The organism is Allobosea sp. 2RAB26 (genome assembly GCF_052115465.1).
Lineage (GTDB): Bacteria > Pseudomonadota > Alphaproteobacteria > Rhizobiales > Beijerinckiaceae > Allobosea.
Map to the genome: position 1 here is coordinate 171208 of NZ_JBFRGS010000006.1, position 55748 is coordinate 226955.

General features: G+C 65.5%; 56 protein-coding genes (2 of these 56 only partly in view). 20 read left to right on the forward strand and 36 right to left on the reverse strand.

Features of this window, described 5'->3' with window-relative positions; genetic code table 11:
- A protein-coding gene (locus AB4118_RS13300) for an SDR family oxidoreductase (protein ID WP_441490172.1) crosses the window boundary here: on the forward strand, positions 1-1153 show its 3' portion. Its footprint begins 536 nt before the window's first position; the window shows 1153 of its 1689 coding nt (coding positions 537-1689); the start codon falls outside the window, past its left edge; it ends in the stop codon at positions 1151-1153.
- Between the two features lie 38 nt (positions 1154-1191).
- Here the strand turns inward: AB4118_RS13300 and AB4118_RS13305 are convergent, their stop codons facing one another.
- The 3 genes from AB4118_RS13305 to AB4118_RS13315 all read right to left on the reverse strand — a co-directional run bounded on the left by AB4118_RS13305 (position 1192) and on the right by AB4118_RS13315 (position 6569).
- Positions 1192-4368: an efflux RND transporter permease subunit gene (locus AB4118_RS13305; protein WP_441490173.1), complete on the reverse strand. Its 3177-nt coding sequence runs from the start codon at positions 4366-4368 to the stop codon at positions 1192-1194.
- Between the two features lie 87 nt (positions 4369-4455).
- On the reverse strand, positions 4456-5682 hold the full coding sequence (locus AB4118_RS13310) for an efflux RND transporter periplasmic adaptor subunit (RefSeq protein WP_441490174.1): 1227 nt from the start codon (positions 5680-5682) through the stop codon (positions 4456-4458).
- A gap of 53 nt (positions 5683-5735) precedes the next feature.
- Positions 5736-6569: an alpha/beta hydrolase fold domain-containing protein gene (locus AB4118_RS13315; protein ID WP_441490175.1), complete on the reverse strand. Its 834-nt coding sequence runs from the start codon at positions 6567-6569 to the stop codon at positions 5736-5738.
- 131 nt (positions 6570-6700) lie between these two features.
- Between AB4118_RS13315 and AB4118_RS13320 the strand changes: the two genes are divergently transcribed.
- Positions 6701-7636: a LysR family transcriptional regulator gene (locus AB4118_RS13320; RefSeq protein WP_441490176.1), complete on the forward strand. Its 936-nt coding sequence runs from the start codon at positions 6701-6703 to the stop codon at positions 7634-7636.
- Between the two features lie 153 nt (positions 7637-7789).
- Here the strand turns inward: AB4118_RS13320 and AB4118_RS13325 are convergent, their stop codons facing one another.
- Both AB4118_RS13325 and AB4118_RS13330 read right to left on the reverse strand, forming a co-directional pair.
- Positions 7790-9229 (reverse strand): FAD-binding oxidoreductase, encoded by a 1440-nt coding sequence (locus AB4118_RS13325; RefSeq protein WP_441490177.1) that lies wholly within the window; start codon positions 9227-9229, stop codon positions 7790-7792.
- 238 nt (positions 9230-9467) lie between these two features.
- Positions 9468-10163 carry a CerR family C-terminal domain-containing protein gene (locus AB4118_RS13330; protein ID WP_441490178.1) on the reverse strand — a complete coding sequence of 232 codons (696 nt, stop codon included), beginning with the start codon at positions 10161-10163 and terminating at the stop codon, positions 9468-9470.
- A 90-nt stretch (positions 10164-10253) separates the two neighbouring features.
- Between AB4118_RS13330 and AB4118_RS13335 the strand changes: the two genes are divergently transcribed.
- The 4 genes from AB4118_RS13335 to AB4118_RS13350 are packed head-to-tail and all read left to right on the forward strand — an operon-like array spanning position 10254 to position 15326.
- Positions 10254-11288, forward strand: a complete 1035-nt coding sequence (locus AB4118_RS13335) for an HlyD family secretion protein (RefSeq protein ID WP_441490179.1) — start codon at positions 10254-10256, stop codon at positions 11286-11288.
- Positions 11285-13057 carry an ATP-binding cassette domain-containing protein gene (locus AB4118_RS13340; RefSeq protein WP_441490180.1) on the forward strand — a complete coding sequence of 591 codons (1773 nt, stop codon included), beginning with the start codon at positions 11285-11287 and terminating at the stop codon, positions 13055-13057. Before AB4118_RS13335 ends, AB4118_RS13340 begins: the two co-directional genes overlap by 4 nt.
- Entirely contained in the window at positions 13054-14199 is a 1146-nt protein-coding gene (locus AB4118_RS13345; RefSeq protein WP_441490181.1) for an ABC transporter permease, read from the forward strand. The genes AB4118_RS13340 and AB4118_RS13345 overlap by 4 nt, the downstream gene beginning before the upstream one ends.
- Before the next feature lie 8 nt (positions 14200-14207).
- Positions 14208-15326, forward strand: coding sequence for an ABC transporter permease (locus AB4118_RS13350; RefSeq protein ID WP_441490182.1), 1119 nt, complete (start codon positions 14208-14210; stop codon positions 15324-15326).
- 110 nt (positions 15327-15436) lie between these two features.
- On the opposite strand, the gene nagA is transcribed toward AB4118_RS13350, so the two are convergent.
- The 5 genes from nagA to AB4118_RS13375 all read right to left on the reverse strand — a co-directional run bounded on the left by nagA (position 15437) and on the right by AB4118_RS13375 (position 20737).
- A complete protein-coding gene (gene nagA / locus AB4118_RS13355; protein WP_441490183.1) occupies positions 15437-16549 on the reverse strand; it encodes an N-acetylglucosamine-6-phosphate deacetylase in 1113 nt (370 codons plus the stop codon).
- Complete coding sequence (locus AB4118_RS13360) at positions 16549-17580, reverse strand: SIS domain-containing protein (protein WP_441490184.1); 1032 nt, start codon at positions 17578-17580, stop codon at positions 16549-16551. Before AB4118_RS13360 ends, nagA begins: the two co-directional genes overlap by 1 nt.
- Entirely contained in the window at positions 17577-18410 is an 834-nt protein-coding gene (locus AB4118_RS13365) for a GntR family transcriptional regulator (RefSeq protein WP_441490185.1), read from the reverse strand. Before AB4118_RS13365 ends, AB4118_RS13360 begins: the two co-directional genes overlap by 4 nt.
- On the reverse strand, positions 18407-19333 hold the full coding sequence (locus AB4118_RS13370) for an N-acetylmuramic acid 6-phosphate etherase (protein ID WP_441490186.1): 927 nt from the start codon (positions 19331-19333) through the stop codon (positions 18407-18409). The genes AB4118_RS13365 and AB4118_RS13370 overlap by 4 nt, the downstream gene beginning before the upstream one ends.
- Before the next feature lie 300 nt (positions 19334-19633).
- On the reverse strand, positions 19634-20737 hold the full coding sequence (locus AB4118_RS13375) for an anhydro-N-acetylmuramic acid kinase (RefSeq protein WP_441490187.1): 1104 nt from the start codon (positions 20735-20737) through the stop codon (positions 19634-19636).
- A 153-nt stretch (positions 20738-20890) separates the two neighbouring features.
- Here AB4118_RS13375 and AB4118_RS13380 point away from each other — a divergent pair, with 153 nt between their 5' ends.
- The 6 genes from AB4118_RS13380 to AB4118_RS13405 are packed head-to-tail and all read left to right on the forward strand — an operon-like array spanning position 20891 to position 26789.
- Positions 20891-22420, forward strand: coding sequence for an ABC transporter substrate-binding protein (locus AB4118_RS13380; protein WP_441490188.1), 1530 nt, complete (start codon positions 20891-20893; stop codon positions 22418-22420).
- Between the two features lie 17 nt (positions 22421-22437).
- Entirely contained in the window at positions 22438-23388 is a 951-nt protein-coding gene (locus AB4118_RS13385; RefSeq protein WP_441490189.1) for an ABC transporter permease, read from the forward strand.
- Positions 23388-24206, forward strand: a complete 819-nt coding sequence (locus AB4118_RS13390) for an ABC transporter permease (RefSeq protein WP_441490190.1) — start codon at positions 23388-23390, stop codon at positions 24204-24206. Before AB4118_RS13385 ends, AB4118_RS13390 begins: the two co-directional genes overlap by 1 nt.
- A complete protein-coding gene (locus AB4118_RS13395; RefSeq protein ID WP_441490191.1) occupies positions 24203-24652 on the forward strand; it encodes a GNAT family N-acetyltransferase in 450 nt (149 codons plus the stop codon). Before AB4118_RS13390 ends, AB4118_RS13395 begins: the two co-directional genes overlap by 4 nt.
- Positions 24652-25911 carry a UDP-N-acetylglucosamine 1-carboxyvinyltransferase gene (murA, locus tag AB4118_RS13400; RefSeq protein WP_441490192.1) on the forward strand — a complete coding sequence of 420 codons (1260 nt, stop codon included), beginning with the start codon at positions 24652-24654 and terminating at the stop codon, positions 25909-25911. The genes AB4118_RS13395 and murA overlap by 1 nt, the downstream gene beginning before the upstream one ends.
- The gene (locus AB4118_RS13405) at positions 25908-26789 is read left to right on the forward strand and encodes a glucosamine kinase nucleotide-binding domain-containing protein (RefSeq protein ID WP_441490193.1); all 882 of its coding nucleotides are present in this window, start codon (positions 25908-25910) and stop codon (positions 26787-26789) included. The genes murA and AB4118_RS13405 overlap by 4 nt, the downstream gene beginning before the upstream one ends.
- Here the strand turns inward: AB4118_RS13405 and AB4118_RS13410 are convergent.
- The 8 genes from AB4118_RS13410 to epmA form a co-directional block, all read right to left on the reverse strand.
- Positions 26774-27082, reverse strand: coding sequence for a DUF1330 domain-containing protein (locus tag AB4118_RS13410; protein WP_441490194.1), 309 nt, complete (start codon positions 27080-27082; stop codon positions 26774-26776). The genes AB4118_RS13405 and AB4118_RS13410 overlap by 16 nt on opposite strands.
- 3 nt (positions 27083-27085) lie before the next feature.
- Positions 27086-27373, reverse strand: a complete 288-nt coding sequence (locus AB4118_RS13415) for a DUF1330 domain-containing protein (RefSeq protein WP_069877716.1) — start codon at positions 27371-27373, stop codon at positions 27086-27088.
- A 41-nt stretch (positions 27374-27414) separates the two neighbouring features.
- The gene (pyrF, locus tag AB4118_RS13420) at positions 27415-28122 is read right to left on the reverse strand and encodes an orotidine-5'-phosphate decarboxylase (RefSeq protein ID WP_441490195.1); all 708 of its coding nucleotides are present in this window, start codon (positions 28120-28122) and stop codon (positions 27415-27417) included.
- Positions 28119-28703 (reverse strand): histidine phosphatase family protein, encoded by a 585-nt coding sequence (locus AB4118_RS13425; RefSeq protein ID WP_441490494.1) that lies wholly within the window; start codon positions 28701-28703, stop codon positions 28119-28121. The genes pyrF and AB4118_RS13425 overlap by 4 nt, the downstream gene beginning before the upstream one ends.
- A 25-nt stretch (positions 28704-28728) precedes the next feature.
- Positions 28729-29487 (reverse strand): hypothetical protein, encoded by a 759-nt coding sequence (locus AB4118_RS13430; protein WP_441490196.1) that lies wholly within the window; start codon positions 29485-29487, stop codon positions 28729-28731.
- Positions 29488-29557: 70 nt separating this feature from the next.
- Complete coding sequence (locus AB4118_RS13435; RefSeq protein WP_441490197.1) at positions 29558-30202, reverse strand: DsbA family oxidoreductase; 645 nt, start codon at positions 30200-30202, stop codon at positions 29558-29560.
- Positions 30203-30234: 32 nt separating this feature from the next.
- Positions 30235-31287, reverse strand: coding sequence for a lysine-2,3-aminomutase-like protein (locus tag AB4118_RS13440; RefSeq protein WP_441490198.1), 1053 nt, complete (start codon positions 31285-31287; stop codon positions 30235-30237).
- Entirely contained in the window at positions 31284-32348 is a 1065-nt protein-coding gene (gene epmA / locus AB4118_RS13445; RefSeq protein WP_441490199.1) for an EF-P lysine aminoacylase EpmA, read from the reverse strand. The genes AB4118_RS13440 and epmA overlap by 4 nt, the downstream gene beginning before the upstream one ends.
- A 91-nt stretch (positions 32349-32439) precedes the next feature.
- Between epmA and efp the strand changes: the two genes are divergently transcribed.
- The 3 genes from efp to AB4118_RS13460 all read left to right on the forward strand — a co-directional run bounded on the left by efp (position 32440) and on the right by AB4118_RS13460 (position 34139).
- Complete coding sequence (gene efp, locus AB4118_RS13450) at positions 32440-33033, forward strand: elongation factor P (protein WP_441490200.1); 594 nt, start codon at positions 32440-32442, stop codon at positions 33031-33033.
- Positions 33034-33127: 94 nt separating this feature from the next.
- On the forward strand, positions 33128-33646 hold the full coding sequence (locus AB4118_RS13455) for a DUF1993 domain-containing protein (protein WP_441490201.1): 519 nt from the start codon (positions 33128-33130) through the stop codon (positions 33644-33646).
- 7 nt (positions 33647-33653) lie between these two features.
- The gene (locus AB4118_RS13460) at positions 33654-34139 is read left to right on the forward strand and encodes a GNAT family N-acetyltransferase (protein ID WP_441490202.1); all 486 of its coding nucleotides are present in this window, start codon (positions 33654-33656) and stop codon (positions 34137-34139) included.
- A 182-nt stretch (positions 34140-34321) separates the two neighbouring features.
- Here AB4118_RS13460 and AB4118_RS13465 read toward each other — a convergent pair whose 3' ends face one another.
- From AB4118_RS13465 to AB4118_RS13515, 11 genes are all read right to left on the reverse strand, one after another.
- A complete protein-coding gene (locus AB4118_RS13465; RefSeq protein WP_441490203.1) occupies positions 34322-34933 on the reverse strand; it encodes a LysE family translocator in 612 nt (203 codons plus the stop codon).
- 110 nt (positions 34934-35043) lie between these two features.
- Positions 35044-35700 (reverse strand): MBL fold metallo-hydrolase, encoded by a 657-nt coding sequence (locus AB4118_RS13470; protein ID WP_441490204.1) that lies wholly within the window; start codon positions 35698-35700, stop codon positions 35044-35046.
- A 36-nt stretch (positions 35701-35736) separates the two neighbouring features.
- Complete coding sequence (locus AB4118_RS13475; protein WP_441490205.1) at positions 35737-36075, reverse strand: hypothetical protein; 339 nt, start codon at positions 36073-36075, stop codon at positions 35737-35739.
- Entirely contained in the window at positions 36072-37688 is a 1617-nt protein-coding gene (locus AB4118_RS13480) for a fumarate hydratase (protein ID WP_441490206.1), read from the reverse strand. Before AB4118_RS13480 ends, AB4118_RS13475 begins: the two co-directional genes overlap by 4 nt.
- A gap of 115 nt (positions 37689-37803) precedes the next feature.
- Positions 37804-38265 (reverse strand): PTS IIA-like nitrogen regulatory protein PtsN, encoded by a 462-nt coding sequence (gene ptsN, locus AB4118_RS13485; RefSeq protein ID WP_069882210.1) that lies wholly within the window; start codon positions 38263-38265, stop codon positions 37804-37806.
- Between the two features lie 85 nt (positions 38266-38350).
- Entirely contained in the window at positions 38351-38938 is a 588-nt protein-coding gene (gene hpf, locus AB4118_RS13490; RefSeq protein WP_113514942.1) for a ribosome hibernation-promoting factor, HPF/YfiA family, read from the reverse strand.
- A gap of 166 nt (positions 38939-39104) precedes the next feature.
- Positions 39105-40634 carry an RNA polymerase factor sigma-54 gene (rpoN, locus tag AB4118_RS13495; protein ID WP_441490207.1) on the reverse strand — a complete coding sequence of 510 codons (1530 nt, stop codon included), beginning with the start codon at positions 40632-40634 and terminating at the stop codon, positions 39105-39107.
- Positions 40635-40799: 165 nt separating this feature from the next.
- On the reverse strand, positions 40800-41612 hold the full coding sequence (lptB, locus tag AB4118_RS13500) for an LPS export ABC transporter ATP-binding protein (protein WP_441490208.1): 813 nt from the start codon (positions 41610-41612) through the stop codon (positions 40800-40802).
- Positions 41613-41756: 144 nt separating this feature from the next.
- The gene (locus AB4118_RS13505; protein WP_441490209.1) at positions 41757-42515 is read right to left on the reverse strand and encodes an LptA/OstA family protein; all 759 of its coding nucleotides are present in this window, start codon (positions 42513-42515) and stop codon (positions 41757-41759) included.
- Between the two features lie 40 nt (positions 42516-42555).
- Positions 42556-43272 (reverse strand): LPS export ABC transporter periplasmic protein LptC, encoded by a 717-nt coding sequence (gene lptC / locus AB4118_RS13510; protein WP_441490210.1) that lies wholly within the window; start codon positions 43270-43272, stop codon positions 42556-42558.
- A 208-nt stretch (positions 43273-43480) separates the two neighbouring features.
- A complete protein-coding gene (locus AB4118_RS13515; protein WP_441490211.1) occupies positions 43481-44095 on the reverse strand; it encodes a ribonuclease D in 615 nt (204 codons plus the stop codon).
- A gap of 188 nt (positions 44096-44283) precedes the next feature.
- Between AB4118_RS13515 and AB4118_RS13520 the strand changes: the two genes are divergently transcribed.
- The 3 genes from AB4118_RS13520 to AB4118_RS13530 all read left to right on the forward strand — a co-directional run bounded on the left by AB4118_RS13520 (position 44284) and on the right by AB4118_RS13530 (position 46565).
- Positions 44284-44709, forward strand: coding sequence for a DUF805 domain-containing protein (locus AB4118_RS13520; protein ID WP_441490212.1), 426 nt, complete (start codon positions 44284-44286; stop codon positions 44707-44709).
- Positions 44706-45908, forward strand: a complete 1203-nt coding sequence (gene dapE / locus AB4118_RS13525; RefSeq protein ID WP_441490213.1) for a succinyl-diaminopimelate desuccinylase — start codon at positions 44706-44708, stop codon at positions 45906-45908. The genes AB4118_RS13520 and dapE overlap by 4 nt, the downstream gene beginning before the upstream one ends.
- A gap of 69 nt (positions 45909-45977) precedes the next feature.
- The gene (locus AB4118_RS13530; protein ID WP_441490214.1) at positions 45978-46565 is read left to right on the forward strand and encodes a hypothetical protein; all 588 of its coding nucleotides are present in this window, start codon (positions 45978-45980) and stop codon (positions 46563-46565) included.
- A 7-nt stretch (positions 46566-46572) separates the two neighbouring features.
- On the opposite strand, the gene truA is transcribed toward AB4118_RS13530, so the two are convergent.
- From truA to AB4118_RS13545, 3 genes are read right to left on the reverse strand one after another with little or no spacing between them, the layout of a single operon-like run.
- Positions 46573-47310 (reverse strand): tRNA pseudouridine(38-40) synthase TruA, encoded by a 738-nt coding sequence (gene truA, locus AB4118_RS13535; protein ID WP_441490215.1) that lies wholly within the window; start codon positions 47308-47310, stop codon positions 46573-46575.
- A gap of 56 nt (positions 47311-47366) precedes the next feature.
- Positions 47367-48296: a methionyl-tRNA formyltransferase gene (gene fmt, locus AB4118_RS13540; protein ID WP_441490216.1), complete on the reverse strand. Its 930-nt coding sequence runs from the start codon at positions 48294-48296 to the stop codon at positions 47367-47369.
- 35 nt (positions 48297-48331) lie between these two features.
- A complete protein-coding gene (locus tag AB4118_RS13545; protein ID WP_441490217.1) occupies positions 48332-48850 on the reverse strand; it encodes a peptide deformylase in 519 nt (172 codons plus the stop codon).
- A gap of 116 nt (positions 48851-48966) precedes the next feature.
- On the opposite strand from AB4118_RS13545, the gene AB4118_RS13550 reads away from it, so the two are divergent.
- Positions 48967-50151 (forward strand): DNA recombination protein RmuC, encoded by a 1185-nt coding sequence (locus AB4118_RS13550; RefSeq protein WP_441490218.1) that lies wholly within the window; start codon positions 48967-48969, stop codon positions 50149-50151.
- Here AB4118_RS13550 and AB4118_RS13555 read toward each other — a convergent pair whose 3' ends face one another.
- The 4 genes from AB4118_RS13555 to AB4118_RS13570 all read right to left on the reverse strand — a co-directional run bounded on the left by AB4118_RS13555 (position 50152) and on the right by AB4118_RS13570 (position 53385).
- Positions 50152-50661: an OsmC family protein gene (locus tag AB4118_RS13555; RefSeq protein ID WP_069877739.1), complete on the reverse strand. Its 510-nt coding sequence runs from the start codon at positions 50659-50661 to the stop codon at positions 50152-50154. It lies immediately after the preceding gene.
- A gap of 97 nt (positions 50662-50758) precedes the next feature.
- A complete protein-coding gene (locus AB4118_RS13560) occupies positions 50759-51541 on the reverse strand; it encodes an ABC transporter ATP-binding protein (RefSeq protein WP_441490219.1) in 783 nt (260 codons plus the stop codon).
- A gap of 12 nt (positions 51542-51553) precedes the next feature.
- Positions 51554-52381 carry an ABC transporter permease gene (locus tag AB4118_RS13565; protein WP_441490220.1) on the reverse strand — a complete coding sequence of 276 codons (828 nt, stop codon included), beginning with the start codon at positions 52379-52381 and terminating at the stop codon, positions 51554-51556.
- A 29-nt stretch (positions 52382-52410) separates the two neighbouring features.
- On the reverse strand, positions 52411-53385 hold the full coding sequence (locus AB4118_RS13570) for an aliphatic sulfonate ABC transporter substrate-binding protein (RefSeq protein ID WP_441490495.1): 975 nt from the start codon (positions 53383-53385) through the stop codon (positions 52411-52413).
- Positions 53386-53671: 286 nt separating this feature from the next.
- Here AB4118_RS13570 and AB4118_RS13575 point away from each other — a divergent pair, with 286 nt between their 5' ends.
- Positions 53672-55748, forward strand: the 5' portion of a protein-coding gene (locus tag AB4118_RS13575) for a [protein-PII] uridylyltransferase (RefSeq protein ID WP_441490221.1). Its footprint extends 743 nt past the window's final position; the window shows 2077 of its 2820 coding nt (coding positions 1-2077); its start codon is at positions 53672-53674; its stop codon lies beyond the right edge, outside the window.

Sequence of the window (55748 nt, forward strand, 5' to 3'; positions counted from 1 at the left end):
GCTCTGGCGCGCAGCGCGCCGGGCGAACGGCTTTGGCTGGCAGGACATCAGGCGCGAAGACTTTACGATTGCCGGCGAGCCACCTCTTGCTGGCCGCCTCGTGGCCCTGGCAGATGTGCCCGATCTCACTCTCCTGCCCGATCGCCTTCCGGGAAAGCCCTCCGTCAGTTTTAGAGCCGGCACCGAGCTCCGCTGGCAGAACCGTGCGCTTTGGCTGGCAAGCTGGCCTGTTCGATGGGGTTGGATCGAGAACCTGACCCGCTTTGCGCCCCTGGTCCTTCAAGCGCAGCGGCTGAGCTCTTCATGGGGCAGCGATCGCTCCGGCATGATGGTTCGACTGTTCGGGTACGCTGACGGCCGGGGTGTCGAACGGCGATGGACATTGATCGCGAGCAAGGGCGATGGTCCGGAGATTCCAGGCCTGGCGGCCGCAATCCTCGTCGACAGGCTCGCCAGGCGTGACGTTCCAGCCGGGGCCCGCGATGCCGGCGAGATGCTGTCACTGCCAGAGTTCGAGCCGGCCTTCACGCGACTGGCGATCCGGCACGAGATGGCAGAGCTGCCGCAGCCTCCCCCGCTCTATGCCCGGGTCCTCGGCGATGCCTTCGCGACCCTGCCTGCGGCCCTCCGCGCGATCCACACTGTCCTCCGCGATCGCGGCGCCCATGGACGGGCGATGGTGACGCGCGGGCACAACCCGGTTGCACGCGCTATAGCGGCCCTATTCGGCTTTCCGCCTGAAGGGGAGCATGGGCTGCACGTCGCCTTTGCGGAGAGTGGCGGCGTCGAAACCTGGATTCGCGACTTCTCGGGCCGCCGCTTCAGCAGCCGGCTGTCGCAGCAGGGGCGGCTGCTCATGGAGCGCTTTGGCCCGCTGCGCTTCGGCTTCGATCTGCTCGCTGACGACAAGGGGCTCGCGATGCACCTGAAGCGTTGGTGGCTGGGCCCCGTCCCCATGCCACTTGCCCTGGCGCCTCGCTCGCTGGCGCGCGAATGGGAGGAGGATGGCCGCTTCCATTTCGATGTCCCGATCGCATTGCCGCTAATCGGACTGGTTGTGCACTATCGCGGCTGGCTCGAGCCGACGGCTGACAATACCGGCGCCTCGCAGCAGAACGCGCCGGACAGGGCCCGGCGCGTTCTGGCTGGTTGAAGCCGTCAGACTCCCCCTCAGGGCAGCCTGTGCCCCGGTCAGGCGGCTTGCGCCAGTTCCGCTTCCGCCTCGACATGCTTCAGCGGCTTGTTTCCGGTCAGGGCCCGCATCAGCACGTAGAAGACCGGAGTCAGGAAGATGCCGAAGGCGGTGACGCCGATCATGCCGGCGAAGACCGCGATGCCCATCGCCTGACGCATCTCGGCGCCGGCACCGGTCGAGATCACCAGCGGGACCACGCCCATGATGAAGGCGAGCGAGGTCATCAGGATCGGACGCAGGCGCAGACGGCTGGCTTCGATCGCGGCCTCGACCGGCGTCTTGCCCTCGAACTCCAGTTCGCGGGCGAACTCGACGATCAGGATCGCGTTCTTCGCAGATAGCCCGACCAGCACGACGAGACCGATCTGGGTGAAGACGTTGTTGTCGCCGCCGCTCCACCAGATGCCAGCCATGGCGGCAAGCAGGCCCATCGGGATGATCAGGATGATCGCGATCGGCAGCGTCAGGCTCTCATACTGGGCCGCCAGCACCAGGAAGACGAGCAGGATCGCGATCGGGAAGACGATCAGCGAAGAGTTGCCCGCCAGGATCTCCTGATAGGTCAGGTCCGTCCATTCGAAGGCAAAGCCCTTCGGCAGCGTCTCGTTGGCAATGCGCTCCGCCGCCGCCTGAGCCTGCCCCGACGAGAAGCCGGGTGCCGGACCGGCATTGATGTCGGCGGCCAGGAAGCCGTTATAGCGCATCGCCCGTTCCGGCCCGGCATCGGCACGCACGTTCAGCACAGCGCTCAGCGGCACCATCTCGCCTGAGGTCGAACGGACCCGGAGCTTGCCGATATCCTCCTGATAGGCCCGGAAGGGCGCATCAGCCTGGACGCGGACGGTGTAGGTACGCCCGAACTTGTTGAAATCGTTGACATAGGACGAGCCGAGATAGATCTGCAGCGTCTCGAAGACATCGGTCACCGGCACGCCGAGCTGGCGGGCCTTGGTGCGGTCGATATCGGCATAGAGCTGCGGAACATTCACCTGGAAGCTCGAGAACATGCCGGCGAGTTCGGGCGCCGTCGCAGCCTTGGCCATGAAGGCCTTGGTCGCTTCATCGAGCGCCTTGTAGCCAAGGCCGGCGCGGTCCTCGATCTGCAGCTTGAAGCCACCGATCGTACCGAGCCCCTGCACCGGCGGCGGCGGGAACATCGCGATGAATGCCTCCTTGATGCCGGCGAACTCCTTGTTGAGCTGCATGGCGATCGCGGCGCCGTTGAGCGAGGGGTCCTTGCGCTGCTCGAAGGGCTTCAGCGTCACGAAGACGATGCCGGCATTCGACGAGTTGGTGAAGCCGTTGATCGAGAGGCCGGGAAAGGACACCGCACTCTGGACGCCGGGATGCTTCAGGGCGATCTCGCCCATCTTGCGGATGACGTCCTCGGTGCGGTCGAGCGTGGCGGCGTCGGGCAGTTGCGCGAAGCCGACGAGATACTGCTTGTCCTGGCCGGGCACGAAGCCGCCCGGGACAGTGCGGAACAGCACGACCGTCAGGCCGACGAGCACGAGATAGACCGCCATCATCGCCGTCTTGCGGGTCAGGATGCGGCGCACGCCGCCGCCATAGGCCTGAGAGCTGCGATTGAAGAAGCGGTTGAAGCCACGAAAGAACCAGCCGAACAGCTTGTCCATGACGCGGGTCAGCGCATCCTTCGGGGCGTGGTGCGAACGCAGCAAAAGGGCTGCCAGCGCCGGCGACAGCGTCAGCGAGTTGATCGCCGAGATCACCGTCGAGATCGCGATGGTCAGCGCGAACTGGCGATAGAACTGGCCGGTCAAGCCGCTGATGAAGGCGAGCGGCACGAAAACCGCGACCAGCACCAGCGCGATCGCGATGATCGGGCCGGAGACCTCGCGCATCGCCTTGTAGGTCGCCTGGCGGGGCTCCAGCCCCTGCTCGATATTGCGCTCGACATTCTCGACCACGACAATGGCGTCGTCGACGACGATGCCGATGGCGAGCACGAGGCCGAACAGGCTGAGCGCGTTGATCGAGAAGCCGAAGAGATACATCACGGCGAAGGTGCCGATGACCGAGACCGGCACGGCGACCAGCGGGATGATCGAGGCCCGCCAAGTCTGCAGGAAGACGATGACGACGAGCACGACCAGCGCGATGGCCTCGAGCAGCGTGGTGATGACGGCCTTGATCGAGGCGCGCACGAACTGGGTCGTGTCGTAGACGATCGCGTAGTCCACGCCTTCCGGCATGTTCTGCTTGATCTCGCGCATCACCGCCTGGACGTTGTCGGCGATGGCGATGGCATTCGAGCCCGGCGCCTGGAAGATCGGCACCGCGACCGCCGACTTGTTGTCGAGCAGCGAGCGCAGGGCATAGTCGGCCGCGCCGAGTTCGATGCGCGCGACATCCTTCAGCCGCGTCACAGCCCCGGTCGGGCTGGTGCGGATGATGATCTCGCCGAACTCCTCCTCATTCTGAAGGCGCCCCTGGGCATTGACCGAGAGCTGGAGATCGAGGCCCGGGGCGTTCGGGGAGGCGCCGATGACGCCGGCAGCAGCCTGGACGTTCTGCGCGCGGATCTCGCGCACGACGTCGCTCGGCGAGAGCCCGTGCTCGGAGACCTTCTGCGGATCGAGCCAGACGCGGAGCGAATAGTCGCCCGAGCCGAAGAGCTGGACCTGGCCGACGCCGTCGATGCGCGCCAGCCTGTCCTTGACGTTCAGGACTGCGTAGTTGCGCAGATAGGTCATGTCGTAGCGATCGTTCGGCGAGGTGATGTGCACCACCATCGTCAAATCCGGCGAGCTCTTGATCGTGGTGACGCCGAGGCGCCGCACCTCTTCCGGCAAGCGGGGCTCCGCCTGCGAGACGCGGTTCTGCACGAGCTGCTGTGCCTTGTCGGGATCGGTGCCGAGCTTGAAGGTGACGTTCAGCGTCATCACGCCGTCGGTCGTCGCCTGGCTGGACATGTAGAGCATGCCCTCGACGCCGTTGATCTGCTCCTCGATCGGCGTGGCCACGGTTTCGGCGATGACGCGAGGATTGGCGCCCGGGTATTGCGCGCGCACCACCACGGTCGGCGGCACGACTTCGGGATATTCCGAGATCGGCAGCACACGCAGCGAGAGCAGGCCGGCGACCAGGATGAGAACCGACAGCACGCCCGCGAAGATCGGGCGATCGATGAAGAACTTGGAGAGATTCATGAGATGCCCCCTTCGGGCGCCTCAGGCCTGACGACGGGCGCCATCACGCGACGTCGTCAGCACCCGAGTTCTGATAGGCGTCCCAGCTCAGCGCTGGGCGATTTCCGTGGGTCCTGCACCGGCCACCCGGCGCAGCTCTGACTTCTCGGCCATCGGCACCTGCTCGGGAGCGACAGCTGCGCCCGGACGAATGCGCTGCAGGCCGTTGACGACGATTTTTTCGCCCGGCTTGAGCCCGGCGGTGACGATGCGCAGCCCCTCATTGGCCGAGCCAAGCGTCACTTCACGCCAGCTCGCCTTGAGGTCCTCGCCGACGACGAAGACGAACTTCTTGTTCTGGTCGGTGCCGATCGCGCGCTCATTGATCACCAGCGCAGGCTCGGTCCGGGCCTGGCCCATGCGCAGGCGCACGAACTGGCCCGGCATCAGCGTGCCATCGGGATTGTCGAAGATCGCCCGCACCCGAACGGTGCCGCTGCCGACATCGACACTGTTGTCGACGAATTGCAGCCTGCCGTTGATCGGAGTGCCGTCCTGCGTCGCCGTGCCCATCTGAACCGGGATGCGCTCCAGCGCACGCGGACCATCCGAGGCCGGCAGCGAGCCGAGAGCCCTCAGCACCGTGTTCTCGTCGGCATTGAAGCTGGCATAGATCGGATCGACCGAGACCAGTGTCGTCATCAGCGAAGCCCCCGCCCCGGCTGCGACGAGATTGCCGACAGTGACCTCGAGCCGCCCGATCCGGCCACTGATCGGCGCCCTGATCTGGGTGTAGTCGAGGTTCAGCCGCGCTGTCTGCAGGGCCGCCTGGGCCGCGCGGTGATTGGCCTGCGCTTCACGAAGAGCATTCAGACGGGCGTCGAGATCGCGCTGCGACACGTTCTGCGTCGTCATCAGCTTCTGACCGCGCTCATGCTCGTTGGCGGCAAGCGCCACCCGGGCTTCGGCAGCCAGGACCTGGGCCTGGGCGCGTTCGAACTCGGCGAGATAGGGCGCCTGGTCGATGCTGATCAGCAGGTCGCCCTGCTTGACGAGGTTGCCCTGCTTGAAGTGCACGGCCTCGACGACGCCGGCGACGCGCGAGCGCACATCGACGCGTTCGATCGCCTCCAGGCGGCCGGAGAACTCGGCCCAGTTGGTCAGCTCACGCTGCTCGACGAGCGCGACCGAAACCGGGGTCGCCTGCGCGGCCGCCGGAGCGGTATCGCTCTGGGCCTTGTCGGAGCCGTTCATCACAAGCAGGACGGCGGCGAGAGAGATGGTGGCGGCCAGGCTTCCGCCCAGCAGGCCATGACGGATCATTCCCTGAATCATGGGTTCATTCCTTGCGAGAGAAGAGAGGATCGAGTTGGTCGCGTTGGCCCCGATCAGGACGGCGCGGTGGATTTGAAGAACTCGGTTACATGGTCACATGCCAGGCAGAGGCAGGAACCTTCCTTGGGAGCCTCGGCATAGGCACCGGGCCAATTGGTTGGCGCAGTCTGCACGTAGCGACTGACCGCGACACCCGCTTCCTGCAGCCGACAGGCATAGCTCGCGCATTCGTCACGCAGCGGATCATCCTCCGCCGTGATCAGCAGGGCAGGAGCCAGCCCGGCAAGCCGGGAGGCGTTGAGCGGCGCGGCATAGGGATGAGCCGCCTTGTCAGGCGAACCCAGATAGTCGTGCCAGCCATCGGCCCAGCGACATCCCACCGGACCGGCATCGGCCTCGCGCAGCGAATAGGTCCCAAGGCAGGAATCCAGCATCGGCGAGAGCAGGATCTGCCCGGCGAGCGGCGGTCCCTGCCGGTCCCGCGCCATCATGGCGAGAGCCGCGGCCAGGTTGCCGCCGGCTTCTTCGCCAGCGACGTAGAATGGGGCGCTTTTCGCGACCCAGCGGCTGCGCGCCTTGTAGAGCGCCAGCAAGCCACCAAATACGGCCTCCAGCACATCGGGGAAACGGTGCATTGGCGCGAGCGGATAATCGACCGAAACGACAGCGGCACCGGCGCGAGCCAGGATCGTCGCGACCGCCTCTCCGCTTGCCAGCGAGCCCTCGTTGAAGGTGCCGCCATGCAGGTGCATGACGAGCGCTGTGTTGCGGTTGAGCTCTGCCGGGATGAACACACGCGCTGCCAGCGAGACTGGCTTGGCAGCGATCACCTCGTCCCGCCATGTGACGGAGATGGGGCGATCGAGGGTGGCGGTTTGAGCGGACATGGCGTGTCCCGGCGGCTTCTGTTGCAATGCAACCTGATTTAGACCATCGTGTTTCGGCAATAAATACCCGTAAAGCTCATTCATTATTTCCATATGGAAACAATCGAAGAAGCGACCTGTTAGAAAAAGCCATGGACCAGCTCAGCGCCATGCGCGCCTTTGTCCGCGTCGTCGAAGCCGGCACCTTCACCCGTGCTGCCGATCTGCTCGACATCCCCAAGCCGACGGTGACCAAGCAGATCCAGCAGCTTGAGTCGCATCTCCACGCCAAACTCCTCAACCGCACCACACGGCGCGTGACGGTGACGATGGACGGGGCGGCCTATTACGAGCGCGCGCTCAGGGTCCTGAACGAAATCGACGAGCTCGACGGCAGCATGGCCTCGTCACAGGCCAGGCCGAGCGGGCGCCTGCGCGTCGACGTCAGCGCGCCGCTGGCCATGCGCGTCATCATCCCGAACCTGCCTGAATTCCATGCGCGCTATCCCGACATCCAGCTCGACCTCGGCCTCAGTGACCGACCTGCCGATCTGCTGGCGGAAAATCTCGATTGCGCCGTCCGGGCCGGCGAGCTCACGGACCAGAGCCTGATCGCCCGGCGCATCGGCGAGATGTATCTCGTGACCTGCGCCTCCCCCTCCTATGTCCAGCGCCATGGCGAGCCCCAGCATCCGACCGACCTCGAGGGCGATCATTTCATCGTCGGCTACCGCTATGCCGGGACCAGTCGCACAGCCCCCTTCACCTATGCCGACGGTAAGGAAAGCCACGAGATCAGGGGACGTTTCGTCGTATCGCTGAACGAAGGTGCTGGTTACGTCGCTGCCGCGCTGGCGGGGCTCGGCATCGTTCAGGCACCAACCTTCATGGTGCAGGAGGATATCGCCGCCGGCCGGCTCGTACCGCTGCTGACGAATTGGTGCTCGACCCCCAAGCCGCTGCACATCGTCTACCCACCGAACCGTCATCTCAGCAACAAGGTGCGTGTCTTCGTCGACTGGCTGGCCGAGCTCTTCGCCAAGGACGACCTGATCCAGCGGCGCTCCAGCTTGCCGCATTGCGCCTAGGACCTAAGGCACGCTTTGGAGAGCCGGCCCGGCGCCGGCGGAGAGTCTCATTAAGCCATGGAGACGCACCAGCCCGCAGGGACACAATACGCGTCGATCCCTGCGGCCTGGGCCAGCCATCCAACCTCGTCCTAACTGCTCAGGCAGCTGAGCTCAGGCGGCCTGCGAACCCGCCGTCGGCTTCACATTCTGGTTCATGCGAAACAGGTTCATCGGGTCGTAGCGCCGCTTCAGCTCGGCAAGGCGATGGTAACTGCCTCCGTAAGCCGCCTGGACGCGGTCCATCTCGTCTGCCGGCATGAAGTTGATATAGGCCGTTCCAGCTGAATACGGCCTTGCGGCATCAAAGAGCGCGCGCGCCCAGGCGATGCAGGCCTGATCCATGCCCTGTTCGCGCCAGCGCGCATGAACATTCATGACGAAATGGGAGCTGCGCTGCGGAAAGGCGGTCGCATCCGCCGCAACGCGGCCGGCCGCCCCACCGACATGGCCGATGAAGATCTCGCATTCCGGCCCCGGGAGCCGACGCACCGCGCCAATCAGGATCCTGATCGCCGCGTCCGAGAGCTCGGTGAAGTCGTGGCTCTTCCAGTAGTTGCGGGCCCCGGCTGTGAGCAGAGGATCGAAAGCCTGTTGCCACGCCGCGAAAGGCGCCGGCCCCACCACGTCGACGATCGGTTTTCCGATGGAACGCAGCCTGGCGGTTGCCTTTTCGCCTTCGGCGATGTCGCCGCAATAGCACATCGCGAGCACCAGCACTTCCTTGCCATGCCACTCGGCCGGCAGGAACGGCAGGGGCGGCGCCTGCCGCATCACGACCCAACAGGTCAACTCGTCGGGCGCCACTTCGAGCGCCTGACGATATTCCTTCAGGACGGCCTCGGCATCATCGAAGGGATGCACGACAAGGCCAGCCAAAACCTGGGGGCCAAGCTTGTGAAGCCGAAATTCGAACGCGGTGGCCACCCCGAAATTTCCGCCGCCGCCGCGCAGGGCCCAGAACAGGTCCGGATTTTCCGACTGGCTAGCGCGCCTGAGCTCGCCGTCAGCCGTCACCACCTCGACCGACAGCAGGTTGTCCAGGGTAAGCCCGAACTTCCGCGTGATCCAGCCGAAGCCGCCGCCCAGCGTCAGGCCGGCAATGCCCGTGGTCGAATTGATGCCCGTCGGCACCGCCAATCCGAATTCCTGGGTTTCCCTGTCGACATCGGCCAGGGTAGCGCCCGGCTCGACCCAGGCGCGCTGCGATGCTTCGTCGACTCGGACCGATTTCATCGGTGACAGGTCGATCATCAGGCCGCCATCGCAGACGGCATTTCCGGCAATGCCGTGTCCGCCGCCACGCACAGAGAGCAATAGTCCGTTGTCACGCGCAAATCGCACAGCGCTGACGACATCGGCAGCCACCGCACAGCGTATGATCAGGCCAGGTCTGCGATCGACCATCCCATTCCAGATCGCGCGTGCATCGTCATATGCGGCATCAGTCTCGTCGAGCACGCTTCCGTGAAGCTGCGCGGCGAGCGCCTCGATGGCTGAGGCGCTGATGGATTTCGTTCCGGCCGCCAGTGTCGTGAGGCTCTGGGCTTGCATGATCGTTCCTCCCGAATGGGTCATGAACTCTCAGCCCCCCGCCACAAGAATTCTGCGCCTGCGCCGGGCCGCACTCAATGACGCAGATCACAGAAGCTCGGATTTCCACGCTTCAGCGGATGGAGCTTTGGAGCGGGCAGTCATGCGACGATGGTGTCTAGCGATGACCACAGGCAATGGCGCGGGATCCGACGGTTGGAGGTCGGATGGATGCAAGCCTGATCGGCAGCACATCACCTCAGGCGGAACGAGCTTCCTCCCGCGCATCGAGTTCCGCTGCCACGGCAGCGATGCCGCCGAAAGCGAAGCGCTGGAAATGGGCGACCATCTCGTCGACAGCGCCCCGGTCCGACGCCAGGTCGGGAAAGACCTGCGCGAGGACCTGGCGGTTGCCGACGAGCATCACCACGAAGGGGGCGATGACAGTGAGACAGCACCGGGCAACGACGGGGTGATCATGCGGCACTCCCAGGATTTCGCCGACGATCCCGGTGACGATGCGCTTCTTCGGGAGAATCTCGCGATCCCGCAGCACTGCGAAAGCGGGTGTTGGAGCCAGCACCTCACGGCTCAGGACCCGCAAGGACCAGCTCGAGGAGGCGGGCCCCATGATCGTGCGGACCACGAGACCAATGAGGGTGCGAAGCTTGTCCTCCGGAGTCCCTGGGGCTTCTGCCAGCTTGAGCAGCCGATCATAGGTCAGCAGGCGGCGATGCGCCTCGACCAACACCTCGGCATAGAGCCCGTCGATGCCGCCATAATAGTAATTCACGGCAGCAGAATTGCTGCCCGCCCGCTCGGCGATCTCCTTGCCGGTGGCGCGATCAAAGCCCTTTTCCGCAAAGACCTCTCCGGCCGCATCGAGAATCTGCGCCTTGGTGGCCGCACCGTCCTCGCGGCGACCGGGTCGTTTTTGAGGAATCGCTCGTTTCATGACCCGAGCTTAACGCCGATCAAGAATATTTGAAAGATAGAATTTAAATTCAGATTTGACATATTGCACCACGCGCCTATCCTTGAAGGCATGAGCAAGGCACCGCGCATACTGGCTGTCATCGCCCTCTTGGGGGCCGCAGGCGCCTGGTGGTTTAGCCACCGCCCCGCCGCGACATCCGAGTTGGTCCTCTACGGCAATGTCGATCTCAGGCAGGCCTCGCTGGCCTTCAACGGCAGCGAACGCATCGCCGCGATCCTTGTCGAGGAGGGCAATGTCGTTCGCAGCGGCCAGGTCCTTGCGAAGCTGGATACGAGCCGCCTGCAACCGCAGATCGACCAGATGGAAGCGATTGTCGGGGCCCAGAAGGCCGCACTCGATCGATTGCGCAACGGCTCTCGCCCCGAGGAGATCGCCCAGGCCCGCGCCAACCTGGAATCGGCCAGGGCGGATTCGGTCAACGCCGCCGCGCAATATGAGCGGCGGCGCGCCCTGTCCGCGAATGCCGTCAGCCAGCAGGACCTTGATGCCGCCAAGGCTCTTGCCGAGACCTCCAAGGCAAAGCTCGATGTCGCAAAGAGCGCCCTCGACCTTTCTCTCGCCGGCCCGCGCTCGGAGGACATCGCGCAGGCAGAGGCACAGCTCCGCGGCAACCAGGCGCAGCTTGCGCTCGCCCGGCGCCAATTGGTCGATGCGCAGCTGCTTGCTCCCTTCGACGGCGTGGTTCGCTCGCGGCTGATGGAACCCGGCGAGATGGCCTCGCCCAGCCGCCCGGTGCTTTCACTGGCCATGACCGGCACGAAATGGGTGCGGACCTATGTGGCTGAGCCGAAGCTCGGACAGGTCCGCTCTGGCATGCGGATGCAGGTCACCACGGACAGCTTTCCGAACCAGCCGCTCGAAGGCTGGATCGGCTTCATCTCACCCGTCGCCGAGTTCACCCCGAAAACGGTGCAGACCGAGGATCTGCGCACGAGCCTCGTCTACGAGATGCGTGTCTTCGTCGAGGACCCGCAGGACAGGCTGCGCCTCGGCATGCCAGCCACCATCAAGATGTTGCCGGGAGCCGAGGCTGCGGTCGCAAACAGCGCTGCTGTACCCGAGACCGGGAAGACCAAGCCATGACCCCCGCCGCGCCCGTCTCACCCGTCACGGCGCGGACCCTCCACAAGACGTTCCGCCGGGCCACCGGCGAAACCGTCAAGGCACTCGACGATGTCTCCTTCGAAGCCAGGGAAGGCACGCTGACCGCCCTCGTCGGCCCCGACGGTGCCGGCAAGACCACATTGCTACGGCTGATCGCCGGGTTGATGAAACCCGATGAGGGTATGCTCGACGTTCTCGGCATTGTCGTCGCTGACGATCCCCAGGCCGTACAGGACCGCATCGGCTACATGCCGCAGAAATTCGGGCTCTATGAGGATCTGAGCGTCCAGGAGAATCTCGATCTCTATGCCGATCTGCACGGCGTCGGTGCGGACCAACGCGAGCACATCTACCCTCGCCTCTTCGAGATGACCCAGCTCGGGCGTTTTCGTGAGCGGCTGGCCGGGAAGCTGTCCGGCGGCATGAAGCAGAAACTGGGGCTCGCCTGCACCCTCGTCCGTGCTCCCGAACTACTGCTGCTGGACGAGCCGACCGTCGGCGTCGACCCACTGTCGCGGCGTGAGCTCTGGGCGATCGTGCTCAAGCTGGTGCGCGAGGATGGGCTCACCGTCATCGTCAGCACCTCCTATCTCGACGAGGCCGAGCTCTGCGACCATGCAGTCGTCATGCATGCCGGAAAGGTGCTGTCGCAGGGCACGCCGAGCGAGATCACGGCGAAAGCTGAAGGCCGCACCTTCATCATCGAGACGCCCAAGGGAATGCCGGCACGTTCGCTGCAGGCACGCTTGTTTCAGCACGACGGCGTCATCGATGCCGTGCCCGAAGCCGGGCAAGTCCGCGTCGTGCTCGCAGCTCCGAGCGAAACGGGCGCCCTGCCCCTCGGCGACGGCACGCTTCGGCATCGCCGCGTGCCGCCACGTTTCGAGGACGGGTTCATGGTGCTTTTTGCCGCCGTCGCCGAGCGCACACGCAGCAGTGCCATGACGCTCGACCAGCCCACCTCCCCGGGTTCCGGCGCCATGGCGGTCGAGGTCCGTGATCTCGTCCGCACCTTCGGCGATTTCACCGCTGTCGATCATGTCAGCTTCGAGGTTCGGAGCGGCGAGATCTACGGGCTTCTCGGCCCCAACGGCGCCGGCAAGAGCACCACGTTCCGGATGCTCTGCGGGCTGCTGCCAGCCTCGCACGGCACGCTGCGTGTCGCTGGCGCGGATTTGCGGACATCGCGTGCCGAGGCGCGGCGCAGGCTCGGCTATGTCGCCCAGAAATTCTCGCTCTACGGCCAGTTGAGCGTCGACGAGAATCTCGATTTCTTCGCCAGCGCCTATGGGCTGCGTGGGAGGCGCAAGGCGGACCGGATCGCCTGGGCGAAGCGGCAATTCGAGCTCGATGCCTTCTCCCGGCTGCCGAGCGGGCAATTGCCGGGCGGCTTCAAGCAGCGCCTCGCGATGGGCACCGCCCTGCTGCACGAGCCGGACATCCTCTTCCTCGATGAGGCGACGAGCGGCGCCGATCCGATCGCGCGGCGCGAATTCTGGGGGCGGATCACGGCGCTCTCCGAGCAGGGCGTCACCGTGATCGTGACCACGCATTTCATGGAGGAAGCAGAATATTGCGACCGGATCATCATCCTCGACGCCGGACGCAGCCTGGCCGAAGGCACGCCGGCCGAGATCAGGGCCCATGCCACGGCCCAGGACGGACGCCAGCCGACGATGGAAGATGCCTTCATCGCCATCGTCGAGACGTCGCGTGACGGGCGTGCCGAGCAGAGGCCCGCAGCATGACCGCCGTGACCTCACAGACCGGCGGAATGGCAAGGCTGCGCCGCATCGCGGCGCTGATCCGGAAGGAGGGCTGGCAGGTCGTGCGCGACCCGAGCAGCATCGCGATCGGCGTGATCATGCCGATGCTGCTGCTCGTGCTCTTCGGCTACGGGCTTTCCTTCGACGTCAAGAACGTCCCGGTCGCGATCGTCATGGAGGACATCTCGGCCGAGGCGCGCGGCGCGGCGTCGAGTTTCGAACTCTCCGACTATTTCAACGCGGTGCAGGTCAAGACCATGGCCGAGGCCGAGCGGATGATGCTCGACAAGCGCGTCCACGCCATTGTCCGCATACCGCCCGATTTCGCGCGCCGGATGGAGCAGGGCACGGCCGAGATCCAGGTGCTGGTCCATGGCACCGACGCCAATACCGCCCGCATCTCGCTCGGCTATGCTCAGGGTGCCGTTGCAACCTGGATGGCGCGCGAGGCCGCGATGGGCCGCATCATCGCCGGTCCGCCAGTCTCGATCGAGAGCCGGCTCTGGTTCAACGATGCCAATAACAGCAGCTACTTCCTGGTTCCCGGCCTGATCGTGCTGGTGATGACGCTGATCGGTGCGCTGCTGACCGCGCTTGTCGTTGCGCGGGAATGGGAGCGCGGAACCTTCGAGGCGCTGTTCGTCACGCCCGTGCGTCCCGGCGAGATCCTGCTTGGCAAGACCGTGCCCTATTTCATCCTCGGCATGATCGGGCTCGCCCTCTCGATCCTTGGTGCCAAGCTGCTCTTCGGCGTGCCGATCAGAGGCTCGCTCGGGCTGCTGGTTGCCGTGTCGATGCTCTATCTGATTGTCGCGCTCGGCATCGGCCTGTTGATCTCCTCGCTGACCAAGAGTCAGTTCGTCGCGAGCCAGATCACGATCATCGCCACCTTTCTCCCGGCGATGATGCTGTCCGGCTTCATGTTCGACATCCGCAGCATGCCGGTCGCGATCCAGGTGATCACGCATATCTTCCCGGCGCGCTATTTCGTCAGCGTTCTGCAGACCCTGTTCCTCGCCGGGGACATCTGGCCGGTGATCCTGCCGAATGCTGCGGTGCTGGCCGTCATGGCCGCGGTGCTGATCGCGCTTGCGATCCGCGCGACGCGCAAGACCATCGTGTGAGGTGGGCCATGCTCGACACGCTGCTGCGCATCCTCGCCCTGATCCGCAAGGAACTACTCGCGATCCTGAAGGATCCGAAGAGCCGCATATCCCTGATCGCCCCACCGGTCCTGCAGTGCCTGATCTTCGGCTATGCCGCGACCTATGACCTCAACAACGTGTCCTATGCACTGCTCGACCACGATCGAAGCGCCGTCTCGCGCGCACTGATCGCGCGCCTGGACGGTTCCGGCACCTTCACGCGGGTCGCCACGCTCGACGTCGAGCGCCAGATCGCCGACATCATCAACGACCAGCGCGCCTTGCTGGTGATCACCATTCCCTACGATTTCGAGCGCGGTCTGCAGGCGGGGACCGCGCCCGCCGTGCAAGTCATCGCCGACGGTCGCAACTCAAACACCGCGGGTACCGCCCAAACCTATGTCAGCCAGATCGTCACCGGCTTTGGAGCCGACTGGCAGAGTTCGCACGGCCAGCCCGGCCCACCCGTTCGCATGACCACACGGGCCTGGTACAACCCCACCCTCGAAACGCGCTGGTACATGGTTCCGGCCCTGATCGGCACCATCACCATGATGATGACGATGATGCTGACTGCGATGTCGGTGGCGCGAGAGCGCGAGGAAGGCACATTCGATCAGTTGCTGGTGACGCCGTTCCGGCCCTCGGAGATCATGGTCGGCAAGGCGGTCCCCGCCATGCTGATCGGGCTCACCCAGTCGACGCTGATCCTGCTTGTGGCGCAGCTCTGGTTCCAGATCCCGTTCTCCGGCAGTTTTGCGATGCTCTATCTCGGCCTCTTCCTGTTCCTCGCGGCATCGGTCGGGATCGGCCTCTTCATCTCGTCCATCGCGGGCAATATGCAGCAGGCAATGATCGGCTCATTCGTGCTGCTGATGCCCTTCATGCTGCTCTCGGGCCTGACGGCTCCGATCGGCAACATGCCCGAGATCCTGCAGTACTTCACCCTGATCAACCCGCTGCGCTACGCCATCAGCATCACGCATCAGATCTATCTGGAGGGCGCCGGAATCAGGCAGCTCTTGCCGGAGATGCTGGCGCTCATTGCCATTGCCGCCGTGACCCTGCCCTTCGCCGCCTGGATGTTCAGGAACAGGCTCACCTGAGCCGATGGCGCCAACCATCGGCCCGAAAAGTGGATTGCGATCGTCGGGGAAGCCGACGCGATCACAGAAGGCCAAGCCCTCCGGCAGGATACGATATCCGCTCTGCAGAACTAACCGCCGGTGCGCAGCACGGAGAATTCCGCCCGCCGCCCCGGCGCGATCCGGCCATGGCTGGTGGACAGGCCGAGATAGGCCGCAGGCGTTGCGCTCGCCATCGCCAAGGCTTGCTCAAGCGTCGCGCCGCCGTGCCGATAGGCATTGAGAATCGCGGCATTCATGTCGAGATGAGCGCCTGCGAGGCGGCCCTCGGCATTGACGAGCCGGCCGCCGCTGACATGAATCGTCTCGCCGAAGAGTTCGAAGGCATCCCTGTCGGCGCCGATCGTCGCCATCGCGTCGGTGACAAGCATCATCCTGTCCGGCCCGATCGCGCGAAACGCAGCCTGAAAGGACGGCCAGGCGACATGGTGCCCGTCCGCGATGATGCCCGCGGTCAACCCCATGCCCGACATCACCGAACCGACCACGCCCGGCTCGCGCGAGCCGAGCTGCGACATGGCGTTGAACAAATGGGTGGCACCGCTCAGGCCCTCGGCATGGGCCGCCGCCATCTCAGCCGCGCTCGCGTTGGAATGGCCCGCGCAGACCTTGACGCCACGCGCGACCAGCGCGCGGATGAAGCCGGAAGGCACGCATTCGGGCGCGAGCGTCACCAGTGTCACGCCAGCGGCGCCGAGCGACGCCAACAGATCGATATCCTCCGGCTCGGGCCGCAGGAGATTGGCGACCAGATGCGCACCACGACGCTCGGGATTGATGAAGGGGCCCTCGATGTGGATGCCAAGAACGCCCGGCACAGCTCGCGCAATCGCTTCGCGTGCAGCTGCGATGGCCTTCGCGATATCTGCCCTGCTGGCGCTGATGAGGGTTGGCAGCAGGAACCGCGTGCCGAAGCGGGCATGGGCAGCGCTGATCGCAGCGATGCCGTCGCAGCTCAGTGTATCGTTCAGCATGACGCCGCCACCGCCATTGACCTGAACATCGATGAAGCCCGGCGCGAGCACGCCGTTATCCGGCAGTTCCTCGATCACGCAGTGCGGCTGCGCGCTTGACGGCAGCATCTCGGTGACGATCCCGTCCTCGGCGACGACGAGGCGATCCGGCCAGATCCGCTCGCCATCGAACAGGCGCCGCGCGCGCCAGCCCTGCCGCCGCGCTGCCATCACAGCGTCTCCGTGACCTTGACCAGCCCCGGTGGGCGATCGACATCGCGGCCAAGCCGCACCGCCTCGGCTTCCAGCGCGCGATAGACAGGCACCAAGAGCGCGATCGCGTCGAGCACCGGGTCGCCGGCTGCCAGTCCCGGGAGTGTCGGACGCGGTCCGCATCCCGAGAAGATCGACGCCCCCTCGCGACGAAGCGTCGCCAGGGCCTCCTCGATGCTCTCCGAAACCTCGCCACCGGCATTGAGGCCGAGGATCGGATGCTCGCTCCGGATCGCGGCCTTGGGTCCGTGCAGGACTTCCGCGGCGCTGAACGCCAGCACGGGCACGCCCAGGACCTCGGCCGCCTTGAGCGCGGCCTCGCGCGCCGGGCCCAGCGTCAGACCGCGCCCGATGACGAAGCCGGCAGGCGCATCGGAGAGCCGGCGCGCCCAGGCCGACCAGTCGAGGGTGAGCGCCTGGGCAAGACGTTCCGGAGCCGATTGCGCAGATGTCGCGAGTGCAGCGTCCCTGCTCAGACGCGCGACCAGCAGCATGCCGACCAGCATCGTGTTCACAACGGTCTTGGTTGCGGCCACGGCGAGCTCGGGACCCGCCGCGATCGGGATGACATGGCGGCAGGCCCGAGCGGCAGGGGAATCGGGATCATTGACGATCGCGACCGTTTGCGCCCCGGCCGCTGTCGCCTGCTCGGCCGCCGCCACCAGATCGGGGCTGCGGCCAGACTGCGAGATCAGGATATAGAGCGCCTCCTTGAGACGCGGGCTTCCGCCATAGCGCGTCACCACCGAAGGGGCCGCAGCAGCAGAACTCAAGCCCAGGCGGGTCTCGATGAGATAGCGCAGATGCGTGCCTGCATGGCCGGAACTGCCCCGGCCGCTGACGACGACATGGCTGGTGCGCGACATCTGCAGCGCATCGGCGACGCGCGCAATCTCGCCTTGCCCCTCCTGCAGAAGCCGCGCCGCGGCCTGGGGGATTTCAGTGATCTCGGCCGACATGCGGGAGGGGTTTCGATCCTGCAGTGTCACGGTTGCGGCCCCATCGCTTCGCCCTTCAAGGTCGCGACAAAATCATAGCGATCGCCGCGATAGGCGGAGAGCGTGAACTCGACCGGCTTGCCATTGCCGAGAAACGCACGGCGCTCGATCCTGAGCAGTGCGCTGCCTGCCGGAATGCCGAGATGCTTTGCCTCATCCGCCGTCGCGAGGCCGGCATGGATGCGCTGCACGCCATGGGCAGGTGCTGCCCCCCTCTGGGCGAGCGCGGCGTAGAGCGAGGTTTCGATCAGATCCGGCGACGGCAGGATGGTGGCCGGCACGACGGCGCATTCGATCGCCAGCGGCTCTCCATCCGCCGTTCTGACCCGGATCAACCGGACGACAGCGTCGCTCGGCCCGAGACCCAGCGCCATCGATTCCTGCGGCTTCGGCCGCGCCAGCTCCTTCGACAGCCAGATCGAACCCGGCCGGCCGCCGCGGTTCTCGATATCGGTCGAGAAACTCGCCAGGACCGAGAGCGGCTGCTCCATACGCGAGGCGACAAAGGTGCCCGAGCCATGCCGTCGCGACAACGCGCCGCTGCGAATGAGCTCGTCGATGGCATTGCGCACGGTGACCCGGGCATAACCGGTCAGCTGGGCGAGATCGCGCTCGGACGGAACGGCATCGCCGGGAAGGAAGACCTCGGTCTCGATCAGCCGGGACAGAGCGCCGGCGAGCCTGAGATAGCGTGGCGTCGGGTCGTCTCCGGCGAGCGCCTGAAGGATCGCCTGCTGCTTGGCCGGCATCGCTTCGGGGGCAGCGTCGGACGCACCCTCGCGCGGACGCCGCGGACCGCGCCCGGGTGAGGTTTCGCTCACGGGGCCGCCCTGGGAGGCGCCTTGGCCAGGTCGTTCGTCCCGACGCCGAGATCGAACAGGGCCAGGCGCAGATTGCCGTGATGGCGAGCGAGCAACGTCTCGGCAAAGGCAGCCTCGGCGCCGCTTGCAAGCAGCACGGCGCGCTTCACATCGCCGCCGGCGCGGTCGAGATGGCGGGCGGCGGCCTCCATGCCGCATCCGGTGATCATCTCGACCATCTGCGCCGCCCGCAGCCGGAGCTTGGCATTGGTCGCGCGCATATGGACCATCAGGCCGCGATAGACCCGGCCGAGACGAATCATCAGCAGCGTCGAGAACAGGTTGAGCACGATCTTCTGGGCGGTTCCGGCCTTCATCCGGGTCGAGCCGGCAACGACCTCTTCCCCGGTTTCGGTGAGGATGCCGAGATCCGCCGTGCGCAGCAGTGCCGAGCCGCGGTTATTGGCGACGCCGATGGTCAGGGCGCCACGCGCCTTGGCTTCCCCGATGGCAGCGAGCGTGTAAGGCGTGCGGCCGCTGGCAGCGAGACCGATCACGACGTCGTTCGGCCCGACATCGGTGCGGCGCATCGCGCCCGCGCCGTCATCGACCGAATCCTCGGCATTCTCGACGGCGTGGAGGATCGCCTCGTCGCCGCCAGCGATGGCGAAGGCCAACCGCTCTTCCGGCCAGTCGAAGGTCGGGGTCAGTTCCGCGCCGTCCTGCACGCCGATGCGGCCCGAGGTGCCGGCACCTGCATAGATCAGGCGGCCACCGGCCTCGAGGCGCGGCACGGCCGCGGCAACGGCTTCCGCAATCGCCGGCAAGGACGACGCGATGGTGGCGACCGCTGCAAGCTGGCCTTCGTAAAGCGCCTTGAGGATGTCGAGGTCGCCCCAGGCATCAAGTTCTCGAAAGCGCGCGCTGACGTCTTCAGTCGCCATGGATAGCCCCTCGTGACCAGACCAAAATAAGTCCACTTTAGCCCAGTAGCAAGCGAGGAACCGACAGGGAAGAGTTGTTTCGTCTGGAAGCCTCGCGGCCTCGACCAGCACCCCTCGTTTTGCTGGGTTGTCGGACCAACCGCGCCGACCCGATTCTCGCTTCACAACGGCAAGGCAAGCCAGCCGATCGCACCGCGGCGGGCCAATTCATCTTTGGGCCGCGCCGCCAAAGGTCGGATTGCGGATGCTGCGATGCGGGGCCCGGCGCTGGCTGCCCGAAGCGCGCCGCCGACGCGAAGACTAGCTCGGCAGGTTGAGCCGCCCGCCGGTCAGCGGTTCCGGCACCCCGGTCGTGCCGGGCAGGCTGAGCGGCAGGCTCTTGACCGAGCGGATCGCGAGATAACCGAAGGTCTGCGCCTCGATGACATCGCCAGCCCAGCCAGCAGCCTCGACGGGCTCCACCGGTACGCCGAGGCGCTCATGCAACCTCGCCATGAAATGGCTGTTCAGGCGACCGCCGCCCGTGACCAGCCAGCGTCTCGGCGCCTTCGGCACATGGCGCAGCGCGGCGACCACGCTTTCCACCGTAAAGGCGGCGAGGGTTGCGGCGCCATCGGCGTCGGAGAGAGCTTCCACGCCCTTGGCGCGGCGATGAAAATCATTGCGGTCCAGAGATTTCGGCGCAGGGCGTTCGAAGAACGGATTCGTCATGAAGTCGGCCACGAGATCCTCGTGCACCTGCCCGCTCGCCGCCAGTGCCCCGCCGGCATCGTATTCACGACCCAACCGCCGCAAGACGAAATCGTCAAGGATCGCGCTGGCCGGACCGGTGTCGAAAGCGATCACGTCGTCGCCGTCGATATAGGTGACATTGCCGACGCCGCCGAGGTTCAGCACCATCACGGGCTGCTCCAGCCCCTGCGCCAGCGCACGGTGATAGAGCGGCGCGAAGGGAGCCCCCTCGCCGCCCGCCGCAACGTCAGCGTAGCGGAAGCGATCGACGGTCGGGACGCCAAGCGCTCTTGCAACCGCCGGCCCGTCGATGAGCTGGCGGGTGAAGCGGATTTCCGGCCGGTGATAGACGGTCTGGCCATGCAGGCCGACGAGGTCGATGCTTTGCGGATCGAGCGCCTGTTCGGCCATGAAGCGCCTGACCGCATCGAGATGGGCGGCGGTGACAGCCGCCTCCAGCTCGAGCAGCGGTTCCTTGACCGCTCGTTCGGCCTCGGCAATCAGAGCCTGAAGTTCACGCCGCGTCTGTGCTGGATAAGGGTAGGAAGCGCCGGCGCCGAAGCGGAGCGTCTCGCGGCCATCGCTCTCGACGATGGAGACGTCGATCGCGTCCATCGACGTGCCGCTGATCACGCCGATCGCGGTCAGTGTCTGCTTGGCCAGATCGCGCATCTTCCGTTCCCTAATGCCCGTGGCAAGCTTCAAGGCTTGCACTGGCTCTAGGCGATCGGCTAAGCGTTGTCCAGATTGGTCCCTAAGTGGTCCATATGCGAAACTGATCGCACGAGCGCCCTAGAATGCGCCGTCTGCCGGGAGGGATGGGCCATGTATCGCGCCATGAAGCAGGGTTCGGGACGATGCCGCGCGTTGCGCAGCAGCATCGCTGCCAGCGCCTTCGCGTTGATCGCCGGTGCTGCGTCCGCCCAGGTGCTCGAGGTCGCCGTCGAGGCTTCACCTGCAGGGCTCGATCCCCATATCGTCACAGCCTTCGCCTCGTCGCAGCTCGTGCTCGGCCCGATCTATGAAGGACTGACCGCGCTCGACAAGGACCTCAACATCATTCCCGGCCTGGCCGAGTCCTGGACCGCATCCGCCGACGGCAAGACCGTGACGTTCAAGCTCCGCTCCGGCGTGACCTTCCATGACGGCAAGCCGATGGAAGCGGAAGACGCCGCCTCGTCCTTGCGGCGGGTGCTCTCGAAGGATGTCGGCTCGCCGCTCGCGAGCCGCCTCGGAGCGCTGGAAAGCGCAACGGCCGTCGACGCGACCACGCTCAAGCTCAAGCTCAAGGAGCCGTCGGCCCCGTTGCTCGCATCATTGACCGGCATCGCGATCGTCCCACGCGGGCTCGAGGGCAACAAGGACGCGCTGCAGCGCGCGCCGATGGGCACCGGCCCGTTCAAGTTCGAGGAATGGCAGCCGAACGGCTTCATCCGACTCGCCAAGCATGCCGGCTACTGGAATGCGGCCGAGGTGAAGCTTGCAGGCGTCAAGTTCAACTTCGTTCCCGAAGCGGCCACGCGCCAGGTCGGAATCGGCAATGGCCAGTTCGCACTGCTGCCGCATATCGATGCAGCCACCGCGCTTCAGCTCAAGGGCAAGCCCAATGTGGCGATCCGCGAGACGATGGAGCTCGCCTACACGCTGATCGGCATGAACGTCTCCAAGCCGCCCTTCGACAATCCGAAGGTGCGCGAGGCGCTGAACTACGCCCTGAACCGCAAGGAAATCATCGACGCAGCGCTGTTCGGCAGCGGCGCCCCGGCTGCCCCGCTGCCTCCCGTTCTGAAGGACTGGGCGGTCGATGTGAAGGACCTGCCCTGCTACACGCATGATCCGGCCAAGGCCCAGGCGCTGCTCAAGGAAGCCGGCATCGCCACGCCGATCTCGGTCAGCATGACGATCCTGCCGCGGCAGGACATCCGCGACATCGCCCAGGTCGTGCAGCAGCAGCTCGGCAAGGCCGGCTTCAAGGTGGAGCTGAAGAACCCCGAGCTGGGCCAGTTCGTACAGGACTGGCGCAACTCGAATTTCGACCTCTTCGCCTCGACCAATGCCGGCAGCATCGAGCCCGACGATTATTTCTACCGCGCGTTCCGCACGGGAGGATCGACCAACGTCTTCAAGTACAGCAACCCCGAGCTCGATGCGCTGCTCGACAAGGGCCGCGCGACGCTCGACAAGCCAGCACGGCAGGCGGCGTATCGTGACGCGCAAAAGATCCTAGGTTGCTCGGGCCCGGCGGCCCATATCGCCTATCCCACCCTGTTCAGCGCCGTGCGCGGCAACCTGCAGGGCTATGACATCTACGCCAACCGCTCGCTGGTCTCGCTCGGCCGCGCCAGCCTGCGCTGATCCGGCACGGTTGAGGCATGCTCCGCCATCTGCTCCAGCGCTGCCTCGACCTCGCGATCGTGCTCTTCGGAATCTCCGTGATCGTCTTCATGATGATCCGGCTGATCCCGGGCGATGCGGTCGCGATCATGCTCGGCGCCAATACCGAAGTGACGCCAGAACGCGTTGCGGCGATGCGCAGCGAACTCGGGCTCGACCGGCCGCTGCTCGAGCAATATCTGAGCTGGCTCGGGCGAGCGCTCCACGGTGACTTCGGCACCTCGATCTGGACCGGCCGGCCGGTGCTCCAGGAAATCACGACCCAGATCTGGCCGACCCTGCAGCTCACCGTGCTGGCGCTCGTCATCGGCGCCGGCCTCGCTGTGCCCGTCGGTTGCCTGATGGCGCATTGGCGCGGCGGACGGGCTGATCTCGTCCTGCGCATCGGAGCGATCGCCGGGCTCACCATCCCGTCCTTCTGGCTCGGCATCGTCATGCTGATCACCGTGGCAAGCCTGGCCCCAAGCTTCGCCTCGCTCGGCTATGTCCCGTTCAGCGAGGACCCGCTCGGCAACCTGCAGCGGCTGCTGCTGCCGGCGATCGCGCTGGCATTGCCGATCCTTGCCAATCTGTCGCGCCTTGTCCGCACGGCGATGCTCGACGCACTCAGCCAGGATTATATCCGCACGGCCCGCGCCAAGGGGCTTTCGGAGACCGCGGTGCTCTACCGGCATGCGCTCCGCAACGCGCTCATTCCCTTCGTCACCAGCGTCGGCATCATGACGGGCTATCTGCTTGGGGGCGCCATCGTGGTCGAGCAGGTCTTCTCGATTCCGGGCCTCGGGCGGCTGATCCTCGGCGGCATCGCCGAGCGGAACTACCCGCTGGTCCAGGCCACCATCCTCATCGTCACCGTCGGCTTCGTGCTGGTGAACGCCCTGGTCGATCTCGCCTATGCGCTGATCGACCCAAGGCTCAGGACTACGTGATGAGCCAGAGCCGCCGCATCGCCATTGCTGCAGGCATCATCGTCACGCTGCAGATCGCGCTGGCGCTCGCCGCCCCCCTGATTGCGCCCTATGACCCGCTCGCCCAGGACATCGTCGCCCGCCTGAAGGGGCCGAGCCTCGCGCATTGGCTTGGCACCGATCATCTCGGCCGCGATATCCTGGCGCGCATCCTCTATGGCTACCGCACCGCCCTGATCGCCTGCGGCATCGCCGTCGGCCTCGCGCTGCTCGTCGGGGGCGGCCTCGGCCTGCTCGCCGCCTTCTATCGCGGCTGGTGCGAGCGCATCGTGATGCGGCTGATGGACATCCTCTTCGCCTTTCCCGTGATGCTGCTCGCCATCGGCATCATCGCCATGCTCGGGCCGCGAACGGAAAGCGCCGCCATCGCGATTGCGGTCGTCTATGTGCCGATCTTCGCACGGCTGATCCGTGGCCCGGCCCTCGTTCTGGTCGAGAGCGACTTCGTCGCCGGCATCCGCTCGATCGGCGCCTCGGACCTGCGCATCATGCTGCGCCATATCCTGCCCAATCTGGCCTCCGTGATCCTGGTCCAGACCTCGTTGCTGCTGTCGGCCGCCATCCTGGTCGAGGCCTCGCTCTCCTTCCTCGGCCTCGGTACCCAGCCGCCGACGCCCTCGCTCGGGCTGATGCTGGCGGAAGGGCGCAATTTCGTGCTGCTCTCGCCCTGGAACGCGATCTTCGCCGGGCTCGGCATCCTCTTCCTCTCGCTCGGCTTCAACCTGCTCGGCGACGCGCTCCGCGATGAACTCGATCCCCGTCTGCGGGGCCGGTCGTGATCATCCGCAAGGCAGAGCCTGGCGATATCGCTCCGGCGGCAGCCATCCTTGCGCAAGCCTATCAGACCAGCTTCCGTCCCATCATCGGCGATGCGGCGTCGACCTATGACGTTGCGCATTTCGAGGCCCGGTTCGAACGGGACCTGGAGCATCTCACAGTCCTGGACGATGGCGGCGTCAGAGGCGTCCTGCTGCTGCTCGACGGTCATGTCATCATGCTCTTCGTGGCCGAGACCGGCCGCCGCCATGGAGCAGCCCTGCTCTCCCATGCCGAGGCGAATGGCGCCTGCTCGCTCGAGGTCTTCGCGGCCAATATGGGCGCGCGACGCTTCTATGAGCGGGCTGGCTGGCATCGAGCCAGCGAGTACAGCCGCGATTTCGCCGGCGCGGAGCACCGCTTCCTGCGCTATGAGAAGTCCCCCGAACGCGCGCAAGAGGGCCCCTGATGGACAAGCTCCTGATCCGCGGTGGCCAGCGGCTGTCCGGAACCGTCGATATCCGCGGCGCCAAGAATGCCGCCTTGCCCGCCTTTGCAGCCGCGCTCCTCTCCGACAAGCCACTGACCCTGCGCAACCTGCCTGATGTGGTCGATATCGGGACAATGCAGGCCCTGCTGGAAGGGTACGGCGTCAGCTTCTCCGGGCGCGCGGCGGATGCGCTGACGCTCAACGCCAGCGAAGCCGCGCCGCGGGATGCGAGCTATGACATCGTCCGCAAGATGCGCGCGACCATTCTGGTGTTGGGGCCGCTGATCGCCCGCTTCGGCCATGCCCGCGTCTCCCTGCCCGGCGGCTGCGCGATCGGTGCACGCCCGGTCGACCTTCACCTGAAGGCGCTCGAGGCCCTCGGCGCCGAAATCAGCGTCGCCGGCGGCTATATCGAGGCAAATGCTCCCGCCGGTCTGCGCGGCGCGCGCATCGTCTTTCCCTTCTCCTCGGTCGGAGCCACCGAAACCGCCTTGCTGGCGGCGAGCCTTGCCAGCGGCGAAACCGAGATCGTCAACGCGGCGAAGGAACCGGAGGTCCTCGACCTCGCCCGTTGCCTCGTCGCAATGGGCGTAAGGATCGAGGGCATCGGCAGCCATCGCCTGCAGGTCCAGGGCGCCCAGAGCTTCAGGCCAGCGACATATGAGATCGTCGCCGACCGCATCGAGGCAGGCACCTATGCGGTTGCGGCCGCGATCACCGGCGGAGAACTCGAACTGGTCGGCGCACGGCTCGAACATCTCGCAGCCGTCGGCGAAGCGCTCGAAGCCGCCGGCGTCAGACTCTGGCCGACCGATCGCGGGCTGATGGTGTCGCGGCCGGGCCGTCTCACCGGCATCGACATCATGACCCAGGCCTATCCCGGGTTCTCGACCGATCTGCAGGCGCAGTTCATGGCGCTGATGAGCGTGGCGGACGGTACCTCGCTGATCCGCGAAACGGTGTTCGAGAACCGCTTCATGCATGTCCCGGAGCTGGTCCGGCTCGGCGCCGACATCACGCTGAAGGGTACCAGCGCCATGGTGCGCGGCGTCGAAGCGCTCAAGGCGGCGCCGGTCATGGCGACCGACCTGCGCGCCTCGGTCAGCCTCGTGCTCGCAGGGCTCGCTGCCGAGGGCGAGACCGTGGTCAGCCGCATCTACCATCTCGACCGCGGATATGAGGCTCTCGACCGCAAGCTCAGGCGCTGCGGCGCCGATATCGAACGGGTCGGCGCATGAGCGCTGTGGCCGATCTGTATCTTGGTGTCGATGGCGGCGGCACTGGCTGCCGCTGCCGGCTCGAGACCGCCCAGGGAGAGGTGCTCGGCTCGGGCATCGCGGGGCCGGCCTCGCTCCGTCTCGGTCTGGAGGCCTCGCTTGCCGCGGTGATGCAGGCAGCGCGCGGCGCGATGAGCGAGGCTGGCCTCAGCGAGGATCAGTTCAGTCGGGTCCGCGCCGGAATCTGCCTTGCCGGCATCGGCCGCAAGGGCATGCAGGAGGAGCTTGCAGGCTGGACAAGCCCCTTCGCCGTCACAGTCTTCGAGAGCGATGGGCTCGGCGCCTGCCTTGGCGCCCATGCCGGTGAGGACGGTGGGATCATCATCATCGGCACTGGCTCGATCGGCCTCGCCCGCGTCGACGGACGCGAGATTCGGATTGGCGGCTACGGCTTCCCGGTCGGTGACGAGGGCAGCGGCGCCGATCTCGGCCTTGCCGCCATTCGCGTCTCGCTGCGTGCCCATGACGGCCGGGAGCCGCAAACGCGCTTCACGACGGACGTCCTCGCCAGGTTCCAGGGCGATCCGTTCGAGGTCATCGCCTGGATGGACAAGGCCCACGCCACGGATTACGCGACGCTCGCGCCCCTGGTGCTGCGCCATGCGGACCTCGGCGACTCGCATGCCCGGGCCATCATGCAGAATGGCGCGGCCCTGATCGACGCCATGGTGCGCACCTTGTTCGAGCGCGAGGTGCCACGCGTTGCGCTGATCGGCGGCCTGTCCTCCGCGATGGAGGCCTGGCTTGCGCCCGATGTCAGGCGCAGGCTCTCCGCCGTCAGAGGCGATGCGATTGCAGGCGCGCTATCGCTGGTGCGGAGGCATCACGCGCCGGGCTGAGGCCCGTCATAGCCCCCGATGATGACGAGGTCGGACTGACCCGCCTGCGCCAGATGCTTGGTCGCCTCCTGGTATTCAGGCGACTCGTAGCAGGCGCGCGCCGTTGCCTCGTCCTTGAACTCGATGACGACGTTGTGCTTGCGCCCCTCGCCGCGCGCGAGTTTGTACTCGCCGCCACGCACCAGGAACTTCGCGCCGAATTTGGCGAAGGCGATGGCATTCAGGGTGCGATACCTGGCGTATGCCTCCGGATCCTCGACATCGACGCGGGCGACCCAATATCCCTTCGCCATGGCTCAGAGCCCTTCCACGACAACGAGATCGATCTCGCCAGCGCCTTCGCGCTCCTTGCGGGCCGCGGCATATTCCGGCGAATTCGCATAGGCCTTGGCCGTCTCGAAATCCTTGAATTCGATGACGACGTTGCGGGCCCGGCCCTCGCCTTCGGCCACCGTCATCTGGCCGCCACGCACGATCGGCGTACCGCCATACTGCTTGATCACCTCGGAGGCCTTGGCGGCGTAGACCGCCCAGAGCGTCGCGTTGGAGACCATGGCGCGACCGATGACATATCCCTTGGGCATTTCCAGCTTCCGTTCTTTGGTTGAAACCTGATCCGGCCAGACTACGAAGCCGCGGCGATCTCGTCCATGATCGCGGCAGCCGCCGCACGCGGGTCAGCCGCGCGGATAATGGGGCGCCCGATGACGAGATAGTCGGCGCCGACGCGGATCGCCTCGCCGGGCGTCAGGGTCCGCTTCTGGTCGCCGGCGGCACTTCCCGCGGGGCGAATGCCGGGCGTCACGATGACCATGTCGGGACCAATGATGTCGCGCACGATCTCGGTCTCGGCGGCGGAGCAGACGATGCCGTCGATGCCCGCGCTGCGGGCCTGCTGGGCACGCAGGCGCACGAGATCGCGCACGGCGAGGCCGTAGCCGGCATCGCGCAGATCGCCATCATCGTAGGAGGTGAGCGCGGTGACGGCGAGCAGCTTCAGATCGGAGTCGGCCCGCCCCTCGACCGCGCCGCGCATGGTCTGCGGATAGGCGTGGACGGTGAGGAAGGTGACGCCGAGCTTGGTCAGGGAATCGACTCCCTCGGTGACCGTGTTGCCGATGTCGTGCAGCTTGAGGTCGAGAAAGACCTTCTTGCCCTCCGAGATCAGTTGACGGGACAGGTCGAGCCCGCCGGCAAAGGCGAGTCGGTAGCCGATCTTGTAGAAGCTCGCCCCATCGCCCAGCTCGGACACGATGCGGTAGGCGTCCCAGATCGTCGGCACGTCGAGCGCCACGATCATGCGGTCACGAAGATCGTTGATCTTGGCGGTCATGACGCTGCGAACTCCTCAATCGATTGCCAGCCGTGCTGCACGATTCGCGTCGTTACGTCGAATGCGAAGAGATTGCCACCGCCTGCGGGCTGATCGCGCAGGCGCTTGATCGGCCAGCCAGACGTAGCGCAGAGCAGCAAGGTGCCGACCCCGCCATGGCCGACGAGCAGAATGTCGCCATCCCCCGCCGCGGCCAGTACGGCCTCTGTTTCCCGAACGATCCGCGACTGCGCATCGAGCGCACGCTCCCAGCCGCGAACGCTCAGCTCGGGATTGGCGAAGAACTCGTCGGCCACCTTCTCGAATTCCGACGGCGGCAGGAACCCCGTGGCCGACCGATCGTTCTCGTGCATGGCCTCGCGGATCTCGACGGGGAGGCCGAGCTGCTCCGCGACGCATTCCGCCGTCTCGATCGCCTTGCGCTCGGCCGACGAGACGATGAGCCGGGTTCCGACGAGCCCAGGCGCAGCCGCGAAGGCCAGGGCCCGTGCCCGGCCGATATCCGACAGCCCCCAATCGGGCACAGGCACGGCTGGATCAATCTTGACCTGGGGGTGGCTGAGGTAGCGGACGACACCCATCACATCGGACCTTCGCACATGAACATCACTTCAAAGCCAGCACGAACATGATGGCGATCAGCGCAATCAGCAGATTCATCATCCAGCGATTGAGCACGGTCATCTGGCGCAGCTTGCGGAACTCGATACCGTCCTCCGGGTCTTCACCCGCAGCTCCAGTGGGATGGACAGCAAGCACCGGATGCGGCTCTTCCTGCCTGCGCCCGCGCTGAGACCAGCTCAGGCTCTGCACCAGCCCCTTGGCACTGCCACTCGTGCGACCGTCCGCCTCGATACCGAGATACCAGGTCACAGGGCCGCCGGCCGGCGGATCACGATCGGCATCGCTGATCCAGAGATTGGTCGCCGCCGAGATCGAGATGGCATCGACCTGGCCCGCCTGCAGATCGCTCTTCAATTCGGCATAGACCGGTGCGGAGACGAAAAGATCGGCCGAAAAGGCCCCGGCATGCGGAGCATCCGCTTCGTCGTCAAAACCCAGCCTGAGCAGCATCTTGCCTTCGCCGGTTTCAGGAAGGGCCCGTATGCTCAGCGCGACGTGCTGAGCACGGTCCGCAAATCCGGCACGCCCGAGCCAATCGCGCCCCAGGGAGCCAAAGCCGCGAAGCCTGGCAACGGAGCCGAGCGAACCGTTCTGGCTGGCATAGCCTGAGATCACATCGAGCGGCCCCGTTTCAAGAAGGAGGTGCCGGGCCGGGCTCTGCACGAACGCATTGCGCTCGCCCTCGATCGTCAATCGGCCGTCCGCAGTCGTAACGGCCCGTGTCGTCGCGTCCGATCTCATCTCGACTCTGCCCCCCGCCGGCCCCTTCTAGACCAGCGCGGAGGCAAACGAAAACCGGAGATATTCTCGCTCACGCCGTCTCGCGCGCAAGCTGGGCAAAGACCTTGGTCCAGACATCCGGCGTCTGCGCGCCCGAAACCGCGAGCTTGCCGTCGACAATGAAGAAAGGCACCCCGGTCACCCCGACTTTCTGGGCGTGGGCCTCGAGGCCGATGATCGTCTCACGCAATTCATCATTGGTGAGTTCGTCGCGAGCCGCATTCTCCTCGAACCCGAGTTCGGTCGCGATCGCCACCAGCGTCTCCAGATCGCCGATATCTCGCCCATCCTGGAAATAGGCCTTGAACAGGGCTGCCTTCATCTCGCTGCCGCGCTGCACGGTGGACGCGGCCGCGATCAGCATATGGGCCATGCGGGTATTGGGCGTACGTGTGACCTTCGACCAGTTGAATGTCACACCGCTTTCGAGCGCCGCTTCCGAGAGCCTGATCTCGATTTCCTTGCGCTTGCCGGGCCCGAACTTGGCATCGAGATAGCTCGCCCGGTCCGCACCTTCCGCGGGCATGTCCGGATTGAGTTCATAGGGCAGCCAGGTGATGGCGACGCGGTCGGTCAGGCCGTGATTGGCCAGCGCCGTCTCGAGCCGCGCCTTGCCGATGAAGCACCACGGGCAGACCACATCCGACACGATGGCGATGGGCATTTTCTCTTGCATGATCGCTCCTTGGCGATGCGCCGCGCTGGTACTCAAGCTGGCGGGTAGGAATGCTGCGTACCGAAACGGTCTTCAGCCTGCGCCTCGGCGCCCGGCATCTCGCAGCCCGAAAGGAAGGATGGACCGACCGGAATCTTGCCGGCTCCTCCGGGAATGTCGAGGATATAGGTTGGCTGGCACAGGCCCGAAAGATGGCCTCGCAGGCTTTTGACGAGCGCCTGTCCCTCCGCCAGAGACAGCCGGAAATGGGAGGTGCCCGGTGCGAGATCCGGATGGTGCAGGTAATAGGGCTTCACCCGGTTCTCGACGAAGGCGCGCATGAGCGCAGCCAAGGTCTCGATATCGGCATTGACGCCCCTGAGCAGCACGCTCTGGCTGAGCAGGACATGGCCGGCATCGGCGAGGCGCGCGATCGCGGCAAGCGCCGCCGGCGTGAATTCGCGCGGATGGTTGGCATGAATGGCGATGTAGCTCGCCTTGCCGGGCACGCGCAGGGCGCGGGCGTAATCGGCCGTGATCCGCTCGGGATCGACCACCGGCACGCGCGTATGCCAGCGCGTCACCTTGATATGCGGGATCGCCGCCAGCCGCTTGGCGACCTCGCGCACGCGGCGCGCCGACAGGATGAACGGATCGCCCCCCGTCATGATGACTTCCCAGATCTCCGGCCGCGAGGCGAGATAGGCCAGCGCCGCGTCGAGCTTCTCTCCGGCAAGCGAGGCGCCACCGGGGCCGACCATCTCGCGCCGGAAGCAGAAGCGGCAATAGACCGGGCAAGCATGGACGAGCTTCAGCAGCGCGCGGTCGGGATACCGATGAACCACCCCCTCGACCGGCGAATGCACGTCGTCCCCGATCGGGTCCGCCATTTCCTGCGGCAAGGTCAGCAGTTCCGCCGCATCGGGGATGAACTGACGCGCGATCGGATCGGCCGCATCGGACGGGTCGATCAATGCCGCGATCGCGGGAGTGACGGAGACGGCGTAACGTTCGGCAACCGCATCCAGCGCCTCACGCCGCGCCGGCACGACAAGCCCCTGCGCCACAAGCGCGTCGATGCTGCGAAGAGGGGTATGGGCGGTCATCGGCGTGTCCTGCCCGGTTCGGCTACCGGCGTCCAGAGCACGTCCTCGATCCGGCGCGCACCGGTGCACAGCATCACCAGCCGATCGAAGCCGAGCGCGATGCCGGAGGCCGGAGGCATCGCATCCAGCGCTGTGAGGAAATCCTCATCGAGCGGGTAGCGTTCGCCATAGATGCGCTGCTTCTCGTCCATGTCCGCCTCGAACCGCCGACGCTGTTCGGCCGGGTCCGTCAGTTCGCCAAAGGCATTCGCAAGCTCGACACCACAGGCATAGAGCTCGAAACGCTCGGCGACACGCGGATCGCCCGGCTTCGGCCGCGCCAAGGCCGCCTCCGAGATCGGGTATTCGCAAAGGATGGTGGCGCAACCGCGACCAAGATGCGGCTCGATCTTCTCCGAGAGAACCCGGCTGAAAATGTCAGACCAGCTGTCGTCCCCAGCAAGCCGGATATTGGCAGCCAGCGCAGCTGCGGCGAGAGCCTCTCGATCGGTCGCCCCGTTCTCCGCGATGGTCGCGAGCAGGTCGATGCCGGCATATCGGACAAAGGCATCATGCAGGGTCAGGCGCTCGGGTTCGGCGAAAGGATCGGCGACCAGCCCCCGCCAGTGCAGCTGACTTGCGCCAGCGGTGCGGGCCGCCTCGGCCAGCAGAGCCGCGGCATCGGCCATCAGCGCGTCGTAATCCTCGCCGGCGCGGTACCATTCCAGCATGGTGAATTCGGGATGGTGCAGCGCCGTGCGCTCGCGATTGCGGAACACCCGGGCGAAATCGAAGATACGGCTTTCGCCGGCCGCCAGCAGCTTCTTGGCCGCGAATTCCGGGGACGTGTGCAGGTAATAGGGATGCACGCCCTCGGCATCGTCGATCAGCGCGGTCGCGAAGCCGTGCAGATGTGTCTCGTTGCCCGGCGAGACCTGCAGGATCGCCGCCTCGACCTCGATGAAGTCGCGCGCCTCGAACCAGCGCCTCAGCGCTGCCTTGATGCGTCCGCGCGCCAGCAATGCGGGCCGGCGGTCGGCATGAATGTCCCGCCGCCACCAGGGCGGATGTCCCTCGACCATCGAACCTCGGTTAAGAATCTCTGCAAGCTTCCGTTTCGCCCGCGAATGCGGTAGTTCCGCGGCGACGAAATCCGCATAGCGCGCGCGCTCGATGCGCACCAGCAAGGAAACTCACGTGGTCAAGGTCATCGCCAGCTCCGTTCGCAAGGGCAACGTTCTCGAACTCGACGGGCATCTCTGCTCCGTCATCTCGGCTGAGAGCTTCTTTCCCGGCAAGGGCACCCCGACGACGCAGATCGACATGCGCCGCATCTCCGACGGCGTGAAGATGACGCAGCGCTACAAGACGACCGAGCAGGTCGAGCGCGCCTATGTCGAAGACCGGGATTTCACCTATCTCTACCAGGACGGCGAACAATACGTCTTCATGAACCCCGAGACCTTCGACCAGATCCATGTCGACAACTCCGTGGTCGGCGACACGGCGCCCTATCTGCAGGAAGGCATGAAGGTCTCTCTCTCGGTCTTCGAGGACAAGGCTGTCGCAATCGAGCTGCCGCAGCGCGTCACGGTCGAGGTTGCCGAGACCGAGCCGGTGACCAAGGGTCAGACTGCCTCGTCCTCCTACAAGCCCGCGATCCTGACCAACGGCGTGCGCACCGCCGTGCCGCCCCACATCGGACCCGGCACCCGCATCGTCGTGATGACGGCTGACGGCTCCTATGTCGAGCGCGCCAAGGACTGATGCAGCCCTGCCCCTGTCATCGACGGGCCAGCAGTATTATCGATAGTGGAACGGGCCCTTCCGGGCCCGTTTCGTTTTTGAGGGATCCTGCATCATGCCGATTTCCGTTCATGCCGCCGCCTTCGCGGGCATTATCCAGACCCTGAAGGCGCTCGACGCCATTCTCGACAAGGCTGTGGCGCAGGCGGAAGCCCGCAAGATCCAGCCCGAGGTCCTGCTCAACAGCCGCCTGGCGCTGGACATGCTGCCCTTCACCCGACAGATCCAGCTCACCTGCGACTTCGCCAAGAATGCTGCGGCGCGCGTGAGCGCCGGCGAGAACCCGAAATTCCCGGATGAGGAGAAGACCTTCCCGGAACTGAAGGAGCGGATCGCCAAGACGCTCGCCTTCGTGCAGAGCATCGACGATACCGCCCTCGAAAGCGGCATCGGCAAGGACGTTACCTTCCCGCGCGGTCCGCAGCAGACGGTCACGATGACGGCCGAGGCCTATCTGACCCGCTTTGCCGTGCCCAATTTCTATTTCCATGCCACCACCGCCTACGCGATCCTGCGCGAGAACGGCTTTGACATCGGCAAGCGCGACTTCCTCGCCGACGTCTTCGAGGCGTGACGCCTGTATGGCCGCGGCTGTCTCGATGAAATCGGGCGACCAGGCTACGATCGGGCGCGCGACGGCCTCGGACGCCGCCGCCATCGCCGATCTCTATATCGCCGCCCGGGCTGATGCACTGCCCTGGCTGCGCCGGGTCCATAGCGATGAGGCAGTGCGTGACTGGATCATCCATGATCGCCTGGCGCGCGGCGAGAACTGGGTTGCCCGGTTGGGCGACGAGGTTGTGGGCTTCATGGCGCTCGACGGCGACGATCTCGATCAACTCTATCTGAAGCCCGGTCACTATCGGCAAGGCTTCGGCTCACAGCTCCTCGCCAAGGCCAGGGAGCGCAGCCCACAGCGGCTGCATCTCTTCTGCTTCCAGCGCAACGCACGCGCCCGCGCCTTCTACGAGAAGCACGGCTTCAAGACCGTCGACATGAACGATGGCTGCCGAAATGTCGAAGGAGAGCCGGACATTCTCTATGAATGGCGGCCGAGCGCGTCATAAGCCCTTGAAATCGGGACAGCCCCTCCCCATTTGATGTTCACGGCGATGTCGAGGGCGTTCCACTGTCCTCCATCCCCGTTGAAGACGGCCATGAGCCGAACGTGTGACGCCGGATGTACGCGCACCCGTTCTGGACATGGCCGTTGGCGTTTCCGGGGCCTGAGGGCCCCGGGACGCAGGTTTCAGCGATCCGCCACGGCAAGCTTCGCACCGAGTGCAACGAAGGCGCCGGCAAAGATGCGCCGCATCCAGGTCATCACCTGCGGCCGGGAGATGACGTGGTTGCGGACAGACGCTGCGAACAACCCATAGACTACGAAGACCACAAAGGTCAGCAGCATGAACACGCCGCTCAGCGCGAGCATTTCCGGCATGGGATTGATCGCATCCGCGCTGACGAACTGTGGGAGGAATGCGAAGAAGAAGATCGAGAGCTTCGGATTGAGCAGGTTGACCAGAACCGCATCGATCGTCACGCGCAGTGCAGAGCGCGTGTCGACCTTCTGCTCGACCTGCAGGGCCCCGCGTTCCTGGAGCGTGTTCCAGGCCATGTAGAGCAGGTAGGCCACGCCGAGATATTTGAAGATCTGGAAGGCGAGCGCGCTCGTGTGCAGCAGCGCCGCCAGTCCCATGATCGCCGCGAGCATGTGCGGCACGATGCCGAGCGTGCACCCGAAGGCCGCGACGACGCTTGCGCGCGCGCCCCGCGAGAGGCCCGCTGCCACGGTGTAGATCATGCCCGTGCCCGGCGAGGCTACGATGATGAGGGAGGTGATCAGGAATTCGAGGCTCATGGCGGCGCTCCGTGCTGTGCCGCCAAACTAGTGAGCTACGCCCTTACGTCAATCGCTGTGGGGCGCGCTCCACAACCTGTACGAGCACCGGGCGCGGAGCGCCTGTGCCGTCAATCCTGCAGGAATGGGTTGTTCTGCCGCTCCTCACCGAGCGTACTCGCCGGCCCGTGTCCCGGCAGGAACTGGACATCGTCGCCCAGCGGCAGGAGCTTGGCCTTGATGCCGGCAATCAGCGTCTCATGGCTGCCATAGGGAAAATCGGTGCGGCCCACCGAGCCTGCGAACACCGTATCGCCCGCAAGCAGGAAATGCGCGTCCTTCTGGAAGAAGGTGACATGGCCGGGCGTATGGCCCGGCACATGCTGCACCGAAAAGGCGAGATCGCCGATCGACACCGTTTCGCCCTCGGCAAGCCAGCGCGTCGGCGTGACCGGACGGATGCCGCGCATCTCGAAGCGCAGCCCCGAAGCCGGCAGGTCGTCGAGCAGGAACTTGTCGGCCTCATGCGGACCAATGACCGGCACAGCGAGCGCATCGGCAAGATCGGCCGCACCGCCGGCATGGTCGATATGGCCATGGGTCAGCCAGATCGCGACCGGCTTGACGCCGAGTTCCTTCAGCGCGTCCTGAATGCGGTCGACATCACCACCGGGATCAACCACCGCTGCTTCCTTGGTGCGGGTGCACCAGATGACCGAGCAATTCTGCTGGAACGGCGTCACCGGCACGACGGCGACATTCAGGGGGGTGGCAGCCTGCTCGGTCATGCGATCTTTGCCTTTCCGTAAGGGGTGGGCACCTGCTCAGCGCGCCTTGCAGCGATTGGCGAGAAGCACCCGGTATTCGGAGATGGAGGTGTCCATCTGCGCGACATTCTCCTCGCGCTGCCGTCCAGCCTGGCAGGTTGCGAAGACGGAGCGCGCGCCCTGAAGATAGGTGACATGCTCGCGCCAGACGCGGCATTGCGTGGCCTGGTCGGCTGTGCCGGCAGATTGCAGGCGGGTGAGTTCACGGCGCATGCCGGCCTCGTTCTGGAAGAGATCCCGCTGGCAGTCCGCCGGAGCGCCAGCCCTCCCCTGCGCCAGGACGGGAGGCGCCGCGAGAACAAGGATCAGGGCGAGGCCAGTCGAAAGCCGCATCATCCGAGGTTCAGCTCCTTGAAGAAGTCGTTGCCCTTGTCGTCGATGACGATGAAAGCGGGGAAATCCTCGACCTCGATGCGCCAGACCGCCTCCATGCCGAGCTCCGGGTACTCCAGGATCTCGACCTTGCGGATGCAATCCTGAGCGAGACGCGCCGCCGGGCCGCCGATCGAGCCGAGATAGAAGCCGCCATGCCGGGCACAGGCCTCGCGCACCGCCGAGGAGCGGTTGCCCTTGGCGAGCATGACCATCGAGCCACCGAAGGACTGGAACTGATCGACGAAGGAATCCATGCGACCCGCCGTCGTCGGACCGAAGGAGCCGGAGGCCAAACCCTCGGGCGTCTTGGCCGGACCGGCGTAATAGACCGGATGGTTCTTGAAATAATCGGGCATGCCCTGCCCGTTCTCGAGCCGCTCACGAATCTTGGCATGGGCCGAATCGCGGGCGACGACGATGGTGCCGGTCAGCGAAAGCCGGGTCTTGACCGGGTATTTGCTGAGCGTCGCGAGGACTTCGCTCATCGGCCGGTTGAGATCGACCTTGACGACATCGCCACCGAGCGACGCGTCTTCGACCTCAGGCAGGTACTTGGCCGGATTGGTCTCGAGAGCCTCGAGGAAGATGCCGTCCCGGGTGATCTTGCCCTTGGCCTGGCGATCGGCCGAGCAGGACACGCCAAGGCCGATCGGCAGCGAGGCGCCGTGACGCGGCAGGCGGATGACGCGCACGTCATGGCAGAAATACTTGCCGCCGAACTGTGCACCGACGCCGAGCGACTGCGTCAGCCTGTGAATCTCCTCCTCCATCTCGAGATCGCGGAATGCGTGCCCCGAGGGAGACCCCTTTGTCGGAAGTTCGTCGAGATATTTGGTCGAGGCGAGCTTGACGGTCTTGAGATTCTGCTCGGCCGAGGTGCCGCCAATGACGATGGCAAGGTGATAGGGCGGGCAGGCGGCAGTGCCCAGCGTCAGGATCTTCTCCTTCAGGAACGCGATCATGCGGTCCTTGGTGAGGAGCGAGGGCGTCGCCTGGAACAGGAAGGTCTTGTTGGCCGAGCCGCCGCCCTTGGCCACGAAGAGGAATTTGTAGGCGTCCTCTCCCTCGGCATAGATATCGATCTGCGCCGGCAGGTTGGTCGCCGTGTTCTTCTCTTCGAACATGGAGAGCGGCGCGACCTGCGAATAGCGCAGATTGCGCTTGTAGTAGGCATCGGCCACGCCCTCGCCCAGCGCCGACTCATCATCGCCATCGGTCCAGACCTTGCGACCCCGCTTGCCCATGATGATCGCGGTGCCGGTGTCCTGGCACATCGGCAGCACGCCGCCAGCCGCGATATTGGCGTTCTTCAAGAGATCGTAGGCAACGAACTTGTCATTCGAGGTCGCCTCGGGATCGTCGAGGATCTTGGCGAGCTGGGCGAGATGGCCCGGCCGCAACAGATGGTTAATGTCGACGAAGGCCTGCTCGCTGAGCTGGCGAATCGCTTCGCGCGAAACGCTCAGGACCTCGCGGTCACCAATCGTCTCGACTGTGACGCCCGCGTCGCCGAGCTTGCGATAGGGGGTCTTGTCCTCGCCGAGAGGGAAGAGATCGACATGCGTGTAGGCCATGAGGAACTGGCTCCGAAACAGGATGCGCCGCGGCTACAGCATGCGGCGCCGGTCATGCCGGCGTCATAGCGGCTTGCGCCCTCCAGTCCAAGCCCAGGCTTGAACGGTTCCAGTGTCAGGCAGCCTTCGCGGCGGTCTCCGCCAGGATCGCATAGATGGCGGCCGGGTCATGGGCGCGCCGCACCTGCTCCAGCACGGCCTGATTGCGCAGGACGCGCGCGACGCGGGCAAGCGCCTTCAGATGATCAGCCCCCGCCCCTTCCGGCGCGATCAGCACGAAAATGATATCGACGGGCTGGCCGTCCAGCGCCTCGAAATCGATCGGCTTCTCGGCGCGGGCGAACAGCCCGACGAGCCGGTCGATTCCCGGCATGCGCCCGTGGGGGATCGCGATGCCGTCGCCAATCCCGGTCGAGCCAAGGCGTTCTCGTTGCAGCAGGGCCTCGAAAAGCTCGCGCTCAGGCAACCCAGTGAGCACGGAGGCGTGCTGGGACAGTTCCTGCAGCGCCTGCTTCTTGCCATTGGCCCGCAGCGGGGAGACCACGGCTGCGGGCGACAGAAGATCAGTGAGGGTCATGCGCCAGTCCATGCATGTCCCGTGCCGGGTTCTCACCCAGCGCCACGGGTCAGGAGTGATAACCGGGGCTACCGCCTGCCGGGGCTCAAGACAGCGAGGCCGGCGGGTCAATCCAGCCGATGTTGCCATCGCGGCGGCGGTATACGACGTTCATCCGCCCATTGCCAGCATGGCGGAAGATCACGACGGGCGCACCAGTGAGGTCAAGCTCGGCGACTGCATCACTAACGGTCAATTCGTGGAAGGATTTGGTCGATTCCGCCACGATAACAGGGTTGTCACCGCCAGAAACGGCCTCAGCCTCCTCGATTTCATCGTCAGGGGCCGCAATCACATAGCTGGGGATTTCCACCCCGGAGGCACGACCATTCATTGCGGATGAGCGATCCTTCAACCGCCGCTTGTACCGACGCAACCGCTTCTCAATGCGCTCCGCCATCTTGTCGAGACTCGCATACGGATCATGCGCCGTAGCGGAAGCTTCGAGTGTGATGCCGGAGGAGAGATGCAAGACCCCGTCCGTCCGGAAGGCGGTACCGTCCTTGTCGACGGTGACATGGCCCTGATATCCGCCCTCGTAATACTTGCTGAGGGCGGCGGCCACGCGCTCCTCGGCCTGGCCCCGCAGGGCCTCGCCGACATCGAGATTCTTGCCGGAGATTCGCAAGCTCATGGAGTGCTTCCCCTTCTTGTCGCCATGATCAGTGATCGATCATCTCACTGAGGTAAGGACGGGGAGTCGCCATTGTCAATGAGCGCTGCGGAATAGTCGCCGCCAGCCGACGGCAGCGAAAGGCATCCGATCGGGCTCACTCGGGCGGAGAAAAAGCCGAGCGGGTTCAGCGCCCTCCCAGCGCCATCGCCACCTTCTCGCGCCGACGCTCCATAGAGGACGGAATGCGCAGGGACTCGCGGTATTTCGCCACGGTGCGCCGAGCAATATCGATGCCGCCTTCCTTCAACCGGGCGACGATCGCATCGTCGGACAGCACCTCAGCGGGGACTTCGTCGTCGATCATCTGCTTGATGCGGAAGCGAACGGCTTCCGCGGAATGCGCCTCGCCGTAACCGGTCGCGGCGATCGCCGCCGAGAAGAAATATTTCATCTCGAACACACCGCGCGAACAGATCAGATATTTGTTCGAGGTGACGCGCGAGACCGTCGATTCGTGCATGCCAATGGCATCCGCGACCGTCTTCAGGTTCAGCGGCCGCAGATGTTCGACGCCATGCGCGAAGAAGCCATCCTGCTGGCGCACGATCTCGCTTGCGACCTTGAGGATGGTGCGGGCGCGTTGCTCGAGGCTACGCGTCAACCAGTTTGCCGTCTGCAGGCATTCGGCGATGAAGGCCTTGTCCAGGTCGTTCCGCGCCGCCCGGGAGACGCGGGCGTGATAGGTCTGGTTGATCAGCACGCGCGGCAGGGTATCCGGATTGAGATCGACCAGCCAGGAACCGTCCGGCGCCGGCCTGATGAAGACATCCGGAACGACGGTCTCGGCCGCCGAGCCGCCGAAACCCCGTCCGGGCTTAGGGTCAAGCCTGCGGATTTCCGCGACCATGTCGGCGATATCCTCGTCGTCGACGCCGCAGATGCGCTTGAGCGCCGAGAAATCACGCTTGGCGACAAGGTGGAGGTTGGCGACCAGAGCCTGCATGGCCGGGTCGAAGCGGTCGCGCTCCCGCAGCTGGATCGACAGGCATTCGCGAACATCGCGCGCGCCGACGCCGGAGGGGTCGAAGCCCTGGATGACGCCAAGCACGTGCTCGACCTTGTCCGCGCTCACACCGAGCCGCTCTGCGATCTCAGGCACCGACTCGCCGAGATAGCCGGAATCATCGACCGCATCGATGAGGTGGCTGCCGATCAGTCGCTCCGCAGGATCGGTCATCGCGAGATCGAGCTGTGCGCTGAGGTGATCGCGCAGGGACAATTCCGAGGTCAGGCTGGACTCGAAGCCTTCCGACCCGTCCTCGAACGAACCACCGGATCCGCCATAGGCGCCGCCGGTGATCGGCAGGCTGTCGGCCCCCTTCGTGTCGAGGCGGGCGATTGTCGGCTGTTCGCCCTGGAAGACGTTGTCGAGCCCGGTGCCGAGCCGGCCTTCCATGCCGTCCTGGGTGTTCAGGCTCTCGGCACGCGCAAAACTCTCGGGATCAGCCGCCAGGGGGCTATCGCCGCCATTGAGCTGTACAAGAGCCTCAGACGCGTCGTCGCGCTCCAGCAGCGGATTCCGCTCCAGCTCACCCTCGACAAAGTTCTGAAGTTCGAGATGCGAGAGTTGCAGGAGCTTGATCGCCTGCAGCAGCTGCGGCGTCATCACCAGGGACTGTCCCTGGCGCAGCTCCATGCGCGGCATCATCGCCATTGCGCTCTTGACCTCTCATCCGCTTCGGCATGTTTCTTGCCTTCGGAACAAAGCCTAGCCGCGCAACGCGGGCGCGTCAAAGCCTCTGCACGCGCTTTGTGCAGAGAAATTAATGCAGTGCAGCATTCTGCCGAGATTATGGCAGCGGCATCACGGCCGGCTGGATCAGAGCTTGAAATCCTCGCCGAGATAGACACGGCGGACGTCCGGATTGGCGATGATCTCGGCCGGAGAGCCCTCGGTGAGCACGCGGCCGGAATGGATGATATAGGCGCGATCGACGAGGCCGAGCGTCTCACGGACATTGTGGTCGGTGATCAGTACGCCGATGCCACGATCGGTCAGCTGGCGCACCAGCGCCTGAATGTCGCCAACGGCGATCGGATCGATGCCGGCGAAGGGCTCGTCGAGAAGAATGAAGGACGGCCGCCCGGCCAGGGCGCGGGCGATCTCGCAACGGCGGCGCTCGCCGCCCGACAACGCGATGGAAGGAGCCTTGCGCAGGCGAGAGATCGTGAACTCTTCCAGAAGCGTATCGAGCTGACGCTCACGGCTCTTGCGGTTCGGCTCCACGACTTCAAGGACGGCCCGGATGTTGTCCTCGACAGTGAGGCCACGAAAGATCGAGGCCTCCTGCGGCAGGTAGCCAATTCCAAGCCTCGCGCGCTGATACATCGGCAAGCCGGTGATATCGTTGCCTTCCAGCGAAATGACCCCGAGATCGGCGGGCACCAGACCAGTGACCATGTAGAAGATCGTGGTCTTGCCGGCGCCGTTTGGACCGAGCAGGCCCACCGCTTCGCCCTGCCGGACGTAGAGGCTCGCCTCGCTCACCACCGTGCGGCCGCCATAGCTCTTGCGCAGGCCGCTGACAGCGAGAATACCCGGTCCACCGATCGATGCGGCAGATGATGTTGCCGGCTCGGCCTCGCTGTCCCGCGCCTTTGCGCCGAACAGTCCGCGCAAGCGCCCGAACATGCCGGGGCTTTGCTCGCTCCGGGGTGCCGTAGCCTGAGCGGGCAGGGTCGAACTGTCGGATTGCGGCATGGAATGGACTGTCACTGAGAGCAGGGCTCGCTGATGTGAAAGGCAGTCGGCCCGGCATACGCCGGACCGGAGCGGCTAGTTGGTCGGCGGGCTCGCCGGGCGAGCGGGGGCCGCGGCACCGGGCTTGGGCGGAGTGTTCTTGCCCGCGTCCTTGCCGGCCTCGCCGGAATTCGGAACGAAGAAGCCCTGCACGCGCCCCTTGTTGTTCTCGATATTGGCGACGCCGGTCTCCGTGTCATAGACCAGCCGCTCGCCACGGGTGATGTTCGGCCCGTCATTCAGGGCGACATTCCCGGTCATGATGACCTTGTTGTTGGCGCGGTCGAACACCGCCTTGTCCGAGGTCGCAGCCTGCGTCTTCGAGACCACTGTCACCGGACCATCGCATTCGATGCGCTTGATGCTGCTGTCATTGGATTGCGGCGCGCCCCCCGCTGCGGCTGGCGCCGGCGTTGCTGGACGCGATGCTCCGGGTACGGTCCCAGCGCCGCGCCCCTCGTAGAACACGGTCATGACCGAGCACCGCACCGTGGTCTCGCCCTGCACCGCCACGACATTGCCGGTGAAGACCGCGCGATTTTCCTTGTCGAGCACATCGAGCTTGTCAGCATCGATCTTGATCGGCTCCTTGCTGTCGCCACCAAGACCGCCAAGAGGCGAATTCGCACCCCCGCCGCCGCGGGCCGGCTTGGCCTTTCCAGCCGCAGGCGGTGTCGCCTGCGCAACCTTGGAGGCATCGGAGCGTGGCTGCGGGGTCTGGGCGACCGCCTCGGCAACGCATGAAAGACTCAGCGCTGCCGCAAGCAGCCATACCGGCTGCCAGCCCTTCGACATCGCAGGATTCACTGATGCAGCTTCGAATGCGGACCGCATATCACTGTCTCGTCCCAGTTGCAGGGGCATTGCCCGGAGAACTACCGTCGACCGCTGCCGGTTCCCGGTTCGGCGCGGCAGGCGCCTTGACCGGTCCTAGCAGTTCCGGAGCCGGCGTGCTGCCTTCGCGTTCAGGTCCGGCCAAGGCGCGAGCCGGTGCATTCTCTATCACGACTCGGACACGGCCGTCGAAGACGATCAGCGCGCCATTGTCCTTCACGTCCAGGGTATCGCCCTCGACGGTGGTCGAACCGAGCAGAACCTTGACCGGCTCCCGCGATACGACGGTCCCCGCCTTGAAATCGATATCGGCGCTGCGCATCCGCATATCATAGCCGGACTCGGTACGGACCTTCACGTCATCGACCAGTTTCAGCTTCTCCTTCTGGGAGTTGAACAGGCCGGTGCGGGCGTTGACCGTGACCCAGCCCTCCTGCTGCATCTGAATCCTGGCTGTCATTGTCGACAGCTCGATTTCGGTCGGATTGCGAATGTCCTGCAGCGCTTCGAGCGCCGTCACCTCGTAGGGCCGGTTGTCCTTGCGATAGCCCGAGAGGCGCGGCGACTCCATCTTGACCTTGCCGCCCGAAATGCCGACGGAACCGATCGACACGCCGGAGACACCAGACAATGGATGCAGGAACGGCGTCACGATCAGGCCGAGCACGGCCACGACCGCACCGACGGGAATCGCGCGGCGGAGGAAGCGGACGAGCATGGTGTGCCGCTGCGCTGCCTTGAACGCAGCGCGACGTCGACTCGCACGTTTCGATTCGGGGGCGGTCCAGTCGCCCGTTGTCATCGCCACAGTCATGCCCCGCGCAATGGCAGTCGCTAACGGCTTTTTCGTGTCAGCCGGCGAACGACCTGCGGGCCCCTACGCGCTTCGTTCGCGTGGAGACTGACGCAAGAAGACTTAGAATTTGTCAAGCGTGAGCGAAGATGTCGTTCTCGGCCCAGCCGGCAAGATCGAGCTCCGCGCGGAACGGAAGGAAATTGAAACAGGCTTCGGCGAGATGCGAGCGCCCCTCGCGCGCCAGCATGGCCTCGAGCTTCTCGCGCAGGGCGTGGAGATGCAGCACGTCCGAAGCCGCATAGGCCAATTGTGCCTCCGACAGCGTATCGGCGCCCCAATCCGAGGATTGCTGCTGCTTCGACAAGTCGATGCCGAGCAGTTCCCTGACCAGGTCCTTCAGGCCGTGCCGGTCGGTATAAGTCCGCACCAGCTTCGAGGCGATCTTGGTGCAGTAGACCGGGCCGGTGGTGACGCCGAAGGCGTTCTTCAGAACGGCAACGTCGAACCGCGCGAAATGGAACAGCTTCAGCACGGAAGGGTCCGACAGCAGTCGGATCAGGTTCGCAGGCGCAGGACCGTCCCGAAGGATCTGGGCCACATCGGCAGAGCCATCGCCGCGCGAGAGCTGGACCACGCAGAGCCGGTCGCGATGCGGGTTGAGACCAAGCGTCTCGGTGTCGATCGCAACGACGGAGCCCGGCAGGAAATCATCCGGCAGATCACCGCGATGCAGACGGATGGTCATGACAAGAACCTCACTGGGCCAAAACACGCGGGACAAGGCCCCTGCCGCAGCTAGCGGGCGCCGAGCCCACGTTCAAGCCTTTTCTGCGCGCCGGGATTGCCGCGGGGCCATGGCGTTAACGCATTCTTCACCCTGAGCTTCAGGGCTGAGGGCCGGCGTGAGACAGTCTCCGAAACGGAATCATCGCCTTGCCGCTTCTCACCCTCCTGACCGGCTTCGAGGGCCGCATCGGACGCCCTGCCTTCTGGTCGGGCACGGCCCTGGTTGCTCTCGCGCTCGTCCTTGCCGACATCGGCAGCGCTCGCCTTGGCGCGGAGCATGGCCTCCAGATCACGGCCTTTGCCGGGGCTTTCGCCCTGTTTCCCTGGTCGGCGCTTGCCGCCAAGCGCGGCCGGGACCGCGGACGGCCATGGTATTACGGGCCGACGCTGGTCATCGCGATCGTACTGTCCGGACTTGGCCCCGGCCATCTCGAAGCAGCAGCGGCCAAAACACTCGGCACCTTCTCCCTGCTGCTCTGGCTCGTTGCGCTGATCGATCTCGGTTTGCTGCCGGGCTGCATTGCGCCCGAGTCCGTTGCAGAGACAGAAGCTGGTGCTAAACCGACGGAATGAAGCCGCTCCCTCCTCCACTTCCCTTCGACCCGCTCGATCCCGTCGCCCTGACGCAGGCGCTCGTGCGATGCCCCTCCGTGACACCAGTTGAGGGGGGAGCACTTGCTCTGCTCGACACCGTTCTGAGCGCGGCTGGGTACTCGGTCGATCGGCCGGTATTCAGCGAGCCCGACACGCCGGATGTCGAAAACCTCTATGCCCGGATCGGCACCGAGGGGCCCGTTCTGGTCATAGCCGGCCATACCGATGTCGTTCCCCCGGGCGACCTCGCGCAATGGTCGCGCGACCCGTTCTCCGGCCAGGTCGAAGACGGTGTCCTGCATGGACGCGGTGCCTGCGACATGAAGGGCGGGCTCGCCTCGATGATCTCGGCTGCGCTGCGCTTCCGCCGCGATTATCCGGATGCGCCGGGCTCGATCGCCTTTCTCGTCACGGGGGACGAGGAATCGGTTGCCGTCAACGGCACCGTCAAGCTGCTGGATTGGGCGAAGGCACGCGGCGAACGCTTCGACCATTGCCTGCTCGGCGAGCCGACCAACCCGGCGACGATGAGCGACATGATCAAGATCGGCCGCCGCGGCTCGCTGACCGGCCGGCTGGTCGTTCACGGCAAGCAGGGCCATGTCGGCTATCCGCACCTCGCAGACAATCCGATCCGCGGCATGGTGCGCCTGCTGGCAGCGCTCGATGCGACGCCACTCGATACCGGAACGGCCTATTTCGATCCGAGCAATCTCGAGGTGACCACTCTGGATGTCGGCAATCCCGCGACGAATGTCGTTCCAGCCCAGGCAAAGGCTGTCTTCAACATCCGGTTCAACGATATCTGGACGCCAGAGAGCCTCGCCGCCGAGCTCGACCGGCGGCTGCGGGACGCTGCCGGCAACCAGGTGCGCTACGAGCTCGAAGTTCAGCCGACGAATGCGGTCGCTTTCCTGACCGAGCCGGGGCCGTTCGTCGCGCTGGTCGCCGATGCGGTCGAAGCCGAGACCGGCACGCGCCCGGCACTCTCGACGACGGGCGGCACCTCCGATGCCCGCTTCATCAAGAGCTATTGCCCGGTCGTCGAGTTCGGCGTGGTCGGCCAGACAATGCATCAGATCGACGAACGGGTCGCGGTCTCCGACCTGCTCTGCCTGGAACGGATCACGCACCGCCTGCTCGAAAGCTACTTTGCTGCAACGCAACAAGGCGCTTGACCCCAAACCGGATACGCCGTTTACTGCATTAGACGAAAGTCTAATGCCACGTATCCGGAGTACCCGGCCATGGCTCTTGCTGCCGATGACGTGCTGCGCTCGCTACGCGGTTCATGGCGCCTGATGACCGACGGCGCCGAGGCGCTGAAGGAACTCGATCTCAGCCGCGACGGGTTCTGGCGCTCCTTTGCCGCGCTCGTGCTCACCGTGCCAGCGCTGGTCGCGATCCTGGCGGCCGAACGGCAGATTGCCGGGCTGTCCAACGCCGGGAACATGTTCGATTCCCCCGCCCTCATTGCCCGCGTGCTGGGCGCCCAGTGCCTGGCGATCATCGCAGTACCGGCGCTGCTGATAGGCCTCGCCCCGAACCTCGCCCATTCGCCGCGGCTGACCAGTTTCGTCATCGCCTGGAACTGGGCCGGCATCGTCTCGGCCAGCCTGATGGCGGTACCCGCCACTGTCTTTGCAATCGGCTGGTCGAACCCCGCCATCGCGACGATGCAGGCGATCGCCTTCGCGGTCATCGTGCTGCGCCTTCGCTATTGCGTGGCGCGTGCCGCCTTCGGCGCGCAAGGCCATGTCGCGCTCGCAATCCTGCTGGCGAGCGTGATGGCCGACTATTCGATCATCCGCGTCTTCGGCCTGGCGGGCATCTGAGCCCGGCTCAGTAATCGACGCCGGCGAGATAGAGCCCGCAGGATGGAGCAAGCGCCGCGCATTGCGAGCGGTCGCGCGCGGCCAGCACCTTGCCAACCTTGTTTTCAGGCCAGCGCCCCGCTCCCACCATCTTCAGACAGCCGACCATCGAGCGGACCTGATGATGCAGGAAGGAGCGGGCATGGGCGTAAATCACGATCTCCGAACCCTCCCGCGTCACATCGAGCCGGTCGAGCGTCCGAACAGGCCCGTTCGCCTGACATTCGGCGGCCCGAAATGTCGTGAAATCGTGGTGACCGACGAGCGCCTTGGCAGCGCGGTCCATGGCTTCATGATCAAGTCTGAAGGGGACATGCCAGAGTCGGTCCCGATCGAGCGCCGGCGGTGCGCGTCGGTCGAGCATGCGGTAGATGTAATAGCGGCGCCTAGCCGAGATGCGCGCATCGAATTCATCGGACACAGCCTCGGCGCTCAGAACCGCGACCGGCAGATGCTTCAGGCGGGCATTGCTCGCGTCACGCACGACATCGGTGCGCCACTCCTTGTCCAGAACGACATGGGCGACCTGATGCGTCGCATGGACGCCGGCATCGGTGCGCCCGGCGCAGTGCAGGCGGACGGCATGACCACAAAAGGCCTCGACCGCTTCCTCGACGCTCTGTTGAACCGACGGACCGTTGAGCTGACGCTGCCAGCCGGAGAACGGCGTTCCATCATACTCGATGACGAGCTTGTAGCGGGGCATCAGAATATGATGCCGAAAACTGGGAACCGAACTTTGGGCGACATCATGCGGGCGCCCTAGATCCGATGGCCGGGATCGAGCCGCGCGCCGCGCAGGAATTCGCTCCCGCTCATGGGCGCACGGCCGGCGCGCTGAACCTGAAGCAACCTCACTGCGCCCTCGGCGCAGGCGATCGTGCCCTCACCGTCCAGCAGCGTGCCCGGCTCGGCAGCGCCGCCAGCCAGCGCCGTACGCAGGATCTTGAGCCTCTCCGGCCCCTTTCCGAGATCGACCTCGGCAAAGGCGCCTGGAAAGGGCGAGAGCCCGCGCACGAGGTCATGGACCTGCTGCGCTGGACGCGCCCAGTCCAGCTTCGCCTCGGCATTGGCGATCTTGGCAGCGTAGGTCACCCCCTCGACGGGTTGTGGAGTGAACTGCAGCCCGCCACGTCCGAGCGCAGCCAGGGCGCGCACCATCAGGTCGGCGCCAAGCGAAGCCAGCCGATCATGCAGTTCGCCGGCCGTCATATCGGGGCCGATCGCAAGCTTCTCGACCATGCCGACCGGGCCGGTATCCAGCCCCGCCTCCATCTTCATGACGCAGATGCCACTCTCGGCATCGCCCGCCATGATGGCCCGCTGGATCGGGGCAGCGCCGCGCCAGCGCGGGAGAAGCGACGCGTGCAGGTTGAGGCAGCCCAGTTCCGGCAGATCAAGGATCGCCTGCGGCAGGATCATGCCATAGGCGACGACGACCGCGACGTCGGCCTGATGCGAGGCGATCACCTCGGCAGCTTCGTCGGTCTTCAACGTCTTCGGCGTGAACACCGGAATGCCGAAGCGCTCGGCGGCGCGATGCACCGGGGACGGCTTCAGATCGAGACCACGACCGGCCTGCGCCGGGGCGCGGGTGTAGCAACTCACAACCTCGTGGCCCTGGCCGATGATCTCGGTCAGGGTCGGCACGGCGAAATCCGGCGTGCCCATGAAGATGACGCGCAAACTCATGCGAACAGCGCCGCTTTCTGATCGATACGGATCATTCAGGCCGCGCTGTCGCGACGCGCCGCCTTGGCGAAACGCTTGGTGACACGCTCGCGCTTCAGCCGCGACAGGTGATCGATGAAGAGCACGCCATTGAGATGGTCGATCTCGTGCTGGAGGCAGGTGGCGAGCAGGCCGTCCGCCTCGATGTCCTGCACCTTGCCGTCGAGATCGAGATAGCGAACCTTCACCCGCGCCGGACGCTCGACCTCCTCGTAATATTCGGGGATCGAAAGGCAGCCTTCCTCATGGATGTTCAGCTCCTTGGAAGACCAGGTGATTTCCGGATTGATGAAGGTCATCGGCGCCTTCTCCTCCTCCGGCTTGGCGAGGTCGATCGTCAGCAGGCGCAGCGGCACGCCGATCTGGATCGCGGCCAGGCCGATGCCGGGTGCGTCATACATGGTCTCGAGCATGTCGGCGGCGAGCGCCTTGATCTCGGGCGTGACGGCCTCGACAGGTTTCGAGACCTGGCGCAGGACTGAATCGGGCAGGATGACGAGAGGGCGAATAGCCATAGGGCGCTCGAACCGGTTTTTCTTGCTGACGCCGCGGACATAAGCACTTGTTGGCGGGTGGTCAAACCGTTCCGCTTTCGTTCGGCATGCGCACGCGAATCGGCTAATCTGCCGTCATGAACGGAATTGCCTTCACGCTGCTCGAGCGGCCGGTCAGCTGGAGCGAGGCCGCGCTTGCCTTCGCCGGTAGCAGCCTGTTTCTGCTTGTGCTCGTCGCGTTGTCGCTCTGGCGCAGTTCGCGCGGGCGAGCGATCGAGGCCGTCATCGCTGCCGAACGCGCCCGCGAGATGGACGACAAGGTCGCCGAGATGAACCGCATGCAAGCCGAGATGACGGGCCGGATGCAGACGATGGCCGAGATTCTCTCGACGCGGCAGGCCGACCTTGCCCGCCTCGTCGCCGAGCGGATGGATGGTCTGCGCCAGCAGGTCGGCTCCGGGCTCGAGCAGAACGTCAAGCAGACCACGGAGAGCCTCGGCAAGCTGCAGGAACGGCTTGCGGTCATCGACGCTGCCCAGAAGAACCTGACCGACCTGACCAGCGAAGTGGTGACCCTCAAGGACGTGCTCTCCAACAAGCAGGCACGTGGCGCCTATGGCCAGGGCCGGATGGAGGCGATCATCCGCGACGGGCTGCCCGCCGCCTTCTTCTCGTTCCAGCCGACGCTCTCGAACCGGAACCGGCCGGACTGCCTCGTCACCCTGCCAGGAGACGGGCGCGGCCTCGTCATCGACGCCAAATTCCCGCTGGAGAGCTTCACCATGCTGCGCGAAGCGCGTGGCGAGGAGGCAAAGAAGGCAGCGGGCGTGCGCGTGCGCGGCGATGTCGGCCAGCACGTCAAGGATATCGCCGAGCGCTATTTCGTGCCCGGCGAGACACAGGACATGGCCCTGCTCTTCGTGCCGTCGGAATCGATCTATGCCGACCTGCACGAGCATTTCGACGACGTGATCCAGAAGGCCCATCGCGCCCGCGTCATGGTCGTGTCGCCGTCCCTGCTCGCCCTGGCGATCCAGCTGATGCAGTCGCTCATTCGCGATGCCCGCATGCGCGAGGAGGCTCGCGTCATCCAGACCGAGGTTGGCAGGCTCCTGACCGATGTCCGCCGGCTCGGCGAGCGGGCCGAGAAGCTCGACCAGCATTTTCGCCAGGCGCAGGAGGATGTCGCCGGCATCCGCACCTCGGCCGGCAAGATCACCAGCCGCGGCGACAAGATCGGCGCGCTCGAATTCGATGAGCCTGCGAAGAGCGAGCCGTCGCTACCCTTCGCCAAGGGGCTGGAGCTGAAGGCCGCCGAGTGATCAGCCGCGGTTGAGCACGGCCGAAAGCTCCGGCTTGACGTTCAGCGTCTGGAAGACGACGCAGTAGCGCTCGGTCAGCTTGAGCAGAGTGTCGAGCTTGTCCTGTGGGGCGTCGCTCTCGACATCGAAGGACAGGCGGATCGCCTTGAAGCCGACGGGCGCATCCTTGACGACGCCGAGCGTGCCGCGGAAATCGAGATCGCCCTCGGCCCTGACCGTTCCCTTCTTCAGTTCGATTTCAAGGGCGGTCGCGACCGCCTTCAGCGTCACGCCGGCGCAGGCGACCAGCGCCTCAAGCAGCATGTCGCCGGAGCAGAGCTCGGCACCGGTTCCGCCGGTCGCCGGGTGCAGCCCGGCCAGGGCGATCGCGCGGCCGGTCTCGACCTTGCAGGCGATATGCTGGTCGTCGAGTTCGCCACGGGCCTTCAGCGTGATCACCGCGGCGTCGGGCGCCTCGCGGTATTTGTCCTTGAGCGGAGCCTGGAGGGCGCGAAGCGCGGTGACGTCCATGGGTCTCAACCTTCTTCAGACGAGCGGCGATGTGCCGCCGTGATAAGCCTGTCGCCGACGCGGGGCCAGCCCCAACCCGGCATGGGCGTCTCGCGCCTCACCACCACATGCCTGCGGTCTCGGCCGCCTTGTGCTGATGCGGCTCTCCGTTCGCGAGGGAACGATCGAGAGTGCGCAGGACCTCGCGTTTGCTCGCCTCGAAGGCTGGAGAGAGTCTGTCGCGCGGACGGGCGAGAGGATTGTCGAATTCATCGAAGATGCGGCCAGGGTTGGGCTGCATGACGATGATGCGATCTGCCAATGTCACCGCCTCCTCGACATCATGGGTGACCATGACGACGGTCGGCCGGCTCTCCTCCCAGAGCGCCAGCAGATGGCCGTGCAGGCTTGCCCGCGTCGTGGCGTCGAGCGCCGAGAAAGGCTCGTCCATCAGAAGCAGCTTTGGCCGTGTCACCAGGGCGCGCGCGATGGCGACGCGCTGCTGCTGCCCGCCGGACAGTTCGCGCGGCCAGCGCTTCTCGTAGCCGGCGAGCCCGACACGCACGAGCGCATTCGCGACCAGTCCCTCGCGTGCGAAGGGCGTCAGATGCGACAGGCCGAAGGAGACATTCTCGGAGACATTGAGCCAGGGGAAGAGGCGGGGCTCCTGAAAGATCACGCCAACATCGGCGCGTGGCGCCAGGATCGCCTCGCCGTAGAGCGTGACGCGGCCGGCGCTTGGTTGGTCCAGCCCGGCGACGAGCCGCAGCAAGGTGGTCTTGCCGCAACCGGAGCCGCCGACAAGCGCGAGGATCTCGCCGGCGGCCACGGTGGTGGTGACAGCAGACAGTGCCTGTGTGCCGTCGGCATAGGTTTTGGAGAGGCTGTCGAAGCTCAGCATCGAGGATGCCTTTCAGAGCTTGTCGCGACCCAGATCCTGCCAGGCGAGGAAGGGCCGCGTGATGGCGAGAAGCAGGCCATCCGCCAGTTTGCCGAGCACGGCGAAGGCGATGATGGCCGCGATGATGGTGTCGGGACGGCCAAGCTGCTGGCCGTCCACGAGCAGATAACCAAGGCCCTCGCTCGCTCCCATGATCTCGGCCGCAACCACGAACATAAAACCAAGGCCGAGGCCCGAGCGCAGCGCGGTGAACCAGGCGGGCAGGATCGCCGGCAGCAGCACCCGCCGCACCATGGCGAAGCGGCCGAGCCGGAAGACGCGCCCAACCTCGATGATCTTGCGATCGATCGAGAGGATCGCCGCCGCCACGCCGAGATAGACGGGGAAGAACACGCCAACGGCAATCAGCGCGATTTTCGACGCTTCGAAGATGCCGAACCAGAGGATGAAGAGCGGCACCCAGGCAATCGAGGGAATCGCTCGCAGAGCCTGCAAGGTCGGATCGAGCACGCTGCGCGCCAGAGGCAGGGCCCCCGTCAGTGCGCCGAGCAGCGTGCCGACAGCCGCTCCCAGCCCGAAGCCGGCGGCAACACGCCAGAGCGTGGCCGACGCATGGGTCAGGAGTTCGCCCGAGACGGCGAGTTGCCAGAGCGTCTTGCCGACCACGCTCGGCGGCGGCATCAGACGACCATTGGCCAAGCCGGCACCGACCAGGAACTCCCAGAGAGCAGCCAGAAGAAGCGGCAGCAGCAGGCCGGCCAAACCGAGGCCGCGGGGTTTCCGGAAGACATCCGGACGCCCCCTACCCTCGGCAACCGTATCGAGTCCCAGCGTGCTCATCGTTCCGGCTTGTGTCTGCTCGTCCGGGCTCAGTTATTGGCGGCAGCGAAGCGACGGTCGAGCAGGCTGTCGACCACCGCCTTGACGTCGGTCGTCGCCGGCAGGACGCCCGCCTCCTTGAGTGCGAGGCCAGCAGCAAGGATGGTGTCGGCCTGGGCCTGCCCGATCGCGGAATGGGTCAGTTCGGTGCGGGCAAGCTGGCGCTCGATGACCGCGTCCGAGAGCTTGGTATAGTCGACGAGCACCTTCTTCAGCTCGGCCGGGTTGGCCAACGCATAGGCACGGGCCTCCTCGTAGGCGGCCAGCACCTTGCGGACCAGCGCCGGATGCTCGTTGGCGAAGGCCTCGCGGACATTCAGGATGCCCCAGGTGTTGTCCTCGGCCTTCCGGTGGAACAGCTTTGCACCGCTCTCGACCTCGGCTGCAGCCATCAGGGGGTCGAGCCCGGCCCAGGCGTCGACATCGCCGCGCTCAAGCGCGAGGCGGCCATCGGCATGCTGAAGCAGCACGAGCTTGACGTCCTTCTCGGTCAGCTTGGCCTCAGCGAGTGCCCGTACCAGGAAGATATGCGGATCGGTGCCGCGGGTGACGGCGACGCGCTTGCCCTTGAGATCGGCAACCCTCGTGATCTCGCTCTTGGCCCCGGTAACCAGCGCCGTCCATTCAGGCCGCGAATAGACATAGATCGACTTGATCGGGTTGCCATTGATCTTGCCGATCAAGGCGGCAGCGCCGGCCGTCGAACCGAAATCGATCGAGCCGGCATTGAGGAATTCGAGCGCCTTGTTCGATCCGGCGGATTGCACCCAGCGCACCGTGATGCCCTCGGAAGCGAGTGCCTTCTCCAGCGTGCCACGCTCCTTCAGCACCAGGCTGACGGGGTTGTAGGTGGCGTAATCGATGCGGATTTCCTTCGGCGCCTGGGCATTGGCGCTGAGAGCGCCCAGACCTGCACCGGCCATGGCAAGCCCGGCGAGTACAAGACGGCGGCTGACTGCCTTGATGACGTTCATTGTCGATCCCCATTCGGTGACGCGAAGGGATCGGGAGAGGTCGAGCCTATCCTACCCCACGCTTTAGCTGCACTTGTTTCGCGCCCGCAAGCTGGTGGCTCAAATCGGCGCGTGTCCTCTTTCTAGGTCCGATCGTTCTGTTTGTCAAACAAACTCAGATAGACTGTTAAATGATATAATACACGTTCTGTTGCGTGTAATTTCTGGTTTCTGGGAATCCCGTCACCATGTTACGAGCGGCTTGGTTCGAAGCCGTCCTGCGCGATATCCGAAGGTCATGCCGTCCGTGTCGATCAGCGCCGATACCCCTTACTTTGCCCTCGCGGACGTGCTGGCGAACCCTGCCGCCGCCGTTGCCCGGCTGGCGGGCAAGATGCGCAAGGCATCGGCCGCCGATCTGCGGCAGGAACTGGTCGCCTGCCTGCGCCATACACTCGAGGAAGGTCACGCCTCCGCCAAGGAAATCCTGAGCGAGGAGCGCAATGGCCTCGCCTGTGCCCAGCGCCTGTCGGCGATGATGGACGGCATCGTCGGCTGCCTGCATGTGGCGGCGAGCGAGCACTTCTACCCCGCCGTAAACCCGTCCTCCTCCGAGCGGATCGCGGTCGTCGCCGTCGGCGGCTATGGCCGCGGTACACTGGCGCCAGGATCGGATGTCGACCTGCTCTTCCTGTTCCCGCACAAGCAGACGGCCTGGGGCGAGAGCGTGGTCGAAGCGATGCTCTATCCCCTCTGGGACCTGAAGCTGAAGGTCGGCCATTCCGTGCGCTCGGTCGACGACTGCATCCGCGAAGCGCGCGCCGACATGACGATCCGCACCGCCTTGCTCGAGGCCCGCTTCCTCACCGGCGACCGGGCGCTCTTCGACGAGATGGTGCACCGCTTCGACGCCGAGGTGGTCGAAGGCTCGGCGCCCGCCTTCACCGAAGCCAAGCTTGCCGAACGCGAAGCACGCGTGCGCCGCGCGGGATCATCGCGCTATCTCGTCGAGCCCAACGTCAAGGACGGCAAGGGCGGCCTGCGCGACCTCAACACATTGTTCTGGATCGCCAAATACGCCTACCGCGTCCATGACGCCGATGAACTGGTCACCGCCGGGCTGTTCGACCGCAAGGAACTGCTGATGTTCCAGCGCTCGGAGGAGTTCCTCTGGCGGGTGCGCTGCTGGATGCATTTCATCACAGGCCGGGCAGAGGAGCGCCTTTCCTTCGACCTGCAGCGGCAGGTAGCGACGGCGATCGGCTATGCCGGCCGCAGCGGCCAGGCCCCGGTCGAGCGCTTCATGAAGGCCTATTTCCTGGTGGCGAAGGATGTCGGCGACCTGACCGCGATCGTCTGCGCCGCCCTCGAGGCGCGCCAGCAGAAGCCGCGGGCGAGCCTGTCTAGCCTGCTCGGCACCTTCACCAAGCGGCGGCAGGTGCGTGCGCTCGGCCATCCCGACTTCACGCTGAAGAGCCAGCGGCTCAACGTCGTCGACGGCGACGCCTTCAAGCGCGACCCGATCAACCTGCTCAGGCTCTATGAGATCGCCAGCCGAAACGACGTCGCCATTCATCCCGATGCAAGCCGCCTGGTGACGCAATCCCTCAAACTGGTCACGCCGCATTTGCGCAACGACCGCGAAGCGAACCGGATCTTTCTCGATATCCTGACGTCGCGGCGCGCGCCGGAGGCGGTGCTGCGCCGCATGAACGAGTCGGGGCTGCTCGGCCGCTTCGTGCCCGAATTCGGGCGCGTCGTCGCGATGATGCAGTTCAACATGTATCACCACTACACCGTCGACGAGCATCTGATCCGGTCGATCGGCGTTCTCTCCGAAATCGAGGCCGGTGCGCTCGAGGCGGAGCATCCGCTCTCGAACTCGATCTTCCCGACCATCACCAACCGCCGGGCGCTCTATGTCGCGCTGTTTCTGCACGATATCGCCAAGGGCAAGCCGGAAGATCATTCGGAAGCCGGCAGCCGGATCGCGCGCAAGCTTTGCCCACGCTTCGGGCTCAGCGAGGCGCAGACCGAGACGGTCGCCTGGCTGGTCCAGCACCATCTCGACATGTCGACCGTCGCCCAGAGCCGCGACCTCGGCGACCCCAAGACGATCGAGAGCTTCGCGGCCACCGTGCAGACCCTCGAAAGGCTGAAGCTCCTCCTCATCCTGACGGTTGCCGATATCAAGGCGGTCGGGCCCGGCGTCTGGAACGGCTGGAAGGGCCAACTCCTGCGCACGCTCTATTATGAGACCGAAATCGTGCTAGCCGGCGGTCATTCCGGCATCGAGCGCCGCGCGCGCGTCGAACAGAAACAGGATGCGCTGAGGGCGGCGCTGGCCGACTGGGACGAGGAGGAACGCGAGGCCT

Bases quoted from the DNA above. Each gene is read 5' to 3' on its own strand.
- AB4118_RS13530 (WP_441490214.1), top strand. From the start codon at position 45,978: ATGGCTCTTGCTGCCGATGACGTGCTGCGCTCGCTACGCGGTTCATGG.
- AB4118_RS13475 (WP_441490205.1), bottom strand. From the start codon at position 36,075: ATGATGCGGCTTTCGACTGGCCTCGCCCTGATCCTTGTTCTCGCGGCG.
- AB4118_RS13345 (WP_441490181.1), top strand. From the start codon at position 13,054: ATGACCGCCGTGACCTCACAGACCGGCGGAATGGCAAGGCTGCGCCGC.
- AB4118_RS13460 (WP_441490202.1), top strand. From the start codon at position 33,654: ATGGCCGCGGCTGTCTCGATGAAATCGGGCGACCAGGCTACGATCGGG.
- ptsN (WP_069882210.1), bottom strand. From the start codon at position 38,265: ATGACCCTCACTGATCTTCTGTCGCCCGCAGCCGTGGTCTCCCCGCTG.
- AB4118_RS13415 (WP_069877716.1), bottom strand. From the start codon at position 27,373: ATGCCCAAGGGATATGTCATCGGTCGCGCCATGGTCTCCAACGCGACG.
- AB4118_RS13335 (WP_441490179.1), top strand. From the start codon at position 10,254: ATGAGCAAGGCACCGCGCATACTGGCTGTCATCGCCCTCTTGGGGGCC.
- AB4118_RS13375 (WP_441490187.1), bottom strand. From the start codon at position 20,737: ATGCGCGATCTGGCCAAGCAGACACTGACCGCGATCGGCGTGATCAGC.
- AB4118_RS13560 (WP_441490219.1), bottom strand. From the start codon at position 51,541: ATGCTGAGCTTCGACAGCCTCTCCAAAACCTATGCCGACGGCACACAG.
- AB4118_RS13320 (WP_441490176.1), top strand. From the start codon at position 6,701: ATGGACCAGCTCAGCGCCATGCGCGCCTTTGTCCGCGTCGTCGAAGCC.
- pyrF (WP_441490195.1), bottom strand. From the start codon at position 28,122: ATGACCGCCAAGATCAACGATCTTCGTGACCGCATGATCGTGGCGCTC.
- AB4118_RS13380 (WP_441490188.1), top strand. From the start codon at position 20,891: ATGTATCGCGCCATGAAGCAGGGTTCGGGACGATGCCGCGCGTTGCGC.
- AB4118_RS13410 (WP_441490194.1), bottom strand. From the start codon at position 27,082: ATGGCGAAGGGATATTGGGTCGCCCGCGTCGATGTCGAGGATCCGGAG.
- dapE (WP_441490213.1), top strand. From the start codon at position 44,706: ATGAAGCCGCTCCCTCCTCCACTTCCCTTCGACCCGCTCGATCCCGTC.
- AB4118_RS13430 (WP_441490196.1), bottom strand. From the start codon at position 29,487: ATGAGATCGGACGCGACGACACGGGCCGTTACGACTGCGGACGGCCGA.
- rpoN (WP_441490207.1), bottom strand. From the start codon at position 40,634: ATGGCGATGATGCCGCGCATGGAGCTGCGCCAGGGACAGTCCCTGGTG.
- nagA (WP_441490183.1), bottom strand. From the start codon at position 16,549: ATGGCAGCGCGGCGGCAGGGCTGGCGCGCGCGGCGCCTGTTCGATGGC.
- AB4118_RS13435 (WP_441490197.1), bottom strand. From the start codon at position 30,202: ATGCAAGAGAAAATGCCCATCGCCATCGTGTCGGATGTGGTCTGCCCG.
- fmt (WP_441490216.1), bottom strand. From the start codon at position 48,296: ATGAGTTTGCGCGTCATCTTCATGGGCACGCCGGATTTCGCCGTGCCG.
- epmA (WP_441490199.1), bottom strand. From the start codon at position 32,348: ATGGTCGAGGGACATCCGCCCTGGTGGCGGCGGGACATTCATGCCGAC.
- hpf (WP_113514942.1), bottom strand. From the start codon at position 38,938: ATGAGCTTGCGAATCTCCGGCAAGAATCTCGATGTCGGCGAGGCCCTG.
- AB4118_RS13455 (WP_441490201.1), top strand. From the start codon at position 33,128: ATGCCGATTTCCGTTCATGCCGCCGCCTTCGCGGGCATTATCCAGACC.
- AB4118_RS13480 (WP_441490206.1), bottom strand. From the start codon at position 37,688: ATGGCCTACACGCATGTCGATCTCTTCCCTCTCGGCGAGGACAAGACC.
- murA (WP_441490192.1), top strand. From the start codon at position 24,652: ATGGACAAGCTCCTGATCCGCGGTGGCCAGCGGCTGTCCGGAACCGTC.
- AB4118_RS13470 (WP_441490204.1), bottom strand. From the start codon at position 35,700: ATGACCGAGCAGGCTGCCACCCCCCTGAATGTCGCCGTCGTGCCGGTG.
- AB4118_RS13385 (WP_441490189.1), top strand. From the start codon at position 22,438: ATGCTCCGCCATCTGCTCCAGCGCTGCCTCGACCTCGCGATCGTGCTC.
- AB4118_RS13310 (WP_441490174.1), bottom strand. From the start codon at position 5,682: ATGATTCAGGGAATGATCCGTCATGGCCTGCTGGGCGGAAGCCTGGCC.
- AB4118_RS13350 (WP_441490182.1), top strand. From the start codon at position 14,208: ATGCTCGACACGCTGCTGCGCATCCTCGCCCTGATCCGCAAGGAACTA.
- AB4118_RS13565 (WP_441490220.1), bottom strand. From the start codon at position 52,381: ATGAGCACGCTGGGACTCGATACGGTTGCCGAGGGTAGGGGGCGTCCG.
- AB4118_RS13515 (WP_441490211.1), bottom strand. From the start codon at position 44,095: ATGACCATCCGTCTGCATCGCGGTGATCTGCCGGATGATTTCCTGCCG.
- AB4118_RS13405 (WP_441490193.1), top strand. From the start codon at position 25,908: ATGAGCGCTGTGGCCGATCTGTATCTTGGTGTCGATGGCGGCGGCACT.
- AB4118_RS13555 (WP_069877739.1), bottom strand. From the start codon at position 50,661: ATGGACGTCACCGCGCTTCGCGCCCTCCAGGCTCCGCTCAAGGACAAA.
- AB4118_RS13315 (WP_441490175.1), bottom strand. From the start codon at position 6,569: ATGTCCGCTCAAACCGCCACCCTCGATCGCCCCATCTCCGTCACATGG.
- AB4118_RS13465 (WP_441490203.1), bottom strand. From the start codon at position 34,933: ATGAGCCTCGAATTCCTGATCACCTCCCTCATCATCGTAGCCTCGCCG.
- lptB (WP_441490208.1), bottom strand. From the start codon at position 41,612: ATGTTCGGGCGCTTGCGCGGACTGTTCGGCGCAAAGGCGCGGGACAGC.
- AB4118_RS13425 (WP_441490494.1), bottom strand. From the start codon at position 28,703: ATGGGTGTCGTCCGCTACCTCAGCCACCCCCAGGTCAAGATTGATCCA.
- AB4118_RS13340 (WP_441490180.1), top strand. From the start codon at position 11,285: ATGACCCCCGCCGCGCCCGTCTCACCCGTCACGGCGCGGACCCTCCAC.
- truA (WP_441490215.1), bottom strand. From the start codon at position 47,310: ATGCCCCGCTACAAGCTCGTCATCGAGTATGATGGAACGCCGTTCTCC.
- AB4118_RS13305 (WP_441490173.1), bottom strand. From the start codon at position 4,368: ATGAATCTCTCCAAGTTCTTCATCGATCGCCCGATCTTCGCGGGCGTG.
- AB4118_RS13325 (WP_441490177.1), bottom strand. From the start codon at position 9,229: ATGCAAGCCCAGAGCCTCACGACACTGGCGGCCGGAACGAAATCCATC.
- AB4118_RS13370 (WP_441490186.1), bottom strand. From the start codon at position 19,333: ATGGCGACTGAAGACGTCAGCGCGCGCTTTCGAGAACTTGATGCCTGG.
- AB4118_RS13550 (WP_441490218.1), top strand. From the start codon at position 48,967: ATGAACGGAATTGCCTTCACGCTGCTCGAGCGGCCGGTCAGCTGGAGC.
- AB4118_RS13390 (WP_441490190.1), top strand. From the start codon at position 23,388: ATGAGCCAGAGCCGCCGCATCGCCATTGCTGCAGGCATCATCGTCACG.
- efp (WP_441490200.1), top strand. From the start codon at position 32,440: ATGCGCACCAGCAAGGAAACTCACGTGGTCAAGGTCATCGCCAGCTCC.
- AB4118_RS13330 (WP_441490178.1), bottom strand. From the start codon at position 10,163: ATGAAACGAGCGATTCCTCAAAAACGACCCGGTCGCCGCGAGGACGGT.
- AB4118_RS13505 (WP_441490209.1), bottom strand. From the start codon at position 42,515: ATGTCGAAGGGCTGGCAGCCGGTATGGCTGCTTGCGGCAGCGCTGAGT.
- AB4118_RS13545 (WP_441490217.1), bottom strand. From the start codon at position 48,850: ATGGCTATTCGCCCTCTCGTCATCCTGCCCGATTCAGTCCTGCGCCAG.
- AB4118_RS13440 (WP_441490198.1), bottom strand. From the start codon at position 31,287: ATGACCGCCCATACCCCTCTTCGCAGCATCGACGCGCTTGTGGCGCAG.
- lptC (WP_441490210.1), bottom strand. From the start codon at position 43,272: ATGCTCGTCCGCTTCCTCCGCCGCGCGATTCCCGTCGGTGCGGTCGTG.